At 46.6% G+C, this 57,671-nt stretch carries 49 protein-coding genes and 1 pseudogene (1 of these 50 running past the window's edge); 2 read left to right on the top strand and 48 right to left on the bottom strand.

The window, feature by feature from the left end; all coding sequences use genetic code 11:
• Positions 1 to 151 precede the first annotated feature (151 nt).
• From NBH03_RS06050 to NBH03_RS16100, 19 genes and pseudogenes are all read right to left on the bottom strand, one after another.
• Positions 152 to 331 (bottom strand): hypothetical protein, encoded by a 180-nt coding sequence (locus NBH03_RS06050; RefSeq protein WP_250798161.1) that lies wholly within the window; start codon positions 329 to 331, stop codon positions 152 to 154.
• 147 nt (positions 332 to 478) lie between these two features.
• Positions 479 to 7,591 carry a YDG domain-containing protein gene (locus NBH03_RS06055; protein ID WP_250798166.1) on the bottom strand — a complete coding sequence of 2,371 codons (7,113 nt, stop codon included), beginning with the start codon at positions 7,589 to 7,591 and terminating at the stop codon, positions 479 to 481.
• A 65-nt stretch (positions 7,592 to 7,656) separates the two neighbouring features.
• Complete coding sequence (locus tag NBH03_RS06060; protein WP_250798167.1) at positions 7,657 to 10,020, bottom strand: LuxR C-terminal-related transcriptional regulator; 2,364 nt, start codon at positions 10,018 to 10,020, stop codon at positions 7,657 to 7,659.
• Positions 10,021 to 10,718: 698 nt separating this feature from the next.
• Positions 10,719 to 11,525: pseudogene (locus tag NBH03_RS06065) on the bottom strand (relaxase/mobilization nuclease domain-containing protein); the annotation flags it as partial.
• Complete coding sequence (locus NBH03_RS06070) at positions 11,488 to 12,297, bottom strand: reverse transcriptase domain-containing protein (RefSeq protein WP_250798173.1); 810 nt, start codon at positions 12,295 to 12,297, stop codon at positions 11,488 to 11,490. The pseudogene NBH03_RS06065 and the gene NBH03_RS06070, both read right to left, overlap by 38 nt.
• Complete coding sequence (locus NBH03_RS06075; protein ID WP_250798178.1) at positions 12,294 to 12,653, bottom strand: reverse transcriptase family protein; 360 nt, start codon at positions 12,651 to 12,653, stop codon at positions 12,294 to 12,296. Before NBH03_RS06075 ends, NBH03_RS06070 begins: the two co-directional genes overlap by 4 nt.
• 56 nt (positions 12,654 to 12,709) lie before the next feature.
• On the bottom strand, positions 12,710 to 13,183 hold the full coding sequence (locus tag NBH03_RS06080; RefSeq protein ID WP_250798180.1) for a type II toxin-antitoxin system PemK/MazF family toxin: 474 nt from the start codon (positions 13,181 to 13,183) through the stop codon (positions 12,710 to 12,712).
• Between the two features lie 97 nt (positions 13,184 to 13,280).
• Positions 13,281 to 13,556: a sigma-70 region 4 domain-containing protein gene (locus tag NBH03_RS06085; protein ID WP_250798184.1), complete on the bottom strand. Its 276-nt coding sequence runs from the start codon at positions 13,554 to 13,556 to the stop codon at positions 13,281 to 13,283.
• 99 nt (positions 13,557 to 13,655) lie between these two features.
• Entirely contained in the window at positions 13,656 to 13,862 is a 207-nt protein-coding gene (locus tag NBH03_RS06090) for a hypothetical protein (RefSeq protein ID WP_250798188.1), read from the bottom strand.
• A 560-nt stretch (positions 13,863 to 14,422) separates the two neighbouring features.
• On the bottom strand, positions 14,423 to 15,031 hold the full coding sequence (locus tag NBH03_RS06095) for an ImmA/IrrE family metallo-endopeptidase (RefSeq protein WP_331476070.1): 609 nt from the start codon (positions 15,029 to 15,031) through the stop codon (positions 14,423 to 14,425).
• Between the two features lie 84 nt (positions 15,032 to 15,115).
• Positions 15,116 to 16,219, bottom strand: coding sequence for an IS200/IS605 family element RNA-guided endonuclease TnpB (gene tnpB / locus NBH03_RS06100; RefSeq protein ID WP_250798191.1), 1,104 nt, complete (start codon positions 16,217 to 16,219; stop codon positions 15,116 to 15,118).
• Positions 16,220 to 16,511: 292 nt separating this feature from the next.
• The gene (locus tag NBH03_RS06105; protein WP_250798192.1) at positions 16,512 to 18,782 is read right to left on the bottom strand and encodes a GLUG motif-containing protein; all 2,271 of its coding nucleotides are present in this window, start codon (positions 18,780 to 18,782) and stop codon (positions 16,512 to 16,514) included.
• A 34-nt stretch (positions 18,783 to 18,816) separates the two neighbouring features.
• Positions 18,817 to 21,792 (bottom strand): hypothetical protein, encoded by a 2,976-nt coding sequence (locus NBH03_RS06110; RefSeq protein ID WP_250798194.1) that lies wholly within the window; start codon positions 21,790 to 21,792, stop codon positions 18,817 to 18,819.
• Between the two features lie 121 nt (positions 21,793 to 21,913).
• The gene (locus tag NBH03_RS06115) at positions 21,914 to 22,084 is read right to left on the bottom strand and encodes a hypothetical protein (protein WP_250798197.1); all 171 of its coding nucleotides are present in this window, start codon (positions 22,082 to 22,084) and stop codon (positions 21,914 to 21,916) included.
• A 260-nt stretch (positions 22,085 to 22,344) separates the two neighbouring features.
• Positions 22,345 to 22,626 carry a hypothetical protein gene (locus NBH03_RS06120; RefSeq protein ID WP_250798378.1) on the bottom strand — a complete coding sequence of 94 codons (282 nt, stop codon included), beginning with the start codon at positions 22,624 to 22,626 and terminating at the stop codon, positions 22,345 to 22,347.
• 100 nt (positions 22,627 to 22,726) lie between these two features.
• Positions 22,727 to 26,551 carry a pectate lyase-like adhesive domain-containing protein gene (locus NBH03_RS06125; RefSeq protein ID WP_250798198.1) on the bottom strand — a complete coding sequence of 1,275 codons (3,825 nt, stop codon included), beginning with the start codon at positions 26,549 to 26,551 and terminating at the stop codon, positions 22,727 to 22,729.
• Entirely contained in the window at positions 26,548 to 27,261 is a 714-nt protein-coding gene (locus NBH03_RS06130; RefSeq protein ID WP_250798199.1) for a TetR/AcrR family transcriptional regulator, read from the bottom strand. Before NBH03_RS06130 ends, NBH03_RS06125 begins: the two co-directional genes overlap by 4 nt.
• Before the next feature lie 207 nt (positions 27,262 to 27,468).
• Positions 27,469 to 27,618 carry a TnpV protein gene (locus NBH03_RS06135; RefSeq protein WP_331476068.1) on the bottom strand — a complete coding sequence of 50 codons (150 nt, stop codon included), beginning with the start codon at positions 27,616 to 27,618 and terminating at the stop codon, positions 27,469 to 27,471.
• A 340-nt stretch (positions 27,619 to 27,958) separates the two neighbouring features.
• On the bottom strand, positions 27,959 to 28,147 hold the full coding sequence (locus tag NBH03_RS16100) for a WCX domain-containing protein (RefSeq protein WP_442872333.1): 189 nt from the start codon (positions 28,145 to 28,147) through the stop codon (positions 27,959 to 27,961).
• On the opposite strand from NBH03_RS16100, the gene NBH03_RS06145 reads away from it, so the two are divergent.
• Together NBH03_RS06145 and NBH03_RS06150 are read left to right on the top strand one after the other, a co-directional pair.
• Positions 28,065 to 28,538, top strand: a complete 474-nt coding sequence (locus NBH03_RS06145) for a S24 family peptidase (RefSeq protein ID WP_250798200.1) — start codon at positions 28,065 to 28,067, stop codon at positions 28,536 to 28,538. The two genes, NBH03_RS16100 and NBH03_RS06145, sit on opposite strands and share 83 nt — an antisense overlap.
• Before the next feature lie 83 nt (positions 28,539 to 28,621).
• On the top strand, positions 28,622 to 28,822 hold the full coding sequence (locus NBH03_RS06150) for a helix-turn-helix transcriptional regulator (protein WP_004853407.1): 201 nt from the start codon (positions 28,622 to 28,624) through the stop codon (positions 28,820 to 28,822).
• A 362-nt stretch (positions 28,823 to 29,184) separates the two neighbouring features.
• On the opposite strand, the gene NBH03_RS06155 is transcribed toward NBH03_RS06150, so the two are convergent.
• From NBH03_RS06155 to NBH03_RS06295, 29 genes are all read right to left on the bottom strand, one after another.
• Positions 29,185 to 30,561: a sensor histidine kinase gene (locus NBH03_RS06155; RefSeq protein ID WP_250798201.1), complete on the bottom strand. Its 1,377-nt coding sequence runs from the start codon at positions 30,559 to 30,561 to the stop codon at positions 29,185 to 29,187.
• Positions 30,549 to 31,211 (bottom strand): response regulator transcription factor, encoded by a 663-nt coding sequence (locus NBH03_RS06160; RefSeq protein ID WP_250798202.1) that lies wholly within the window; start codon positions 31,209 to 31,211, stop codon positions 30,549 to 30,551. Before NBH03_RS06160 ends, NBH03_RS06155 begins: the two co-directional genes overlap by 13 nt.
• Positions 31,212 to 31,225: 14 nt before the next feature.
• On the bottom strand, positions 31,226 to 31,966 hold the full coding sequence (locus tag NBH03_RS06165) for a lantibiotic immunity ABC transporter MutG family permease subunit (RefSeq protein ID WP_138376095.1): 741 nt from the start codon (positions 31,964 to 31,966) through the stop codon (positions 31,226 to 31,228).
• Position 31,967: 1 nt separating this feature from the next.
• Complete coding sequence (locus NBH03_RS06170) at positions 31,968 to 32,699, bottom strand: lantibiotic immunity ABC transporter MutE/EpiE family permease subunit (RefSeq protein ID WP_004853398.1); 732 nt, start codon at positions 32,697 to 32,699, stop codon at positions 31,968 to 31,970.
• Entirely contained in the window at positions 32,692 to 33,405 is a 714-nt protein-coding gene (locus NBH03_RS06175) for a lantibiotic protection ABC transporter ATP-binding protein (RefSeq protein WP_250798203.1), read from the bottom strand. Before NBH03_RS06175 ends, NBH03_RS06170 begins: the two co-directional genes overlap by 8 nt.
• A 78-nt stretch (positions 33,406 to 33,483) precedes the next feature.
• Complete coding sequence (locus NBH03_RS06180) at positions 33,484 to 33,672, bottom strand: hypothetical protein (RefSeq protein WP_005330841.1); 189 nt, start codon at positions 33,670 to 33,672, stop codon at positions 33,484 to 33,486.
• 46 nt (positions 33,673 to 33,718) lie between these two features.
• Positions 33,719 to 34,219, bottom strand: coding sequence for a hypothetical protein (locus NBH03_RS06185; RefSeq protein ID WP_250798204.1), 501 nt, complete (start codon positions 34,217 to 34,219; stop codon positions 33,719 to 33,721).
• 284 nt (positions 34,220 to 34,503) lie between these two features.
• The gene (locus NBH03_RS06190; protein ID WP_250798205.1) at positions 34,504 to 35,451 is read right to left on the bottom strand and encodes a ParB/RepB/Spo0J family partition protein; all 948 of its coding nucleotides are present in this window, start codon (positions 35,449 to 35,451) and stop codon (positions 34,504 to 34,506) included.
• Positions 35,408 to 36,232: a ParA family protein gene (locus NBH03_RS06195; RefSeq protein WP_250798208.1), complete on the bottom strand. Its 825-nt coding sequence runs from the start codon at positions 36,230 to 36,232 to the stop codon at positions 35,408 to 35,410. The genes NBH03_RS06190 and NBH03_RS06195 overlap by 44 nt, the downstream gene beginning before the upstream one ends.
• A gap of 170 nt (positions 36,233 to 36,402) precedes the next feature.
• Complete coding sequence (locus NBH03_RS15860; RefSeq protein ID WP_255601781.1) at positions 36,403 to 36,531, bottom strand: hypothetical protein; 129 nt, start codon at positions 36,529 to 36,531, stop codon at positions 36,403 to 36,405.
• 523 nt (positions 36,532 to 37,054) lie between these two features.
• Positions 37,055 to 38,104: an ApaLI family restriction endonuclease gene (locus NBH03_RS06205; protein WP_250798210.1), complete on the bottom strand. Its 1,050-nt coding sequence runs from the start codon at positions 38,102 to 38,104 to the stop codon at positions 37,055 to 37,057.
• Positions 38,105 to 38,112: 8 nt separating this feature from the next.
• The gene (locus NBH03_RS06210; protein WP_250798212.1) at positions 38,113 to 39,303 is read right to left on the bottom strand and encodes a DNA cytosine methyltransferase; all 1,191 of its coding nucleotides are present in this window, start codon (positions 39,301 to 39,303) and stop codon (positions 38,113 to 38,115) included.
• Between the two features lie 130 nt (positions 39,304 to 39,433).
• Positions 39,434 to 41,386 (bottom strand): lysine--tRNA ligase, encoded by a 1,953-nt coding sequence (gene lysS, locus NBH03_RS06215; RefSeq protein ID WP_250798218.1) that lies wholly within the window; start codon positions 41,384 to 41,386, stop codon positions 39,434 to 39,436.
• 92 nt (positions 41,387 to 41,478) lie between these two features.
• Positions 41,479 to 41,961, bottom strand: a complete 483-nt coding sequence (gene greA, locus NBH03_RS06220; protein WP_015512764.1) for a transcription elongation factor GreA — start codon at positions 41,959 to 41,961, stop codon at positions 41,479 to 41,481.
• A gap of 226 nt (positions 41,962 to 42,187) precedes the next feature.
• Positions 42,188 to 43,204: a tRNA dihydrouridine synthase DusB gene (dusB, locus tag NBH03_RS06225; protein WP_330620957.1), complete on the bottom strand. Its 1,017-nt coding sequence runs from the start codon at positions 43,202 to 43,204 to the stop codon at positions 42,188 to 42,190.
• Between the two features lie 47 nt (positions 43,205 to 43,251).
• Complete coding sequence (locus tag NBH03_RS06230) at positions 43,252 to 44,052, bottom strand: type III pantothenate kinase (RefSeq protein ID WP_215689018.1); 801 nt, start codon at positions 44,050 to 44,052, stop codon at positions 43,252 to 43,254.
• Complete coding sequence (locus tag NBH03_RS06235) at positions 44,036 to 44,383, bottom strand: DUF6145 family protein (RefSeq protein WP_015512761.1); 348 nt, start codon at positions 44,381 to 44,383, stop codon at positions 44,036 to 44,038. Before NBH03_RS06235 ends, NBH03_RS06230 begins: the two co-directional genes overlap by 17 nt.
• A 61-nt stretch (positions 44,384 to 44,444) precedes the next feature.
• Positions 44,445 to 45,422 carry a biotin--[acetyl-CoA-carboxylase] ligase gene (locus NBH03_RS06240; protein ID WP_250798221.1) on the bottom strand — a complete coding sequence of 326 codons (978 nt, stop codon included), beginning with the start codon at positions 45,420 to 45,422 and terminating at the stop codon, positions 44,445 to 44,447.
• A gap of 145 nt (positions 45,423 to 45,567) precedes the next feature.
• Positions 45,568 to 46,227 carry a phosphatase PAP2 family protein gene (locus tag NBH03_RS06245; protein WP_250798226.1) on the bottom strand — a complete coding sequence of 220 codons (660 nt, stop codon included), beginning with the start codon at positions 46,225 to 46,227 and terminating at the stop codon, positions 45,568 to 45,570.
• Between the two features lie 224 nt (positions 46,228 to 46,451).
• On the bottom strand, positions 46,452 to 47,378 hold the full coding sequence (locus NBH03_RS06250; RefSeq protein WP_015512758.1) for an SPFH domain-containing protein: 927 nt from the start codon (positions 47,376 to 47,378) through the stop codon (positions 46,452 to 46,454).
• Between the two features lies 1 nt (position 47,379).
• Complete coding sequence (locus NBH03_RS06255; RefSeq protein WP_252202782.1) at positions 47,380 to 47,817, bottom strand: NfeD family protein; 438 nt, start codon at positions 47,815 to 47,817, stop codon at positions 47,380 to 47,382.
• Positions 47,818 to 48,003: 186 nt separating this feature from the next.
• Positions 48,004 to 48,786 carry a TrmH family RNA methyltransferase gene (locus NBH03_RS06260; RefSeq protein WP_250798228.1) on the bottom strand — a complete coding sequence of 261 codons (783 nt, stop codon included), beginning with the start codon at positions 48,784 to 48,786 and terminating at the stop codon, positions 48,004 to 48,006.
• 131 nt (positions 48,787 to 48,917) lie between these two features.
• Positions 48,918 to 49,892, bottom strand: coding sequence for a 6-phosphofructokinase (pfkA, locus tag NBH03_RS06265; protein WP_015512756.1), 975 nt, complete (start codon positions 49,890 to 49,892; stop codon positions 48,918 to 48,920).
• A gap of 69 nt (positions 49,893 to 49,961) precedes the next feature.
• Positions 49,962 to 53,432: a DNA polymerase III subunit alpha gene (locus NBH03_RS06270; RefSeq protein WP_250798230.1), complete on the bottom strand. Its 3,471-nt coding sequence runs from the start codon at positions 53,430 to 53,432 to the stop codon at positions 49,962 to 49,964.
• Between the two features lie 185 nt (positions 53,433 to 53,617).
• Positions 53,618 to 53,875, bottom strand: coding sequence for an HPr family phosphocarrier protein (locus tag NBH03_RS06275; protein ID WP_015512754.1), 258 nt, complete (start codon positions 53,873 to 53,875; stop codon positions 53,618 to 53,620).
• Positions 53,876 to 53,904: 29 nt separating this feature from the next.
• Positions 53,905 to 54,861, bottom strand: coding sequence for a DNA-binding protein WhiA (gene whiA / locus NBH03_RS06280; protein ID WP_015512753.1), 957 nt, complete (start codon positions 54,859 to 54,861; stop codon positions 53,905 to 53,907).
• A 4-nt stretch (positions 54,862 to 54,865) separates the two neighbouring features.
• Positions 54,866 to 55,750 (bottom strand): RNase adapter RapZ, encoded by an 885-nt coding sequence (gene rapZ, locus NBH03_RS06285; RefSeq protein ID WP_117528202.1) that lies wholly within the window; start codon positions 55,748 to 55,750, stop codon positions 54,866 to 54,868.
• Between the two features lie 13 nt (positions 55,751 to 55,763).
• On the bottom strand, positions 55,764 to 56,681 hold the full coding sequence (gene murB, locus NBH03_RS06290; RefSeq protein WP_250798232.1) for a UDP-N-acetylmuramate dehydrogenase: 918 nt from the start codon (positions 56,679 to 56,681) through the stop codon (positions 55,764 to 55,766).
• Positions 56,682 to 56,727: 46 nt separating this feature from the next.
• A protein-coding gene (locus NBH03_RS06295) for an ROK family glucokinase (RefSeq protein ID WP_250798234.1) crosses the window boundary here: on the bottom strand, positions 56,728 to 57,671 show its 3' portion. The gene runs 4 nt beyond the window's last position; only the last 944 of its 948 coding nucleotides appear in the window; the start codon falls outside the window, past its right edge; the stop codon is at positions 56,728 to 56,730.

The following is a 57,671-nucleotide window of genomic DNA, read 5'->3' on the forward strand; positions in this document are numbered from 1 at the left end:
CAGCTTCCTTCAGATTCTACCTTACGATAGACACCCTTGCTGTTCAGCTATACACTTCCTTGTCGCCTAGGCGTGTTCGGGACTTTCACCCGTTAGAGCGCGCCCATGGCGCGCAAACTAAAAATAATGGTAGGCTCTTTTGTGTCTACCATTATTTTATCACTTCAGGAGTCGCTGATGGCTGAGGCGCAGATGTGCCGGAAGGCGTTCTGCCGGGAATGTCGATAGGCTCCGGCTCTTTCTGATAGCAGCCCATAACTGCCGTGGTCATGGCGAAGAGAAGGACGGCCATGCAGATGATCGGACGAATGATTCTTGTGATTCTTTTCATAATGCTGTCTCCTTGCCGCGCTGGGATAGCGGCGCAGCTCAAAATGTCATTGATTAGCTTCTTGTAGTGATGAAAAAGGAACAGCTCAGCTTCCGGGCAATACCGGAAGCTGAGCTGTTTGTTGGCCTTAAAGGTGTGATAAAACGATTACCGTGCACGTTTTCTCTTAAGGTGGACGGCGCCGGCCAGAGCAAGGGTACTTGCCAGCAGGAGGGCGCTCCACAGCGGAAGATTGCTGCTGTCTCCGGTGCTGGCGCTGGCAGTGCCCTTGACGAAGATGGCCTCGATGGTATGGGGGCTGCTGACATTCTCAAAGGTGTAGGACTTCACCGCGCCAATGCTCTTGCCGTCAATCTTGACATTGGCAACAGCATAGCCCTTATCCGGGGTGATGGTGAAGGTCTGATCACCACCCTCACGAACGCTGACATTGCCGGAGGGAGAAATGGAGCCGCCAGCCCCGGCAGTTGCCTTGATGGTGTAGTAGCTGTCGTACCAACCGCCGCCACTGCTGGACTTGTGATACAGCTCAACCTCGCCGGTCAGGGTCGTGTAGTTGTCATCATCAGGCGTGAATCGCCATTTGTAGGTCGTGTTGGCCTTGACCGTGGTATCGTCGGGCAGGGGCTCGCCCTTGTCATCCACCCATTCCAGCTTGCCGTCACTGGGATTCAGAGTGCTTCCCTCGATGGTCAGCGTCACGTCCTTCAATGTCTTGCCACTGGTTGTGATCTTGGTGTACTTGGGCTCACCGGTGGGAGTGGCCGGTTTGATCATGAGCACGAAGGGGGCGCTGGTGACGTCGTTATAGTTGTTGTCGCCTGCCTTGGTCGCGATGACACTCACAGAGCCGACCTTGACCAGAGTCAGAACGCCGGTGTTGGGATCGATGGTCGCCTCGCCGGTGCTGATAGCATTGTCGATGCGGTAGGTTACAGCACCCATGCCGGAGCCGCCGGTAGTGGTCAGCGTCAGCTTTTCACCATAGATTACGGAAGTGTTGCCGGTGATGGTCAACGGCTTCTGATCGTCCTTTTCTGTCAGAGTGACGTTCAGCGTGATGGTGAAATCCTCGTAATTGTCACAGGACGCCTTGAGGATGAGGGTGATCTTGTCACCCGCCTTGCCGCCGGAGATGGCATAGGTCAGCAAGTTGCCGTCCGCTGCGAAGTCCTGCTTGGGCAGGACGATGCTCGCCTCGCTGCTGAACGTCCAGTCCTGCCCGGCGGGCAGTCCGGCCCAGTCCGGCGTGTAGGTGTGATCCGAGGCGTCCGTGTACTTCTGCTCCAGCTCGACCGTTTTGAGGTTGCCGCCATCTGCCTTGTTCACCGTGACTTCAAGTTCAATGTTCTCCACTGTGTTGTAGTTTTCGGTGTCCTTCGGAGTGAACTTTGCCTGGAAGGTCTTGGCGGCAGTCGAAGCGCCGCCCACAGATTCGCTGCTATCCATCCAACTCCAGCCGTCCGGCAGCGTCACATCCGCCAGCGTCTGACCGTATTTTACCGTCAGCCCGGTGGGAACGGTGTAGGTCGGCGTTGCCTTTGCTACCACAAATTCGCAATACACAGCTTCAAATCCGTAGTAGTTATCCGTATCACCAATGCTGGCGTACATACGGTAGGTACCGGCGTTCAGCGCGGGCGGATTGCTGATATCCCACGTCTGAACAGAGCCGCTGTCCGCAGCGGCATAACTGTAGGTCACTTGAGCATTCAAATCGCCCGTCTGGTCTGTCAAGGTCGGTGTGCTGGGCGTTTTACCGTAAGTATAGCCCGCCATGCTGAGCTTGCCGTACTGCCGAGCCTTTTCGACAGTGATATTCGATCTTCCCGAAACCGTTAAATACTTCTCGGTGTCAGTCGGTTCGAAAATCCACTCGGCTGCATAGGTACCGTTCCCAACCACGGGTATATGCGTGCCGTCCACCCATTCAAAGGTTCCATCGACATCCACGTTGTTGACATTATCATGGAGCTTGCCGGAGAGAGCGATGGTATTCAGGGCGTCGCCGTAGATGATGGCGTTCTTGCTCAGCGTCGGTGTGCCGGTGGGAGTGATCCTGTTCTTCGCGCTGACGTTGACGGTCAGCGTGATGTCCTCATAGTTTGCGCTCTTGATCACTACGGTCACTGTACCCACAGAACCAGTGGTTTCCACGTCATTTTTCTGAATGGGCAGGGTCAGCTCGCCGTTTTCCACCTTCGCGCCGCCGGTGTAGTAGCCGTCATTGAGTTTGATGTCGCCCAGCTCATAGGTGAGCGCACCGTACTCTTTGGGAGTTTCCAACGTGGGCAGGGTGGGGAGCGTCACAGTGTAGGTCTTTTCGTGGCCGTTTACAATGGTCAGCGCGGTTTCCTTGGTGAAGTCAGGCGCAGCGGCCTTGATGATGCTGCCAGTCGTAGGGAAGCTGCTCTGCTCCAGGGCGTAATTCTTCGCGGCCTGCTCCATCAAGGTCACTGTGGCAGTGACGTTCTTGCCGTTGCCCACACTGGCATCGTCAAAGCTGGCGGTCACGGTGTAGTCTGTGCCTCGGTTCAAGGTCACGTTGTCGAAGGTCACGCTGGGGATGTCCGCGTTTGTCGTGCCATCATAAGGCTTGGACGCAGCCGTTACCCCGGTGATCGTCAGCGGCTTCTTCCCAATGCTGACCGCCACGCTGGCGGGTGCGGTATCGTTGTGGTTTGCATCGCCAATCACCCGATACCACACGGTATATGCTCCGGCATCGGTGCCAGCAGGGATGTCCTGGCTGTATGTGCCGTTCTCGGTCAGGCTGTACCGCATGGTGCCATGGTCCGTCATGCCCGCAGTAATCAGCGCCTGCTCCTGTCCGGTATAGGTCAGATTTTCCTGCGCCGTGGGAGCGGTGAAGGTGGGGGTAGCCTTGTTCACCTTGATGGTCACAGTTCCGGTCGCAGTCGCGTATTTCTCGTAGCCCGCAGCCGGAGTGAACGTCCATTCGGCTTCATAGTTGTCCTTTGCATCTGGCTTGATTGTGCCATCTGTCCATGTGAATGTACCGTTGACTGCATCACCCGTGTTGGGGTCTTTCATCTTGCCCGAAATTTCGCTCTTGCTCAGTGTGTCACCGTAGGTAATCGGTGTTGCGGTGATTGTGCCGTCCGGCTCAGGTTTGATTTGGTCCACCGCGTTGAGGACGAGCTTCAGCTGAAAGTCTGCGTAGTTGGTGGTGGTGACATTCACCTTGACGGTACCGATCCGGCCGGTCATTTTTCCATCTTTCGCATAGAACTGTGCCAATGTCAGCACGCCTTTTTTAAACTCTACGATCGTCTCGTCGTAATAGTACCCACTTTGAGAAACAAGGGAAATATCAGCCTGACCATAGCTTATCGTGCCATATTTGCCCCCGGGCAGTCCGGGCAGTATATTATTGAAGTCATAGGTGTACGTCTGACATGTGCCGTTGATTATGTTCAGTGTGCCGATCGGGTTATTCATGGGCGCGGTGGCCTTATTGATCTGGAAGATCTTATCATCAAAATCCGCGCCGTTCAGCGTAAAGTCCTTTTGGGTCGTGCCGTCTTTAAAGACATAGCCCGCATTCTTTAACTTGATGGTGAAGGAGATGGTCTTTTCCTCTGTGCTTGCATCGGCGGAATCATAGTGGGCGTTGAGCACCTCATAATCTGCATCCTTAGCTAGCGGAAGGATACGACCGGTATAATAGCTGTCCGCGCTCTTAAATGTGATTTTCGCATTTGCAGGCAGGTCTGTCGTTCCGTCGTATGTCTTAATGATGTTCCCGACCGAAGCCGCTACTTTGAGCGGTCTGACCTTCCAATCGGCAGACTTACTCCCGGTATAATCGCCGTCGTCTGTTGCCTTGATGGTCAGCGTACAGGGGCCTACACCGGAGAAACTATCGCCGCCGGCAATGGTGAAATCCTTGTCCTTTTCCAGCGTTTGGCCTTTGTATGTCACGACAAACATCGGCACATCGGTCGCGGTCCAATAATTGAATGCCGCTTCATTGCCATCGGGGAATGTGATCTCGGCATTGCTGAGATTCGGCTTGGTGACGGTCAGCTTCTTTTCGGCGCTCTGCACCGTATAGCCGTCCTTGGTGGCGGTGAAATAAACGCTGTATTTTCCAATCGTGTTACAAGGCAAGTCTACAACGTAGTACCAGCTGGTGCCAATCTTTTGATATTCAGCTTTCCTCCGGCTGTATGTGGGCTCGTTGTTTCCAACGATCTCCCTGGTGTAGATGTATACATCCGCACCCTTCGCATTGCAGCTGGCGCAGAGCTGGACGGTCGTACCGCGCTCCACCTTCGGCGAGTTGCCGGTCAGGTTCTTGCCATCGACCTTCAGATTCAAGGTCTTGGAGGTGATGGGCAGGCTATTGATAATAACGTTGTTCAACTGCGAGTCTTTGACATCATTCGGAGCATACCACTTGTAAGTACCGTCCGCGCTCGTGATCTTGAAGCCAAGGCGGGTGGGCTGCTGCAGGATATCCTTCCACTCCGTGGTATCTGCCAACGTCAATGTGCCGATCACGGCAGGATATTTCGACCCGGCGAGTTTTGCACCCTTGTAGGCAACGACATTATCAATGCTGACCGTGGTCGTGTTTTTCGTGTTGCTCAAGGTGGTGGTGTTGCTGCCCGCAGCCGCCTTGACCGTCACTGTGCCCTTGATGGAGTGGCCGTTCAGGTTAAGTCCCGTGTCCTGCGTGCCGTCGATGGTATAATCGCCGGTCACGTCGGCCAGCAGCTTAAGGGTCGCGCCGCCGTCTCTGTCTGCGTCAAGGGCTGTCTGCAAATCAGCAAATCTCCGCTGCAGGCGGTTGCCCTCGCCATTGTACAAGGCTGTTTCAGCCACCGCGGGCGCGTTGCAGTAGGGACAGGCAGTGGAGTTGTTGTCAAAGCCGTTCTTGCCGCCGTGGCTGCACGACTTTACCACCAGGTCGCAGGTCTGGGAAGCGGCTGCCTCCAGCGTGAGCTGCGTGTCGTCACGGTAGTAAGCAAGCCCCGCTTTCTGGGGAAGCAGATCACCCAATGTGATGTTATTATTCAGCCGCAAACCGCTTCTCGAAATCTTTCCGCCGTACAGCTCGACTGTGCCGCCCCAAACCTCCAGCTGGAGCAAAGTGGTATGGTCATTCTTCGGATCAAATACCAGTGTACCGCCGTCCCGCACGGCCACTCCCACCGCGCCGTTGCCGCCGCTGCTGTCAATGACCGTCAGATTACCGGTGCGAACCTGGCTCGTGGGCGTAAGGCCGCCGACATTCAAGCTGTATCCGCTCAGACTGTGTCCGTCCAAATCCAGTGTGAGGGTTTTGCTGACATATGTATCGCTGGGCAGCATCGTGTTTGCCAGCAGCTTGACGGTCTGACCGTCAGCTGCCGCATCCAGCGCGGACGGCACATCGGTATAATAGGTTTCACCGATGCCGGCCGCGAACTGTGTCCCGCAGGCCGTGCACTTGCCGTCTTCACCGATGGTGCTCGCGCCCTCGGTGTTCGTGTGGGTACAGGAAAAGCCGCAGGCGCACTTGTTGTTCACCATGGTGTGAGTGTGTTCCTTGACGGTTACGTCGGCCAGCTCCGTTGCATTGCCGTCCTGCACGTCGTCGCCCTTGTAGAAAGCGTGCACCTTCTGCGTATCCAGCAGGGACATGAGCGGCTGCAACTCTTCTGCGATGTAGCTCTTAATGCTTTGGAACGTGCCGCCGCTGATGGCGATGATTCCGTTGCGCGTGAACTGCACATCGCCAAACGTGCCGTCCGTAATGTTCAGCGTAGCGCCGGAAGCGACAACCCATTCACCCGCGTGATTGGAGCCGCCATTGACGGTGACGGAAGCACCCTCCATTACGGTGAGGCCATACACCGTGCCGTTGCTGATGGTCGCAGTGCCGCTGTTCACGTCGCAGACAAGTCCCGCGCCTTCTGAACCGCCGATCTCGCCGCTCCGGATGTCCAGTGCGCCGGCCATGAACATGAGATTTGAAATTCTGCCGTAAGCGCCCTCGCCTGTAACAGTCAGGTTGCCTGTCGCGAGAGTTTCTTTTTTCTGCGTTTCCTCGTTAGTCTCTGAGAATCCAACCTCGAGGTAGTCGACCGTCTTGTGGTTCAGATCGAGCGTCAGGGTTTTGGTGACAACGGGTACGATGGAAGCATACTGTTCGAACGTAAAATCTTCACCGAGCGCATTGAGGGCGTCTGCATCCGTCACATGGTCTGCCAGCAGCTTGACGGTGTCGCCGTCCTGCGCCGCGTCCAGCGCCCTGGGGAGAGACTTGTACTGTTTGCCGTTCACCTCGGCTGCATCCGGCAAGCCGGTGACGGTGATGGTGGCGCTTGCCTGCACGGAGGTATTCCCCACCTCGTGAACGAACAGCGTGTACGTGCCACCGGGCGTTTCCTCATCGATCTTGACGGAGACGGTATAAGTGCCGTCGCCGTTGTTCTTCTGGCTGATGGTAAAGTAGCCATTGACCGCGTTGCCCTGAACATAGGCGTTCAGCGTGTCCGTGCCGGTATAATTGGCAGTGAACACGGCGGTCTTGCCCGCGGTAAGGCTCTTGCTCGTTTCGGTCAGCGTCAGGCTCGGCGCTGCGGGTGTGGTGCTGCCCACCTGTTTGTTGGTCAGCTTCTTTGCGATTTCGCCGCCTACTTTATAGGTATCGGTGTCAAAGCCAGCTTCCGCAGCGGTATCGCCGTTCACTGTGGCGGAGCCGTAGAGCGTTTTGGCGGCAGGCTCTGCCGCGCTATCCAGCTCGACCGCCTTCACTGCGCCGGAGATCAGCATATCCGTGCCATCGAAGTACAGCGTGCCCTTCACGCCGACCTGCGCGCCGCTGACAAAGGCAGAGCCGGAAAACACGTTCAGCCCGCCGTCGATGGCAGCCGCAGCGTCAGAGGGCGCGGTCATGTTGAGCGTGCCGCCGTCTACCTTCACAGTACCATCGACCGTGCCGCCGTTCAGCGTCAGACTGTCCGTGGCATCAATATTGCCGGTGATGCTGTGCCCGTTCATGTGGATGGTCGTCGCGGCGTAGACGGTGAGGTCTTCCGTGACGCTGTCGAGCAGCGTGATCTCGCCTTCCTCCATATTGTCCAAGATCTCCTGCACCGTTTCATACTGCGTCCCGCCGCTCTCCGCGACGTAGTGTGTCCCGCCGCTTCCTTCGCCGTTCTCCGTGACGTCGGCGAAGACTGCCGTGGGCAGCGTCGTCAGACAGAGCGTCAGCGCCATCAGCAGGCTCAATACTCGTTTTTTCATAAGATCCTCCTTTAGAATATACATATAGGGTTTATATCCAGCCCGTTCAAGCACAGGCACAGCTTTTATAGGTCATCCGGAATGAGCCGCAGCTTTTTCGCGGCGGTCTTGGCCTCCGCCCGGCGCTTCACGTTCAGCTTGTCGAGGATGTGGCTGACGTGGGTCTTCACGGTCGGCAGCTTCACATCCATGATCTGCGCGATCTCGGCGTTGGACTTGTCCGCGCAGAGCAGATGCAGAATTTGCAGCTCCGTGGGCGTCAACTCCTCACCGGGGGCAAGGCGGGGTTCGAGGAAATGCGGGTAGAATGCCGCCTGCTTCCGTACCGCCGCCATTATCTGCTTATACCACTTTTTGTCGCCATCCCAGTCCAGTGCCTCCAGCAGCGGCAACACTGCCGTGCCGTATACGCTGACGGTGCGGATGAAGCGGTACTCCGCCGCCGCATCCAGCGCCGCCGTCAATCGCTCGCGCCACCGCTCGTCCTTCTTGCGGTACAGGGCAATGGCAGTCAGGACATTCAAGTGAATGCCGTCGATGATGCGGGCGCAGTTTTGGACATACGGCTCCAGCGGGGCAAGCGTCAGCTGCACCGTGTCCGGCCTGCCGTCCTCCAGCTCCACCATGGCCTGGGTGAGATACTGGTAGCGCCGCATGACGTTCAGGTGCGTCAGCTCCCGCGGGGCTTTTTCCCGATACCACGCGTCCGCCGCGTCAAGGTCGCCGGTGTGCATGTCAATACGGCAGAGCATGGCGTCCATATTGGGCAGAAAGCGTGTCAAACCGCGCTCGGCAAAGTATTCACGGAGCACCTCGATGGTGCGCCGCGCGTCGGCGGGCTGTCCGCTAGCCAGCTGGCTGCGGGCCAGCAGTCCACTGACGGCGAACTCCATGTCCGGCGTGCCGCGGTTGCGGACCTCGTTCAACTGTGGGAGAAGGGACAGCATTCGACCGGCCACGTCCTCCCCCTTTTCAAACTTGCTCTCGGCGATGGCGCAGTCCGCAAGACCCACGCCGTCCCGCCCCAGCACCGCCTCCACGGGGAGACGGAGGGTTTTGTAGAGCAGGTCGTCCTTTTTGCTCCACGGGGAAAAGTCCTTGCCGCCGTTCATGATGCTGGGCAGCGCGCTTGTGACGGAGAAGGACGGCAGCGTCACTTCCTTGTTCATCAGCAGCCGGAACACAGCGGGAATGGTTTCCGTCAGACCGTTCACGCCCCGCTGGGGGAGAGAAATGTCCAGCCATGCAAGGCGGCTGCGGGCCTGCTTTCCGGCGGCGTCCTGCCTGCCGCAGCGCTCGGCAAATGCTTGCAGCTCACCGTACCAGCGCTCCGAGCCTTCGTAGTCCATCGCCAGCGCGCAGAGCATGCTCATGCCCTGCATCAGCGAGGGAGAGGCGAGAATTTCCGCCTCCGGCAGGCTGCGGTAGTATTTTTCCATCTCGGCATAGTGACCCATGCCGGGGTGGAGTTCTGCATTGCGCACCAGCAGCTCGGAGACCTTGGCATGGTCGCCGCCCCTGGTATAGCAGTCCAGCGCGCTGGAGAAGTCCTCCTTTAACTCATAGTAAAGCCCGCCGCGGCTGAGTAGCGCGCGGCGCTTTTCCTCGGTATACTCCCGTTCCATCTCCCAGAGGAGAAAAGCTCGGAAACCCGACCAGAAGTGGAAGCGCTGGCAGTCGTCGTAGCGCAGCATAGTGGTGTATCGAAGAAGCCAGTCCAGCCGTTCGCCGGCATGGGGATCGCCGCTGACCATCCGCGCCATTTCCAGGTCAAAGCTTTCAAAGGGAGCCAGCTCCAACAGGAAGCGCCGCACCGGCAGGTCAAAGCGCCGGTAGATGGCGGTCTCAAAGTAGAGGAACACCTCGTGGAACACCCGCGCCACCAGCTCCGGTGTCCACGGCTTGTCTGGGGACATACACCGGGCGGTGATGGCTACGCCCAGCGGATAGCCCACGGATTCTTTCAAAATTCCGTCGATCTCGCTATCTGTTACATTTGCTCCCGAAAGCTGAAACAGTCGCCGCACATCGTCCGCGTCAAAAAGCAGGTCGTCGGCCTCCAGCACCGTCATCAGCCCCGTGTACTGAAACGCCGTCAGGCAGCCGGGCGGCACACCGCGCGAGAGCAGCACGAAATGGCGCTCCGGACTTGAGCGAATCAATTCGCAAAGAGCCTGCTGCCCGGCTTCCTCCTGCATGAGCTGAAGATCGTCAATCAGCAGAATGTCCCAATCCTGCGCTGACGGTGGGATCGCGCAGTCTGGGTCTGCCGCGCTTTGCCGCAGCACATTCCGCCCGCGCAGCAGCGCGTCCGCCAGCACGGTCTTTCCAAAGCCGCAGGGCGCGCTGAAAAAAAGGACTCTGCCATGCGCTATGAAGCTGTCAAACCGTTTCTGAACGGAGGACTTTATGATGATATTTTCGGTCATGTCTTCCCTCCCTTTGATACAGTGCGAGATTGTCATAAGCCTTTTGCCACCTATCTCAAATTATATTATACGCGGCTGTTCTGAAATGTAAATCATCCCAAAGGATGAGACGCGCTGCATAGCAAACGGCTGTGCAGGCCAGCATTTCGTGAGGTGAAAAAGAAATCGCACAGCATCAGGCCAAAATGCCTGCGCTGTGCGATTCGGTGTTTACTTATAAAGTCTTGTCACTTCTTACTGTGTCACAGGAGAATCAAAATTAAAGTCGCGGCGCAATGCGGCCTGCCCATGTTCTGTGTGATATTCGTCTTCAACGCGCACAGAGCAATTATATTTCGACAATAGTATAGCATGAAAACGAGTTGAATAAAACGAGAAAAAGGAAATTAGTTGTATCTTTTCTTTGAACGTACGCTGCTTTTGCGATAATTTCCTGAAAACTGGCCAAAACACCCTGTTCAGATTGTAGTATGGGTAGAGGGGAAATACGGGGGTACGAACGGGAGCAAGAAAGCGGCAAGCAATGCAAAGCGGTACCCACTTTGCGAAAACAGGCGGATTCCGTTCACACGGAACCCGCCTGTTTCATGCTTGTTGGGGCGCTGCCCCAATCCCCGCAGAACACAGAATTTGTGTTCTGAAACGATGGATAAATCCATTGGCTGCGCGATTTTGCAAATCGCTTGTGTGCGGGCAGCTCAGCGCTGCTCCGCCTCTTTTTCCCGTCGTTCATTCACTTCCTCCTGTTCCTTGTCCAGTTCCAGAATACGGTCGATATTGGCTTTGGCCGTCAGCAGCTCTTTCATTTCCTCACGGGCTTTTCGGTAATCAGTGTAGGCGGCTTTCTTCTCCGCCAGCAGCTCGGCGTACTCGGTATTCAGCGCCTTGATGGTGGGCAGCTTCTTGAAGCCCAGTCCATCAAAATAGTTCTTTGCGGCCTTGTGGATCGTGATCTCGCTTTCATGCTCTGCAAGAAATTTCTTGGAGTACCCGGCCTTGCGATAGGCAACGTAGGTATCGCGGGTCTTAGCGTAACCCACGATATGCTCCCGCAGCACGGCAATCTCGGCCATGTGTGTTTCCGCAGCCTTAATCCTTGCGGAAAGCTCATTGAAGTGAGCGGACGCTGCCGCCGCTTTCTCCGAGAGAACGGCGTAATCTAAAAGCTCATGGTCTTGCAGATAGGCCACCGTCTGTGCCATCTGTTTCAGGTTGAACAACGTCGCCCAACGCGCATAACCGGCACCCTTGCCAGCGCGTAATTTTGCCTGAATGTCCACCAGCAGATTCCCGCTGCGCTTTTCCGGTTTGACCGGCGCGGCGGCGTTCTTTTGCGGCGTATGCGCCTTTTCACCTGCAATCACCGCGCGGAGATCTGCGGGAGTATAACCGTCGCCGAGGGTATCCATGCGAATGGACTTTTTCTGTTCGCCGCCCAGCAGGGATGGGACTTTTTTGCCCTTGACCTCATACCCGGTCTGCCGCAGCAGCTCCAGCAGCGTTTGCAATCATGGTTGCATAGCGGTAGTAGTTGTGAATTCCGAACACCATCGAATTGTACAGAGTAATTTCTCTGGCTTCGTCATCTCGGTCTTGAACATGGGCAATCTGCTTGACCTGCTCAATAAGAGCGGCTTTTTCTTTTGAAATTGCTTTTTCGGTCATATGTGATTTAACCACATACCGTTTCCGCTTCCTGACTGCTTTCATTTCAAATCCAAGAAATTCGGAGTAGTGCCGTTTTAGATTGACGATTTTTGACTTTTCTTCACTGATTTCCAGTTTGAGCCGGTCTTGCAGCCACAGTTTTACAGCAATGAATACTTTTTCTGCATCACTGCGTTTCCGACAGAATAACTTGAAATCGTCTACATAGCGGACAATATGCACTTCCTTGAGTTTGGTGGTATTTTTGAAAGCACCATAAATCGCCGTTTTATTGATTGTGCCATTTGGCCGTACTTCACAGCTATACTCATATTTGGTGGGCATATTCTCCCATTGGGAGTCAATCCACCAGTCAAGCTCATTTAGTACAATGTTTGAGAGAAGCGGCGACAGAATACCACCTTGCGGCGTTCCTTTCGTCGGATGTTCTACCGTTCCGTTCGGCATTATAATAGGTGCTTTCAACATCTCTCGGATGATACATAGTAGCTTTTTATCCCGTATTCCCATGTGCCAAATCTGCTGTATCAGCTTTGTGTGGTTCACATTATCAAAGAAGCCCTTGATGTCCACATCCACCACATAATAGAGCTTTTGCAGGTTTATCATTTTATAGCACTGGGCGATTGCGTTCTCCGAGGACGCATTTTCCCGTTTGGTTTCGGGATTTCCACCCGCTTTACAGGCTTTGGTTTATAAAACATTAGCTTTCTTTGCACAATACTGACATATTGGTTCACCGGGAGTTTTTCTATATCCGCAATGGTCCGTTTGTCCGTACCGGCTGTTGTGCTGCCGCCGTTCCGCTTGATGTTTCGGTAGGCAAGTCGGATGTTTTCTTCACTGCTGATAATATCCATCAGCTTTGTAAAGGTCTTTCCATTCTTGCTATCTGCATACAGCTTGTCAAACGTTGGCTGCATATCATAATACTCGCTGTGCCTTAGTTTCTTTTGCTTTGTCATAGGCAACACCCCCTTCGGGCTGTTTTTCTTTGTCATACTCGAAGCTACGAATGTTCTTACCTATAACTATTTTTTATAATGACTGGTCGCCTTACAATATAGTCCGGATTGTGGATGTAATCATTCAGGCACTTCGGGCATAGACAACGAATATTTTCTTTCCCCTCCGGCTTGTAAACCCAAAGTCCAAAAGTCTTTTTCAAAGTTGCGTTTATCTGCCTGAAAAGTTTATCGTCATCTACCGTACCTATGTATTCACGCAAATCCTCTCTATTGACTGTCCGTATCTGCTCCAGAAGAACCATTGACGGTTTCTTCAGTCCAAACTCCTCGCCAAGAATAATGTGCGATGGCAAATATCTTTTCTTGATTACACTTGTAACCGCTGCAACCATAATCGTTGGAGCATTCTGGTTATAATCGTCTGCCTGCACCACAAGCACCGGACGCTCTCCACTCTGTACGGAACCCACTCTTTCTCCAAAGTCGTAATAGAATAAATCTCTACGACTGATCATTCTTTCTTTCATATGTAAAACCTCGCTTTTCTTATCGTCTAATTTGTCATTTTCATCCGGAATGAAATAACCCTCTCACTTATTTGGAATTAAAATCGCTTTTGACACCCTATTTTCTGAAAAAGTCTCCGAATATTTTTTCGATCTTCTTCTTTGCTGCGAGAATATGTCTGTCGACAACCTGATGGGCAACGCCTTCTGCTTTGGCAATATCCCTTGCACTTATTCCATCTACATATCGCATTACCAGATACTTATGCTGCTTCTCTGTAAGACTCGCCATAGCTGTAACAAATAAACGCATCTTTTCTTCGGCTCGTCGATTGTAATAATCGTCCATCTCCTGCTGTTCTATAAAATCAGGTACGGATACCTCTGAATGCATATTCTCAGTAGTTCCATCATCATATCCAAAGGCATCGCTATTGTTATTCTGGCGTTTTCTGTACTTATCCTCATTTCTGTTGTATGCCTGTATCGCTTTTCACTGCTCAACAGAAAGCAATACGAATGGTATGTACTTCTTCACTTCATCTGGATATTTCTCAAACAGTTCCTGCTCTGATAATTCAGACACAATCGCCCATTTCTCCTGTCCGATATAACCTGTGTACTCGTATTTGAGGTTGATGAGTTTACAATCCTTTGCAAAAAGTTCTTTCTGCTGTGTTGCTGTATATGTATTTTTCATTTCCGTAATCTCCTTTGATCTGAATTTTTGAATTTGCTCGTTTCAAAAATTCGGAGATCACGGATACTTCGCTATTTGGCACTGCCAAGCGTTATAAAACATAAAAGTCCTTTCCCAAGTAAGGGAAAAGGCCTAATACTGCACGAAGCATAATCGAATAAAACAGCAACAAAAAAAGCACCGTCGAATCTGGACATCAAAGAATACTTCTATTCTTCACTTATCCGGCTTCGTACGGTGCTTGGTAGTTTAGCAAATAAATTGCTTATCTCCGCTTACTCGATTAGAAATCGTTTCGATATTTACTTGTAATCTTCATCGCCTGCAATTCCTACTATATCCGTTCCTACGGATTCTTCGGAAGTAAGCAAGATTTAAAATGTGGACATTCTTGCATTTCTGACACTTCACACTCAAATGTCCGGTTGCGTCTGAAAATACTCTTTGTATCCTGAACCCGCAAGTCGGACAGAGAATATCACGCTCTTTCAGACTTTCTGCTTCTACTCTTGACAGAAGCAATCTCTTTTGTATTTCAGGTGCTACCTGAGTCTGTAACCTCATTGTGAAACACCTCCCAGATTTAACTCATTAGAAATGTACTCAAGGATATTGTGATACTCAAATAGCCCCATATCTCTCAATCTGATAACCAAGGCTGTATAAGATACTCCGATATAAGCTGCCATTCTGCGGATAACTGCTTTATCCTTTGAAGTAATGGTATTATCGCCATAAACTTTTATCGGATTTGACTGATTATATTTCGCCAAGGCATTTTCAATAATTCTTCTCGGCATAAGAAGCGAAGCTCCCATTGTATCCGCCTGCCACTCAACAGACGCAAACATCTGAGCCAGTTCCTCTTTGGAATAACTACGCTCACTGTCATACTCTGCATGAAAGCGTCCTTCACTCGGCATTGCATACATCTTACTCAAGATATGATGTGACGCTTCGTGTGCCATTGTAAACCTGCGACGTCCCTGCTCCTTTTCAGCAAGAAGAAATTTATCAAGTACGATGGTATCTTTCGGGAAAACAAAGGGAATAATTTTTCCGTCCTGATGTATCAGCAGTGGTGTTGCTCCATCTGCCAGAAAACCAATCCTGCCTGCATCATCTTCTGCGAAAGAAGCGTAGTGAACTACCCATTGTCTAAAGCCAATGGGCTTCCTGCTTCACAGACCTCGTGACCTACTATCTCCACAGGCGTAAATTCGGTCAGTCCCTGCCCTATATAGTTATTCTTCTTATGCTATTTGTCGTAATCCCTCCGCCAGTATATTTTTTGCAGCGTTAATGTCTCTATCATGTTTTGCACCACAAACAGGACACGGCCATTCTCTTATTGATAAATCTTTTATCTCTGTATTTTGGTATCCGCAAACCGAACATAACTGGCTGCTGGCATAGAATATATCTATCTTTATATATTTTCTACCATTCCACTTTGCCTTATATTCTAACTGTCTTGTCAACTCATACCATGAAACATCACTTATAGCTTTTGCTAAATGATGATCTTTCACCATGTTCTGTATCTGCAGATTTTCCGAAACTATCACTTGGTTTTCGCTGATAATCTCATGGGATATCTTGTGCAGATAGTCTTTTCTGCTATTTGTTATTTTTTCATGGCATAATGCTATCTTTTTTTTAATCTTGTTGTAATTTTGGCTTCTCTTTTTTTTATGTGCTAACTGTCTTTGCAGCTTTGCCAGTTTCTTTTCATATTTCCTGATGTTTTTTGGATTTTCGTATTTCTTTCCCTTTGAAGTAATACATAAATCTTTAATGCCCAGATCTATTCCTGTGTTTTGATCTGTATGTGGCAGTTCCACATGTTCCGTTTCCACCAAAATTGATACATAATATTTTCCGCTCGGCATCTGCGATACCGTTGCAGACTTTATCTGTCCGCTGAAATTTCTATGCAGCTTTGCTTTTACTTCCTTTAGTTTAGGCAGCTTTACTTTTCCTCCGTCAAAATCTGCCGTTATATTCCCATTGGTAAAATTAGTTGTGTATGATTTATGACCGTCATGTTTACTCTTAAACTTCGAATACCCTGTATGTTCTTTAAAAAATTTTTGATAGGCAGCGTCCATATTATAAATTGCATTCGTAAGGGCAAACTTATCTACTTCTTTTAGCCATCCATATTCTTTTTTCAGAACCTGGTTACAGTAATTGTTGCAGTTGGTTTTATTTACGTTTTTTTTCTCTTTCTCATATGCTTCTTTTCGATACGCCAGTGTCCGATTATACACAAAACGGCAGCAGCCAAATGTCTTTGCTATCTGTTCTTTCTGCTCATTAGTGGGATATATTCTGTATTTATATGCTTTTAACATCTGCTGCCACCGCCTTAACCTTGGTTTTCTATATATCTTTTAAGCATTTTTTCTGATACATGTGATATTGTAATAAGTATTTGTGCCTGTTTTTAGATTTCCATGTCCCCATGCCATAAGTATACAATAATATCTAACTTTTGGCTACCTTAACCCACCGTCTAAAGCCAGTGGGATTGCGGTAGCCTCATTTCAAAAGCCGCTGTTTGTCACTTCCTGGTAACAAAAAAGCGCCGTATTGCTACGACGCTTTTGCCTTGCTCAGAAGATGGAGCAAGGGAACACTATTCAATTATCTATTGTACTTTTTCTTTCTGCTGGCAACCGTTATACCAATGGCAGCACCGCCGCTGACAAACAGCAGGGCAATCCACAGTGCAAGGTTGCTTGTATCGCCGGTCTGCGGACTCTTATCGGATGTTCCCGGTTTGATACTGGCAGGTTTTTTCTCAAGAGTAGCAATCGCATCTTCGATAGTCTTTGCCATCTTGTCTACTTCAGATTGCTCCGTAATATTTTTACCACGGACAACAGCCTTGACAGCAGCTTCCACACTGGAGAAATCCTTGTAGTCATTCTTGTTTAGTGCATTTGCTTTGGCAATGGCTGCATCAACCTTTGTGTAATCAGCATCCTTGTATTGCAGGGCAGCAATAGCATCTTCAATAGCCTTCGCCATTGCATCCACTTCGCTCTGTTCAGTGATGTTCTTGTCACGGACAACGGCATTGACGGCGGCTTCCACGCCGGTGAAGTCCTTGTAGTTGTCCTTGTTTAGTGCATTTGCTTTGGCAATGGCTGCATCAACCTTTGTGTAGTCGGCGTCCTTGTATTGCAGTGCAGCAATAGCATCTTCAATAGTCTTCGCCATTGCATCCACTTCGCTCTGTTCAGTGATGTTCTTGTCACGAACAACGGCATTGACGGCGGCTTCCACGCCGGTGAAGTCCTTGTAGTTGTCCTTGTTTAGTGCATTTGCTTTGGCAATGGCTGCATCAACCTTGGTGTAGTCAGCACCCTTGTATTGCAGGGCAGCAATCGCATCTTCGATATCTTTCGCCATTGCATCAACTTCGCTCTGTTCAGTGATGTTCTTGTCATGGACAACAGCATTGACGGCAGCTTCCACGGCGGTGAAGTCCTTGTAGTTGTCCTTGTTCAGTGCATTTGCCTTGGCAATGGCTGCGTCTACTTTGGTGTAGTCAGCACCCTTGTATTGCAGGGCGGAAACCGCATCCTCGATAGCCTTTGCCATTGCATCAACCTCTGTTTGCTGGGCTTTACTTTTTGCTCGGTCAACAGAGTTAATGGAATCTTCTACCGCAGAATAATTTGTATAAAGGTTACTATCAAGAGCCTTTGCACTTGTGATGGCCGCATCAACAGCTGTGTAATCAGCGAGAATGTTATCGTCATCCCACACAAAAGTTGGATGGCCGATTCCGGCAACCCACTCAACGCCCGCACCGGCATTGTTTTTCAAGCCAGCAAGGACATCTGCGGAGGTAAAGTCTGTGACGGCAGTACCTTCTCCATACGCGAGCGGAGACGGGCCATATTTCGTGTCATTCGGCCAATAGCAATTTTCTACTGTGCCGCCGAGGGCATAAGCCACCCAACAAGTATTTCCATCATTATCTACGCCCATGTCGGTTGTCGTAACCATACAATTATTGACAGTTGCAATATCGGCATATCCAACGATTCCGCCAACAGCGGCCTGAATGGAGTTGACAACAATCTTACCATCAAACCAACAATCCGTAACCGTTAAATTGCCGTCAAATCTTGCGCCAACAATACCGCCAATGGTATCGCACGGCCAATCAGCCGGGTTCGGTTCTGTATAATATCCCTCGGAATTTGTGAAATTGCCTGTAAGTGTTGCTGTTGAATAGCAACCGGAAATGGTGCAGCCCTGCATGGTAATACCAACGATACCGCCAATATTCTTTTCTATTTTGGTGCCGCTGTAAATACTGCCGGATGTCCAGCAGTTGGTGATTTTGGACTTACCCATCCAGTCAACTAAAATGCCTTTACCTGCGGCACTGTTATCTTTAGGATCAATCCAGATTTCAGCGTCTGCAACACCAAGGTTTTTGACTTCGCCGTTGTAAACACTGCCGAACAGAGCGTTTCTAAGTAAATTATGGGACTCATCCGCCCCCTCAATGTATGATTCATGAGAGTAGAGATTTGAGATTACATGGCCCTGTCCATCAAACACGCCGCAAAAACTGTATTCAGGGTAATCCCCGCCGAGAACAGTACCAATCGAAATCCATTCATGCCCGGATAAATCAAGGTCATTATCCAAATAGAAAGTTTTCCCTGCAAAATTTGTGGTTCCGGGGTCTGCATTTACAAGCTGTGCCAAACCTGCAAGCTGTTCAGCCGTTGAAATATGATATGCCGAAGCGTCAGGCGCCCTCGTATACCAGCTCGTGTCTGCCGAGCCGTCCCAATTATCTACTGAAGTTCCTTCAGCAAACGCTGTCATCGGAACAAGTGCCATCACAAGGCACAACGCAAGCAGAAGGCTTAGAATTTTCTTCTTCATTTTTATTCCTCCAAAATAAAGAAACGCTATTCAATTATTTGTTGTACTTTTTCTTTCTGCTGACAACCGTTGTACCAATGGCAGCACCGCCGCTGACAAACAGCAGGGTAATCCACAGTGCAAGGTTGCTTGTATCACCGGTCTGCGGACTCTTATCGGATGTTCCCGGTTTGGTACTGGCAGGCTTTTTTTCAAGAGCAGAAATCGCATCTTCGATAGCCTTCGCCATCTTATCCACTTCGCTCTGCTCAGTAATTTTCTTGCCACGGACAACAGCCTTCACGGCATCTTCCACATTAGAGAAATCCTTGTAGTCATCCTTCTTCAAAGCATTTGCCTTGGCAATGGCTGCATCAACCTTGGTATAGTCCGCATCCTTATATTGTAAAGCTGCAATCGCATCTTCGATAGCCTTCGCCATCTTATCCACTTCGGATTGCTCCGTAATGTTCTTGTTACGAACAACAGCATTGACAGCGGTTTCCACACCAGAGAAATCCTTGTAGTCATCCTTCTTCAAAGCATTTGCTTTGGCAATGGCTGCATCAACCTTTGTATAGTCCGCATCCTTATATTGTAAAGCTGCAATCGCATCTTCGATAGCCTTCGCCATCTTATCCACTTCGGATTGCTCCGTAATGTTCTTGCCACGGATAACAGCCTTGACAGCGGTGTCCACACCAGAGAAGTCCTTGTAGTCATCCTTCTTCAAAGCATTTGCCTTGGCAATGGCTGCATCAACCTTGGTGTAGTCAGCATCCTTGTATTTCAGGGCAGCAATCGCATCTTCGATAGCCTTCGCCATCTTATCCACTTCGGATTGCTCCGTAATGTTCTTGTTACGAACAACAGCATTGACAGCGGTTTCCACACCAGAGAAATCCTTGTAGTCATCCTTCTTCAAAGCATTTGCTTTGGCAATGGCTGCATCAACCTTGGTATAGTCCGCATCCTTATATTGTAAAGCTGCAATCGCATCTTCGATAGCCTTCGCCATCTTATCCACTTCGGATTGCTCCGTAATGTTCTTGCCACGGATAACAGCCTTGACAGCGGTGTCCACACCAGAGAAGTCCTTGTAGTCATCCTTCTTCAAAGCATTTGCCTTGGCAATGGCTGCATCAACCTTTGTGTAATCAGCATCCTTGTACTGAGCTTTAATCGCATCTTCGATAGCCTTCGCCATCTTATCCACTTCGGATTGCTCGGTAATGTTCTTGCCACGGACAACAGCATTCACAGCGGCTTCCACGGCAGAGAAGTCCTTGAAATTATCCTTGTTCAGGGCTTTTGCCTTGGCAATGGCTGCATCAACCTTAGTGTAGTCAGCATCCTTGTACTGCAGAGCTACAATCGCATCTTCGATAGCATTTGCCATCTTGTCTACTTCGGATTGCTCCGTAATATTCTTACCACGCACAACGGCATTCACAGCGGCTTCCACACCAGAGAAGTCCTTGTAGTTGTCCTTGTTTAGTGCATTTGCTTTGGCAATGGCTGCATCAACCTTGGTGTAGTCGGCGTCCTTGTATTGCAGGGCAGCAATCGCATCTTCGATAGCTTTCGCCATTTCATCAACTTCGCTCTGTTCAGTGATGTTCTTGTCACGGACAACAGCATTGACGGCAGCTTCCACGGCGGTGAAGTCCTTGTAGTCATCCTTCTTCAAAGCGTTTGCTTTGGCAATGGCTGCATCAACCTTTGTGTAATCAGCATCCTTGTATTGCAGGGCAGTAATCGCATCTTCGATCGCTTTCGTCATCGCATCTACCTCTGCCTGTTCTGCAAGGCTCTTTCCTCGAACCACCGAATTGATTGCAGTCTCCACAGCAGAAAAGTCTTTATACTCGTCCTTGTTCAGGGCATTTGCCTTGGCAATGGCCGCATCTACGCTACTATAATCAGCAGGACCATTGAATTTCGGATAATCACCAACCTGCGCAAACGCATCGCCCAGTAAACCTGCCACTGTGCCATTTGTAAATTCTTCTTCTGTCTTTTCCCCGGCCGTACCTGCGTTTTCCGTTATTCCGCACGCTCCGAAGAAGCAGTTTGTATCAGCAATCGTACTTTTCCCCCACAGGTTGCCCGCAAAAACACCGGTTCCCTGGGGCACAGCATTTCCCACGGTAGAAAGCGTCGCCTGATACACATAGCAATTTTGAATGGTCAATATTGAATCCGTAATCTCTCCAGCAAAACCGCCCGAAAAACTTGTTCCCTGACTATCATCAGTTTCAGAAATCACAGTACAGTTTGCACCATAGCAGTTTGTAAATTTAGAATTGCCGGCTCCATAGTCAGGGTCATCGTCCACTTCACCGACAAAACCACCGCCGTAAGCCATAGTTCTAATTTGGTTGTTTTCGGCAGCGCACTTTTCAAATGTTCCGCCGGTGGAATAACCCACAATGCTTCCCGCGCAGTTATTATTGTTGTTGCGTCTGCTCTCCAGAGAGGAGTTCTCAACCGAGCAGTTTTTGATGGATGAACCATAACACACACCTGCAATACCGCCCACATAGCTGTAATTATTCTGACCGGTTGCCACAAAGTTTGCGTTTTTTACATGCAGATTTTCCACCGAGCCAAAAGCGACCCACCCGAAAATGCCAGCCGTAGCGAAACCGTCCGGGTCAACTTTTCCGGTAGAAACCGCATTTGTGATGCTATGTCCGTCACCATCATAGTTTCCCGCAAAATAGTAACTCCCAGAATAACCGATCGGTTCCCACGATACCCCGGTCAGGTCAATATCAGCCGTTTGTTTGAAGTAATAGCCATGGCAGTTTCCAACACCTGCGTTCTCAGTATCAAACGTTTCTGCATTGCCAGAGTTTAGAAACTCTGCCAAAGCAATCAAATCCTCTTGCGAAGTAATTAGCCACGGGTCTTCCTGTGTACCTGTCCCACCACCAAACGATGGTGTTTCTTCTGCAAACGCTGTCATCGGAACAAGTGCCATCACAAGGCACAGCGCAAGCAAAAAGGTTAAAAATTTCTTCTTCATTTTCATTCCTCCATAATAATTTCTGTTCGTTATTTACTTTCTCCGGCAACGGACACGCCGGAGAAGATAGAAAGTTTAACCGGAAAAGATGTGTTTGCCGGTCGTGATTAGGACTTCAATATCAAACCACCATCCTTCCGGCAAACGCAAAAAACCGAAGCCAAGGCATAATGCGCCCTGTCTCCGGCAACTGGTTCGTTATAAATTGTATGAAATAAGACTTGACACGCTGAAAAAACGGCGCTATGCTCCTGCCGAGCCGACAATAATTGTCGGCATTTCCGTTTGCCATAATCAAGTCCTCCTTCCATAATTTCTAAGGCAAAAGGATATGAATTCCCCTACCCCATAGATATACAAAAATATTTTAGCAAATTTTCCCCAAAATCTCAAGTAGTTTTCAGAATATTGCTCTCATCTTTTTCTCAAAGCATTGCCTTCTTCCATTACTCACGGAACTTTATGACTTCTTGAATACTACCTAAAAAGGAAAAGCCGCCGTCTGTGACAGCGACTTTTCTCTTTAGCGGGTAAACCGTATCAGCAGTTCATTTATAGCATCCTCTGCTTGCAACTCCTTTCGCATTTTCTGCAAAGCTCGTTATATTTCTTCCTGCCACGCTCATCAAGAAAGAACGCCCATTCTTCCTTGAGGTATTTCGGCATACGGGGCATAGCGAGCACCTCCTTTTCACTGCCGAATTGCCGATTTGCTCCCGAAACGCAGAAACGTCCAAAACCTGACCCCGCTGTTTGCTTTTGGGGCGATTTTGGGCATTTTCTTTCGATATGAACGGCTTTGTTTTGACGGCGGCATCCTTTACCGCCAGCCATTCAAAAGCCGCTGTTTGTCACTTCCGGGTAACAAAAAAGCGCCGTATTGCTACGACGCTTTTGTCTTGCTCGGAAGATAGAGCAAGGAAACGCTATTCCATTATTTGTTATGCTTTTTCTTTCTGCTTACAACCGTTATACCAATGGCAGCACCGCCGCTAACAATCAGCAGCGCAAACCACAATGCGGGGTTGGCGGTGTCGCCGGTGCGCGGAATCGGGGAAACAGGCTGCGCTGTAGGCTGCGGGGTCACAGTGGGCTGCGGGATTGCCGTTTCCGTCGGCTTTGCCTTGACGGTGAACTTAGCTGTTGCCGTACCGTGTTGAGAAACGATCGCAAGCGTATGCTCGCCCACGGAAAGCGCGGCAACAAAATCACGGTTCAGCGTGATGATGGTGCTGCCCTCTCTCTTTGTATAGTTCTTTTCTTCCAGCGCAGTGCCGTCAAGCTCTACACGAACAAAATCGGCAAAGGATGCATCAGAAGTGAAGGTCAGTTCCTTTTTCTCGCCCTGCGTGACCACTGCACCATCCCCGGCTGTGATTTTCGGGGGCAGCTTTGCCGTCACGGTGGCAGCCTTGGTGATTTCCTTGGTTGCCGCAGCATCGGAGAAATACTTCTTGCAGCCGTCGCAGTACCAATACGCAATGTTGCCTTCTTCGGCAACGGTGGCGGCCTTTGCGTCAATGTGTTTCAGGTCGGTGTGGTTGTTCGGGTCAAGGCTGCCGTAACTGTCTCCACAAATCTCACATATGGCCTTATCCTTGCAGGTCGCTTTGCCGCCGGAGTGCTCCGCGTAGCCGTTCTTTCCCGCGTTATCCGTCACATCGCAGCTTTCATTGGCACATTCATGCCAGTGATGCGTTGCATCGGACGTCCACTCGGACTTCCATCTGTGGCCTGTGGCTGGAATCGGCTCTATTTTTGTTGCGCCGCACTTGGTGCAGCTATATGTCTCTTCGCCCGCTTTTGTGCAGGTAGGCGCTATTGTTATCGTACCGTTGTCCCAAGTATGAGGGCTTACGTCATCCTTTTCATCGCAACGGGAACACTGCTTCCAGTGCTCGTTATCATCATGTGTCCAACTGGTGGTAAAATCATGTCCCAGAACATCGCCATATTCCGCACCGCAAACTGTGCATGTTGCTCTTTGGGTGCAGGTTGCCGTGCCGCCGGAGTGTTCCGCCTTATGAAACACCGCGCCGCAGGTGCAGACCTGCCAGTGTTCCGTTTCGTTGGATTTCCAGTCGTTGCTCTGGTGGTCATGGGCATCGCCCTGTCCATTGAACACGGGCAGGGTCTTGTCAGCTGCGGCCAGATACTGGCATTCGTCTGCCCACGGGTCAGCATTGTTGTCGCGTTCGCCAGCCTTGAGCAGCGCCAGCACCGTGCCGTCGGCAAATTCTGCGGCGGTCTTGGAGTCGGTTCTCTTGACATTAACACGGTCAGAAGTGCTGGCTGGGTTTCCTGTAGGCAGATAGTAGCAGTTATCGATAGTGGTGCAAATAGGGCCGGACAGATCGCCTATAATTTCGCCCGTATTGGTGCTTCCGTGCAAACTGCCGACATTATAACAGTTGGCAATCAGAATATCTATGTGCTCACTATCAGATTGGCCTGTGATTCCACCGGCGTAATTGCCGGAGACCATTCCGACATTATAGCAGTCACGAATTGTTGCGTCTATTCCAGCAGCGTCGTTTTCTCCACCGATTTTTCCGCAGATTCCACCGGAGAAGGAGGGGCTTGAAATATTACCGAAGTTGGCGCATCCGATGATGTCACTGTCCGTGCTCCAGCCGACAATTCCGCCAGCATACCAATTTCCAGTTACGGTACACCGATTGGTGCAGTTTTCAATGGTGCTGCTATCAGCGCAGCCCACAATGCCGCCGTAGGCTACGCCATCCCCACTGCTATGGGTCACGGAACCGGCTACCGTCAAATTTTTGATGGTGGCGTTCATCACATAGCAGAACAAACCGCCGTTCTTGTTGCGGTAGTTGACATTCAGACCGGAGATGGTATGGCCGTTGCCGTCAAATGTGCCAGAGTAGGGGAAATCAATAGGGACACCATTTCTCGTTCCATTTCCAATGCCAATCGGCGTCCATTCCTCATTTTTCAAATCAATGTCCGCTGTCAGCACGGCACAGATTTTGGTTTCTTCTTTGGTTTTTGCATCGTTCACCTTATCCCGGAACAGCTTCAACTGGTCGGCGGTGCTGATTTGATAGGGGTCTGTCTCCGTGCCGCTGCCGGTCATCGGGGTGTTAAATATGCCGCCGGTGATGGTTCCGTTGTTGATGACCTCGCCGTTGAATGTGCCGCCTTTGATGGTTCCATTGTTGGTCACCTCGCCGTTGAATGTGCCGCTTTCGATGGTGCTGCCGGGGGTAACGGTCACTTTGCCATTGAACACAGTCCCGCCGGAGCCTGTAATGGTACTGGGACCGTCTTCTGTATCTCCCAGCACGACGTCGCCGTCAACCGAGCCGCTGTTGGCGTAAAGAATCCCATAGCCAGGTACCTGAGAGCCGGTGATGTATAGTCCGCTTCCGTTTGCCGCAGCACAGCCGACAATGCGCGCACTGTCCGCCAAGGTGATCTCCTTCACACAAGCGGCGCTTACGCCGCCGCCGTAGGCTTCGCCGGAGTTGGCGGAATTTGTTGCCGTGCAATTTTGAATCACGGCGTTGCCCGACAGGGTGAACTTCGTATTGTTTGCGAGATGGACGCCCCCGCCGTTGGAAGAGTTGGAAGAGTTGGAGATTGCCTGACAGCCTTCGATTTTTGCCTCATTAGACATCACAAAGCTGCTGCTGCTGCTGACATATACGCCGCCGCCGTTGGAAGAATTGGAAGAGGTGGAGATTGCCTGACAGCCTTCGATTATTGCCGTATCAGACATTTCAAAGCTGCTGCTGACGTTGACATATACGCCTCCGCCGCAAACATATTGGGTCGCGCTTTCGGCGGTGCAGCTGCGAATGACCGCCGGACCTGACATTTTGAACGTGCCGGAAGCAAAAACACCGCCGCCGATGTCGGAGGCGACGCATCCGGCGATGCTGCCGCCGGACATAGAGAACTGACCCTGTTCCGAATCAATACATACACCGCCGCCGCACTCCGCGGAGCAGCCGATAATATTGCCGCCCCTCATGGTCAGGCTGCCGCCGTTTTTAATCAGCGCGCCGCCGCCGCAATACCACGTCGTTCCGCCGAACGTTGAGATGTCCGTTCCCGTGCCGCCGGTGATGACGCCGCCGGTGACGGCCTCTGTGCCGCTTGCATCGTCCAGCACCCACAGTTTGCCATTCGGATTGAATTTGTGCGAGAGATTACTCGTATTGCTGTCCTCGATAGTCAGCTGCCCGCTGCCCTCGACCACAATCACGCTGCCATTGTTTGCGCTCTCGTATTTGAGCACATGACCGTTCAAATCCAGCGTCACGGTGCGGTTGACGGTCAGGGTACTGCTGATGCTAATGTCCCCTGTCAGCCTGACGGTGTCGAAATTAACATCAGCAATAGCTGCAGTCAGTTCTTCCGCGGTGCTGACATCTTTTGCCGTCTCGTTTCCGCCAATTAACGACGTCAAGGCTGTCTTCGGCTGGGGGTCGGACACTTCCCCCTCCGGCTGGGGGTCAGACGCTTCCCCCTCCGGCTGGGGGTTAGACACTTCCCCCTCCGGCTGCACTGCCGCATCGTCTGCGGGCTGGGCGCACTTTGCACAGTTCTCCGGCAAAGCGCCCTCTGCGCCGCAGATGGGACAATCTGCGTTCATTGCTTCCGCCGTGCAGGCTGTTTCACAGGTGCATACAGGCGGTTCTTCCGTCTCGCTCTCGGCAAATGCCGTGGTCGGCACAAGGCAGAGCACCATGCACAGAGCAAGCAGGATACTGAATAATCGTTTCTTCATCTTGTTTCCTCCATTTCGTTGTTCTTTGACAGCTTAAAATCGTATTTCATTTCCAACATGGCAAACAGCTTATACATAACCTCTGTGGCGATTGCCTTAATATCTAATGACTGAATAAAGGCAAGCACCTTTGCCTGCTCTGCCTCCGGCACACGATACACCCGCATTGCCGCCGTCAAAAAGCGGCTGAGCTTGCGTTCCAGCGGAAAATGAATATCGCATTTTCTCGCTATATAGCTGCGCATCAGTCCCGCCGTGCCGATTTCCATCTCGTAAAAGTCGCTCTCGGTATCATCGGGGAAATGTTCACCAAAAATCTGCTTCAGCTCTGCCGTGGTATGCAGGTAGATATACTCCGATGTTTCGGGCAGGGAATAGGCTTCAATGTAGATTTCTCGCAGGTTCTCATTCAGCTCGGTCAGTGTCAGTTGGATCGCCGTTTCCACCGCATAGGCGTAAACCGGCGGCAGCTTGCTGTCTGCAATGCTTCTTGCCACGCCGAACTGTCCGCCGAACATCGTTTCGGTCAATTCCAGCAAAATTCTGTCCTTGGTCGGAAACAGATGCAAATAGCTTCCCCTTGCCACGCCCGCTTCGTCCAATATCTGACTGACAGTGGTGTTTTTATACCCCTGCTCCAAAAAGAGACGGACGCATACGGTCAGTATTTTCCTCTTTGTTTCGCTGCTGTCTCTTCGCAAATATATCACCTCTCTTCAAATATTATTAGTATATATACTATATAATATCACAGCAAGTGCAAAAAGACAATCGGTATTTGAAACTTTACCTCCGTAAATTGTGACATTTCCGCAAACGCTGGCTTCTTCCATTACTCACGGAACTTTATGACTTCTTGAATACTACCCGAAAAGGAAAAGCCGCCGTCTGTTGACAGCGACTTTTCTTGCATAGTATTAACAGTATATAAGCTCACTCGAAACGATTTCCATAGCAGCACTGCGGATGTTGTTCATCCTCTGCACCCACAGCATTTGATTTTCCGCTTTGAGGGCTTCCGTAACGCCCTCTTTTTCGGAAAGCTGCTTTACCAGCCGAGAAAACAATGCTTCTGCCTGCTCGTTGAGGTCTGCAAGGTAAGCCTTTCTTCCTCTGCTCTTTCAAACGGGTCGTCAAACATAATGGCAAGTTCTTTATGGAACTGTGATGACATTTCATCGTCATATCCATAGCAGTCAAGTGTGCGACTGCTTCTCTTTGCATACTTGTCCTCATTTCGGTTTGTATCGTCAATTACCTCTCCCTGTGCAATGGAAAGATGAACAAACGGAGAATATCTTTCTATAACAAGGGGATACTTCTCCCAAAGCTCTTTTACCGATAATTCCGTAATAATCGCCCATCTCTCATCTCCGGTATAACCGTTATATTCGTATTTAAGATTTATCAGTTTACAATCCTTTTGTTTTCTTTTTGCTGCATACCCTCATCGGCTTGTGCAATCATCTGCCTGTACTGTTCTTTCACACTTTCCGGTGCAAGTATTTGTACCTTGCCATTAAAGCCAAACACCCAACCAAAAAAGGTCGGACTGGCTGATACTTCGGTCTGTAAGATAATTCCATTCCGAAGCATTGATATTTTTGAAAATGCTGTATCAGCCGGAACCGGTAACTTCCTTGTAGACGGACCGAAAGAGACTGTATGTATAGATGAATCTATCTTACCGGAAGATACTACTTTCGGTGTCCGTATTAGTGGTGACAGTATGGAACCTGAATTCCACGATGGTCAGATTGCATGGGTATTACAGCAGGAATCTGTTGCTAATGGAGAAATCGGCATCTTCGCTCTAAACGGAGAAGCCTATATTAAAAAATTGCAAAACGATACAGACGGAATCTTCCTTATCTCGCTTAATGAAAAGTATGCACCTATCAAGGTTAGTGAAAATGACCGCTTAGACATATTTGGAAAAGTTCTTGGAAAATCTGATGCTTCTGCTATTACAGGACATTACCGATAAAATTGCAAATCCTTTTTATCGGACACATCATTTTGCATAATTGACAATAAGAAAATTCTATAGAACTGAAAGAAGGGATTTTTATGGCGGTTACCAATAATATCCGAGAAATCCGAGAACAGCGTGGCATTTACCAAGATGACCTTGCCGCTGCTATCGGATTCAGCACCAAAACTGTCGGCAGGATAGAACGTGGGGACAGCACCCCATCTGCCGAGTTTATGCTACGGATTTCTAAATACTTTAATTTATTGGTGGAAGATGTCTTCCATGTAGAAGATTGAGCTGGGTAGATGCCACCCAGCTCTTTTTATGTTTGAATCGTCAACCTTCAATTCGATTATGTTTTCATCTCCAAACACATTTTTTCATCCAATGCAATGTTATATTAAATGAAAAAATCATTTGATATCATAACAAAAGTTATATTATTCTCTTCTTATATGTGCATATAATCCCAACTATAATGATAGTTATGTAATAAAGAATAGTACGAGCATTTTTAATTTTATCAGCTATCATAATTCTGTATGCCTCCTTCTTCCATGAGATTACAGCAAATGTAGTAGTAACGTCTATCAAAAGACTTTTACATATTAGATAAATGCATGTAAAATTTCTTTTACATAGCTTAATTGCGGTCTATTTAGCTTGTTTCATGACTACTCAGGAAAAATATTTCTACCCTCGCCCCACCTGTATTTTCAGAACTTGAAAGTTTAATCCCTCCGCCATATTTTTCAGCCACAGTTTTTGCGAAAAAAAGCCCAATCCCATAATGGGCTTCGCCATTTCTACTTGTGTCATCCATAAAAAACTGCTCTGTGCCATGCAATAATGCTTCTTTTGTAAATCCTGATCCGCTATCCTCCACAATGAATGTCAGCCGGTCATCCTGCTCCTTTGCGTCAATATAAATGATTCCATTTTCTTTTGTATGCTCCACTGCATTCTGAATCACATTCATTACGGCTCGGAACATTGGATCATAAGCAATCGTTACCTTTTTATCACTTTGTTCCGCCTTCCAATCTATCTTCTGGTGATAGATTTCTACCAGTCCGAGTGCCTGTTCCTTTATATCTGCGAAAAAATCTTCTAACCTCACCGTTGTATAGGTAACATCACTGCAATTCCATGATTTTGTGACATCTATCAACTGTTTTACATAACTTTGTATCTGTGTTGTGCCGTTCAAAACATAAGTGATATTTTTCTTCTGTTCTGTGGTCAGTTCAGTCTCTGAAAGTAGTTCTGCATTTCCCCGTACAATCGTAAGAGGTGTTTTAATATCATGCGCCAAAGCAGACATCTGCTGTTTCTTTTCCTGCTCTGTTTTCCACTGCTTTTCTAAAGATTCTCGCAATGCATCTCGCATATCATCGATTGCCGATAAACAGTCATCAAACTCTTTGATACCGGAACAGGATGTCTCATATTCCAGATTTTGATCCTTTATTTGTCCGATTGCGTCTAATACAGGCTGCATCTGCTTTTTGATTCTTTTTCCAAAACGTATGGACGGAATGATGATAATCGCTACCGCTCCAATCACAGACATAATACTCATCACATTCTGTGGTTCTATAAAATGCTCCCTCAAAAAAGCTGAATGATATTGAGGTGTCAGGCGATATTGCAATACAACATATTCATTTTCCCTTACAATTACTTTATAAAAATATTTCCCGGATGCGTTTCCGTACTTTGCAACATTCCATGCTATCTGTTCGTATTGTTCTGACAGATCTCCACCTATTTTCTCTCCATTCTCTGAAAAGATTACATAATCACAAAGTGCGGGAATCATCTCAGCAGTCACTTTATCTGCACGTAGAATCGTATCATATGCTTCATTAATCTTTTGCTCTGCATAATTTGCCGGATAAATACAGCCCACACTAATCAAAAGGCACAGCAGCAGCCAAGCAACAATCACCAAACCAACTAATGATCCAAGCATGACCAGTACATATCTCATAAAAATCCTGCTGAGTGCATTGCTTCTCTTTACTCTTCCCATTTATATCCAATCCCCCAGACTGTTTTTATCGGTGTATAATCATAATCCGCAAATTTTGCTCTTATATTTTTGATATGCGTGATAATGGTACTGTCATTACTCTCACTGTCAAAGCCAAAGACCGCTTCCAATATCTGTTCCTTCGAGAAAACCTGTCCTCTGTTTTTAGCCAGAAATTCACAGATTTCGTACTCTGCTTTCGTAAACGGAAGTTCTTTATCATCCATCAACAGTTTCTTTTGAGACATCTGAATGCAGACTCTCCCTAAAACCATTCGGACAGAATGTTCCCTGTGCTCTCTTCTAAGATGTGCATTGATCCTTGCTCGAAGTTCCATCACTCCAAATGGCTTTGAAATATAATCATCTGCTCCTAAAGAAAGTCCGTTTACCAGACTGTTTTCCTCCGTTTTTGCCGTAAGAAACAAAATCGGACAATCCACAAGTGCCCTGATTCTTTTGCATAATTCGAAGCCGTCAATTCCAGGCATCATAATGTCCAGTAAAATCAGGTCATAACGATGTAATTCTTCCATATTAAGTTTCAGCGGATTACTTACTTTGGTAACCAGATGTCCATCCTTATTCAAAATGCTTTCTATCATTTCCAAAATTGCCGGTTCATCATCAACTGCCAGTATTTTTGCCATAGTTTCCCTCGATTCTATTCCGATATTCTGTTTCCTTCCCAGTGGTTTACCCACCAAAAATAGTATACCATACTAATCCCTGTAAATATTAAGCAATCTGGTATGAATGACAACCATTCACCTACACTAGTTTCTCCCAATACAGATTGCAGATAAGTATATGGTACTCTACCCGTCCAGCAGACAAATACATATTTCCACACATAATCTCCAAGTCCGGTAAGCATCAATGCACTAATTAGTCCTGATATAATCCCTGCTCCAATGGATACCCCTTTTCCAAACTGAAAAGCCAGAATCAGCTGCCACAGATAAAGTGGAACACTGCTTCCCCACAGCAGCAATGCTGCAAATATACATCCTTTCATGATTTCGATATCGCTTGATGCGATTCTTCCAAATCCAATTCCGAATATGATTGCTGTCAATAGGATAGAGCACAGACACAAAACCAGTAGCATCAACAGTTTCGATAAAAATGCTGCAGGTTTATCCGGTAAAGACAACAGATTTTGAAAATCACCTGCATTTTGTTCCTGTTCCATCACACTTGCTGTAAAAATTCCAATAAGTACCGGAAGTCCTGCTCCTATTGCCTGATAAAATGCAATCACTTTCATATTTTCATTCCATGGTGAAAAAAAGTAATATATTAAAAATATAACGCTGGTTATAATCGGAATCAGTAAGTGTGCCAGAATCACAGATGTTCCTTTCATCTTTCGCAAGTCTGCATTAAGAGATCTTCCAATCATCTTATTTCACCTCTCTTCTCTCAAACCATTTCAAAAACAGAACCGTTACAAAAACAAACCAGATGATTGAGAGACACATTCCCGGAACAATGACTCCCGTATCCAAAAGAGGATTCCCTGCTTCTGCGGCAAGTCCATTTGGTAAAACATGAAGCAACGGGCACATCATTCGCATAGGGATTGCAGAAACAAGTACATACCAGATTCTGGTTTGTGATATTACCACACCGCTGACGGTAATAAATAGGCAGACGAACAGGTTTACAATCATTCCAAATCGTTCACTTAAAAATAAAGCTACCGGAATCTCCCATAACTCAGAAACCGTCAGAAACAATACTGCAATCAACGCTCCTCCAACTGGAACATGTGTCGTTAGAAGAAAGCCTCCAAGCGTTGCTCCTGCAAACACAATCACATTAGAAAACAAAATCATGTACCCAATATAAATAATTTTCCCCAGCAACAATTTTCTTCTGTCTGTGGGAATAGTCATTAAATGATAGTATTTTATCTTTTTCTCCTGCGCCACAGAAAGATAACAAAATAGAGCAATCATCCCCGGCAGCAAAAGTGTATACCACCAGTTCCAAACACTTTCTGCATAAGCATTTGTCATCCCAAGAGTAAATATAAATGCCATGACAAATGTAAGAAGAGGAAATCCCCAGATAAACTTTTTTCGCATGGTTCTTTTGGCTTTTTGATGTTCTGCTTTTATAATATTAACCATGGATTTCACCTGCTTTCTGGTTTTTTCTTACCACATTCATAAACAAATCTTCAAGATTATCTCCCTGCTTTAATGCTCCTTCGTATCCTAAGATTCCACCTGAAATAATCCCGACTTTATCTGCAAGTAACTGTACCTCTGAGAGAATATGACTGGAGAGAATTACAGTGATTCCCTGTTCCGGAAAAGACCGGATCAGCTCTCGTAATTCCTCGATACCTATTGGATCTAATCCATTCGTAGGTTCATCCAATATCAAAAGTTCCGGTTCTCCAAGCAACGCCATTGCAATGCCTAATCTTTGCTTCATTCCCAAAGAAAACTGCCCTGCTTTCTTCTTTCCGGTGTTTGTAAGTGATACAATCTGCAAGACCTCATCAATTCTGTTTTCATCTGTACCAAGCAATAATTGTCTTACCTTCAAATTCTCTCTGGCGGAAAGATTTTCATAAATAGGCGGATTTTCAATTAACGCTCCTATTTTTGATAAATCTTTCCTATCCAAAAGTTTTCCATCAAAGTAAATCTTTCCTGCAGTTGGTTTCATCATACCGGTCAGCATTTTCAATGTGGTAGATTTACCAGCACCATTCGGTCCAAGCAGTCCATAAATCTCTCCCTTTTCGATATTAAGTGAAACATTATTTACCGCTTTCTGTTTTCTAAAATATTTACATAGATTTTGTGTCTGTAACATCATTTCCATCTTTACTATCCTTCCTTCTATATTTCATTTCTTACTGAAATATAACCTAACAGAAAAAAATAAAGATTTGATGAAGATTTATTCCCGTATGGAATAAACCATCAATTGAATATCATTATCAGAACTCGGCTTTCCACTGAAATCAGCAAAGCTGTTACAAATACGAAGTCCTAATTTACAGAATATCTCCGTGATTTCATCCAAACTATATAACCTTATAGGATTTCCTTCTTTCATTTCAGGCTTATAAAGTGCTTCTCCATACATATAGTCTACCTGCCCATATATCAGCGTTTTTCTATCCTTCTCCCATTCAAAAGCAGATAATGTAAGTTCCTTTTCTCCTGCATCCCATAACTTGCAAGGGAAATGTGTTTGGGCATAGCTTCCATTCATGATAGCCATACTGTAAAATACGACCAACGAAAAGACGGATTTCATCTCCGGAAATAACCCCATTGGCTGCAAGGTTATTAAAATAATTTTCGTCATACTTATTCATTGTCTGACCGACCTTGAGCGAAATTCCCGGCTCAATACAATAAGCAACATTGCCTGAGTATGAGCCAATAGCCTTAAGATTGGTAAAATTGGAACGTCCGGTATGCCAACCATTTTTCAAGGTCAAATTGCTATGTCCCCATACCCCATCGTAATTAGCATCGCCATCACGAGGGAAATCGACCATATAAACATCGGCTTTTTCTCCCGAAGCAGCATATGCTGTTGTCGAGCCAATGCCTGCAAAAGTGGTCACACACATAAGGGTCGCCAAGAAAAGCGATGTGACTCTTTTGAATTTTGACTTTATCATTGCGTTTCCTCCTGTAAAAATTGAAAACACACCGTATCGCTACGATGTGCCTTTGTGGATTTTTTCTTACGGCAGAATTTACCTGCCGAAAAACAAATGCGGATTTTTCGTTAATTTTTCATTTTACCATACACCTCCAGTCCGTTCATACTGTGCGATTCCCCCTTAGAGATAGACATATACTTTGAGATAGTTATATTCAAGTGAGATAGTATATATCATTTTCGGTAGGTAAAAGTATAACTAAGGGGTTAGAGTGTGAGAAAGGGGAACTGTAAAACAGGCTATCTGCTGTCACGCTCTGCACGATTACGCAAGAACTTGTTGTAATGCTCCAATGCTTTGCAGACAAAATCCTCCGTCTGACTGACGGGAATGTTTTTCGGGATAAGCTGTCTTACTCTGTCGCCCCTCAACACAATTTTCTCCTTTTGGTTCGGCTTTTCCTCAGACATAACAGCGTGGATTGCTTCGGTTGTAAGGTTGCCCTCGTTGAATAACTTTCGCATACGGATTGTCTGGTCGTGTGACGGGGTTGCGTCATTCAGGTCGATTTCGTCAACCACATCACGCTGGCAATCTTCGTCAAGATAGGAAAGTTCTACGGCAGGACGCATTTTAATACGCCCCTCGTCAACAAATTCAAGCAGTTCGGGAACAAGGTTTGTCAGGCGGACATAACGCTGTATTTGTGTGTTACTGTCCTGACTCTCAGAAGCTAAAATCTCTCTTGATTTACCCACAATAGAATTGTGTCCCACTGGGACTCCATTTTCTTTGCTCGGTCTGCCTGCTTGCCTTTTCATTGCTTCCAAACGCATTTTATAGGCAAAGGCTTTTTCACTTGGCAATATCTCTGACCTCTGGAAATTACTCTCAACCATTAAAATGGTCGCTTCATCTCTGCTTAGGTCTACAGTCTCACTTCTCAGTGTTTCAAATCCTGCCAGTTCACAAGCTCGCTTTCGTCTGTGTCCTGAAACAAGTTCATATCTGCCGTCCTCTTTCTGCCTTACTGTTGCCGGAGTAATCACTCCTCTTTCCTTGACACTCTCCACAAGCTGCATCATATCTTCATCGTCCCTGACCTTAAACGGGTGGTCGGGAAAATCATCAATCAGCTCCAATGGAATATCTCGGATTTTTGAAAGCTGTTCTTCATCTCTCTGTGCCTGCGTGGTAAATAAATCATCGAGCTTCGTGAGAGTGAAGTCGCTCTTTCTTCCTGCCATCGGCTAACACCTCCTTTGTAAATTCAGCGTATGCCTTTGACACTGTGCTGTTTGGCTCATAAGCATAAATGCTTTTGCCTTTGGAAGAAGTTTCAGCAGCTTTCACGGCAATCGGGATTTGTGTTCGATACATTCTTATCTGATTACCGAAGTTTGCCCTGAGTGCTTCCACCGTACTCTTTGCAAGGTTTGTTCGGCTATCCACCAAAGTAAGCAGCATACCGTCTATCTTAATATCCGGATTGATATACTTCTTTACTTTTGAAATGGTCTGCACAAGCTGTGTCATCCCCTTTGCAGGCAAATACTGAGCCTGAACCGGAATGATAACACTGTCTGCCGCTGATAAAGCATTGAGAGTAACCATACCAAGTGAAGACATACAGTCTATAATTACATAATCATATCTGTTCTTCACTTGACTCAGATAATTTTTAAGGGTAGTTTCTCTGCTCATTGCGTTCACAAGGTTAAATTCCATTGCTGAAAGCTCAAGGTTTGCCGGAACAAGGTCAACACCTTCTTCGTGGTGCAGGATACCAACCATAGGGTCTGTCATCGTTTCATTGATTACATCTGTGAGTTTCGTTGCAAGCGTGATACCCAAGCCATCTGTATCCTGCCAACCAAGACAAGTCGTTAAATCTCCCTGCGGGTCTGCGTCTATGAGCAATACTTTCTTGCCCTGCATTGCAAGCCCGACTCCAAGATTAACTGTCGTGGTGGTCTTTCCGACTCCGCCTTTCTGATTACATACGGAAATCGTTTTACAGTTTGACACTTCTTTTTGCCCTCCTTTCTGAAAATTCATAGCCACCGCATTATGGCTATGTACCTGACCGACTCATTTCCTAATCGGTCATAGCAATATTTGTTCTCAACACCCCTTGCCAAGCAAAATGCTTATGGGAAGTCACTAAGGAACAGACTGCTTATCTGTATCATAGGATTCTAACCTCTGCCGGGTACTCCGCCAGCTCCGTAGAGAAGTATCATTATCATTCTGACTGTCATCGCCATATCAGGAGCAACCTGATACTCATAGCCGGAGTTCTCGCTATTCTGAAATACAGAAATCACGGCGTACCTGCTAAAGTGGCTATCATCAGAAATAAAGTCTTAGTGAATGACTTATTCAATTTTCAAGTGAAAAGGCTTCCGTTTTTTGCTATCCGGAATGACCCCCTTCACTCATTTGGACAAAGGAGTATGAAATGCACACCCAAAACCACCGCTTTTCCGAAAATATTTCAAAAAAATTTTTGAAATAAAAAAGCCGCCTGCTCCGGTTAGGAAACAGACGGCAAATCAACGTTCTAAATGTATTCAATTTTCAATTTCTTTTTCTTTGCTTCAAGCACTTTGCATAGGACATCATCTACTGCGTCGGTATATCGTCCCTGAGCTGCTAAATTGTTCTTCAGTTCGATGAGCGATTGTATCACTCGGCTTCGTTCTTCTTCATTTAAGTATAGATGAATTGCTTCTGACAATATTTCAAAGAGAAAAAGCCTTAGTGAAGTAATCAATATTCTGAACCTTACTTCTTCTATAGAATAAAAAAATAAGTGTAACTGGAATTAAACAGTTACACTTACTTTTATTAATAGCCCCTATCTTCTCTTGGAAATGAATACTCGTTTCCATTTATATCTTTTATTATAATCTGGTTTTCTGAAGCCTTTAACGAAAGATTAGTAGGAATTGAAATATTCATTGATTCCATATGTAGAATCGGTGGCTTAATATATTTCACAATATATTTTCCCATTTCATTCCCTGCTCTATTAGTCAATTCATTCCAAGCATCATCTCCTATATAACAACGACCACCTTCCTCTAAATACTTACTCTTTAATCTTTCTAATAACGGCGACATTGTCCCATCAAAAACCACTAATATTGGGGTTAGCCCTGCCATTTTTGCTTCATATGGGAAACTCATTTCCTCATCAAATCGTCCTTGCCCGCTAGCAGCTATTGTTACTCTCAATTTTAACTCATACACTTCTTTTTTCTCTTCAATATAACAATCTACCTGTCGTCCTTCATTAGTAGACCTACCATTTTCATCTATTCTTTTTACAGGAGAATGTCTATGCGACACCGATTCTCCACCCATGCAACTTGCCATAAGTGGTTCAAACAAATACCCAGTTTCTTGAGCACTTCTATTGTCAATATCATATATTAGTTTTCTCCACATCATCCATGAAAAAAGCAATTCATCATCACAATTACCATATTCAAGCAAACTTCTCAATCCTATTTGTTCTGTCGTAGGGAAGGGCTGTGTTTTAAGTATATTGTAAAATTTGAATCTTCTTCTATACAATTCAGAAAGATTTTTAATGTATAAATAAATAATATTATTTGTATCAGTTGCTCCAGATTGTTGCAAACAGTTTACTGCATCTTCTATAGTTTTATGTGGTAAACTTTCAATCATCTGTGGAGTAATTTTATAAAAATCTTTATCCGTCAAATCGGCAAACTCTTCAATAAACCAATCAGCATTTTTTTCAAATATATCTTTATATGCTATATGTGTAATTAAAATAACTTCCTTAGGTTCTATTACAACCAAAGCATTTCCTGAACCATGTTGAGAAAATGTCTTATAAAACGCTTTTTGTTGAGTAGTTATCGCCATATGTCCTCCTATAAATCTAGTTTCATTTGTTCAAATTGTTTTTCAGTCAATGCTTCTAACATTTCACATGTATGTGATAATGCAGGGCTTTTCGCACTTGCCTTTGTAACATCAAAGCTTATAAGCATCGCCTCTTTACTTTCGTTTTCGTTCTTATCTGCTTCAAGTATTGATTTAGCAATTTGATATGCAAATTGAGGTGGGATTGCATTCCCTATTTGCTGTATTTTTTGTGAATCTGTCCCCTTAAATAAAAAAGTATCTGGAAAAGTTTGTATTCTTGCACACTCTCTTATCGTTAACATCCTATTTAGTTTAGGATGTATAAATTCTGAATTTGCAGAGCCGGTAATAGTTAAACATGGTTCTTCATACGATAGTCTTTTCATTCCAGAAGGAGCCCCACCTCTTTTTTCAGATGGAGTTCCATCGCAAACTCTTCTTGATGCTCGTTTTTTGAATGAATCATGTTGCAATTTCTCTGGCAAATCTTTCATACTTTGACCAACTTGCAAAGCTTTTATTCTTTCTAATTTAATTCCGGTATCTCTTTTTCCTATATGATCTATCTCTGGTTTTTCTTTATCCTCTAAATCACCAATTGCATTAAAAAGTGTGCATGAAGTTTTTTTATATATTGCCCCTACTGCTTCTTCATTAGGCTTGGGAAAACAAAATTCTTTACCTTCTCTATTTCCAATAATAATAACTCTTTTTCTTCTCTGAGGAATTCCATATTCCTGCATATACACCTTTTTGAGGTATACTGAATATCCTAATTCAATCATTTTTTTTACACATTCAAGAAGATACTCTCCTTTGGCTGTTGTAAGTATCCCTTCTACATTTTCCATCATAAACCATCTTGGATAGAAAACATTTAATGCGTCCGCATAATTTCTAACAAGTTTATTTCTTGGGTCATCCCAGAAACGACTTCCTGCTGTTGTAAATCCTTGGCAAGGCGGTCCACCTATAATCAAGTCTAATTCTCCTCTTTCAAGTCCTAATCTGTCTCTAATCTCAACAAAATCACAAGAAGATAAGTCCTCTTTTTTGCAAGTTCCTTCTCCGAAATTATAGTTATATGTCTCAATCGCAGAATCATCCAATTCATATGCTGAAATAATATCTATTCCTGCCTTTTTAAACCCTAATGAACATCCACCAGCACCCGCAAAAAGACTTATGGCTTTCATACATCTATCACCTCTCTCTTAACACATATTAATACAACCAAAATAAAGATACCATCTAAATTGAAAAAAGAAGAGTAAAAACTACCCTTCCTTCTTCCCTATCAATATCAAATGAGCATGTTCTCTTATTCTAATATAATTTAGCCCCTGCCGGAATATGGTTATCAACCATCAGAAGATGCAGTTCTTCATCGTCTGAATCCTTCAGGTTATTCACTGCTGAAAGCAGCATACCGCAAGACTCGATTCCCATCATCTTTCTTGGCGGAAGGTTGGTGATTGCGATCAGTGTCTTACCAACTAATTCTTCCGGCTCATAGTAAGAGTGGATTCCGCTTAAGATCGTGCGGTCTGTACCTGTTCCGTCATCCAGTGTGAACTGAAGGAGCTTCTTGCTCTTCGGAACTGCTACACACTCTTTAACCTTTACGGCACGGAAATCAGATTTGCTGAATGTATCGAAATCAACCTCTTCTTCAAATAAAGGCTCAACCTTTACGTTGGAGAAGTCAATCTTCGCGTTGTCTTTGAAGAATCCGTTGTTGTCGTTTGCAGTTGCTTCTTCTCCTGCTCCGGATTTTCCTGCTTTTTTGTCAGAGTCAAGACTCTTCATCGTAGGAAACAATAATACATCACGGATAGCCTGGCTGTCTGTCAGCAGCATTACCAGACGGTCAATACCGTAACCGATACCACCTGTTGGCGGCATACCGATTTCCAGAGCATTCAGGAAATCTTCATCTGTATGGTTAGCTTCATCATCGCCGGCTGCAAATGCTTCTTCCTGTGCAGCGAAACGTTCTCTCTGATCGATCGGATCATTCAGCTCTGAGTAAGCGTTGCACATTTCACGGCCGTAAATATATAACTCGAAACGTTCTACCAATTCAGGATTGGATGGTTTCTTCTTAGTCAATGGTGAAATTTCAATCGGATGATCTGTGACAAATGTAGGCTGGATCATCTTGTCTTCACAGAATTCTTCGAAGAAGAGATTGATGATGTCACCCTTCTTGTGACGTGCTTCATAAGCAACATGATGCTCGTCAGCCAGTTTCTTGGCTTCTTCATCTGTCTTCACTTCTGTAAAATCTACACCTGAGTATTTCTTAACTGCATCCATCATTGTGATACGTTCAAATGGCTTTGACATATCAATAATCGTGCCATTATAGCTGAGTACTGCGCTGCCGCAGACTTTCTCTGCAAGATAACGGAACATACTCTCTGTCAGTTCCATCATGCCTTCATAGTCTGTGTAAGCCTGGTATAATTCCATCAATGTAAATTCCGGATTGTGACGGGTATCAACACCTTCATTACGGAATACACGGCCGATTTCGTAAACTCTTTCAAGACCGCCGACGATCAGACGTTTCAGATAAAGCTCCAGAGAAATACGAAGCTTCACATCTTCATCCAGCGCGTTGTAATGTGTCTCGAAAGGTCTTGCTGCTGCACCGCCTGCATTGGATACAAGCATCGGCGTCTCTACTTCCATGAAGCCGCGGCCGTCAAGGAAGTTACGAATTTCCTTAAGAATCTGGGAACGTTTGATAAATGTATCTCTGACTTCCGGATTCATGATCAGATCCACATAACGCTGACGATAACGAATATCTGTGTTTGTCAGGCCATGGAACTTCTCAGGAAGTGTATGCAGACTCTTGGAAAGGAGCGTGATCTCTGTTGCATGAATAGAAATCTCACCTGTCTTTGTCTTGAAAACTTTGCCCTTGATGCCAATGATATCACCGATATCAAACTTCTTGAATGCCTGATAGGCCTCTGTACCCAGTTCATCTCTTGCTACATAAGACTGAATATCTCCCTGCAGATCACGGACATTGCAGAAAGAAGCCTTACCCATGACACGCTTCTGCATCATACGGCCGGCTACAGTCACTTCCTGACCTTCAAGTTCATCAAAATTGTTCTTAATCTCCATGCTGTGATGGGTTACGTTATACTTAGTGATCAGAAACGGGTCATTGCCTGCTGCCTGAAGGTCAGCCAGCTTGCCGCGTCTGATTTTATCCTGTTCACTGACATCTGGTGTCTGATTGTTCTTTGCCTCTGCCACTTTGCTCTCTCCTGTTCTATTCGATAACTGATTTTTGCGTTTCCTATTACTAAATTCAAGGGCTTACTCATAGAATTAAGCCCTTGTCCATATTAAGCTCTTGCAATCTCAAGGATCTTGAATTCCAGGTCACCGGAAATAGTCTCAACAACGATTGTCTCGCCAACCTTGGAACCAATAAGTGCTGCACCTACCGGTGATTCATTGGAAATCTTGCCGTTTAATGCATCTGCTTCTGTAGAACCAACGATTGTATATTCCACTTCTTCGTCCATCTCTACGTCATATAACTTCACACGGCTGCCGATACCGACAGTATCTGCATCCACTTCATCCTGGCCAACAACTTCTACATTCTTCAGAAGTTTCTCGAGTTCTTCGATACGTGCTTCTATATCTCTCTGCTCGTCCTTAGCTGCATCGTACTCAGCATTTTCAGAAAGGTCGCCCTGTTCTCTCGCTTCCTTGATCTTCTGGGCAACTTCCTTACGTTTGTATACCTTCAGATCAAATAATTCATCTTCCAACGCTCTTAAACCCGCAAATGTCATAATATTCTTCTTTGTCTCAGCCATAATAAAATATCCTTTCTATAACTATTATTCTATCTTTCACCTGAACTGCTCAGTCATTCTCAAAATGTTCATACTTCAGGCTGGATCCATCTTCTGCAATCCGCCATACAGTATAACTGCAGAACTATCTATTTTATCCAGCATACATCCCTGTATTATATCTTATTGACATTTCACTGTCAACTGATTCCTTCACTTAAACCCTTGATTCATGCCATATTTTTCGTCATGATCCATTGTTTTTGTCATGAGCTTTCATACCGCCTTCGCTGTATGCTAGCCAATCTGCCAAAAGCTGTTTCAAAGCTTCATAAGATTCCACTTCATTCACAGCCTGACGCATTCTGGCGGAACCGTGATAACCGGCTGTATACCAGGCCACATGTTTGCGCATCTCTCGGATGCCCTGATATTCTCCCTTGTAACGGATATGCATTTCCGCGTGACGCAGCATCATATCTGTCATCTCTTTCAGCGACGGTTTCTCGTGAAGGATTCCCTTCTCCAGATAATCAATGATATCTCTGAACAGCCATGGGTTGCCTCTGGCGCCTCTGGCTGCCATAATGGCATCACATCCGGTCTCTTCAATCATCCGCTTTGCATCCTGAGGGGTAAAAATGTCGCCATTTCCGATAACCGGAATCTTCACGGCCTCTTTTACCCTGCGGATGATCTCCCAATCGGCCTTTCCGCTGTAATACTGTTCTCTCGTTCTCCCGTGGACAGCAACAGCCGCAGCGCCATTGGCCTCCGCAATTTTGGCCATCTCTACAGCATTGATATGATCATCATCAAAACCTTTTCTAATCTTGACCGTCACCGGCTTGTCAATGGCTTCCACCAGACTTCTGACGATCCGGCCTGCCAGCTCCGGCTGCTTCATCAGTGCGGACCCTTCACCGTTATTGACAACTTTCGGCACAGGACATCCCATATTGACATCCAGCACATCAAAATCTCTGTCTGCAATCATTCTTGCCGCTTCCGCCATGATATCCGAGTCTGAACCAAACAGCTGCAGAGACACCGGGCGTTCCTGTGGCACAGTTTCCATTAGAAGAAATGTGTTTTTGTTCTTATAAGTAATGGCTTTTGCACTGACCATCTCCGTACAGACCATGCCGCATCCCTGTTCGCGGCAGAGCACACGAAATGGCAGGTCAGTAACGCCTGCCATCGGTGCCAGTATAACGGGACGATCAATGCAAAGATTTCCAATTTGTAATGGTTTCATCATCATATGCACAATGTTTCCTTTTTATTCCTGCTTCAATGTCTATCATTGACTTAGTTCTGTATTTTCCTGCTCTTCCTTCCGGCAGCCACATTTTTATAATAAATAATGCGCAGCCCCTGAAGGGTCAGCATATTATCATAAATATCAATGACATCTGTTTCGTCGGCAATCACCTTGCCGAAACCGCCTGTTGCCACCACTTTGATATTCTCAAGACCAGATTCCTCTTTCATCTTGCGGACAATGTATTCCGTCTCCCCAATGGTACCGTACACGATTCCGGCCTGAATGCACTCTGTTGTATCCTTCGTCAGAATTGTCTTCGGCTTTCTAATCTCCACTTCCGGAATTCTGGCTGCATCACTGGTCAGCGCCTGAACACTTGTCTGAATACCCGGCGCAATAACAACGGAATCCAGCTTGCCGTCCTCTAAAACCAGCTGATAGGAAGTCGCTGTTCCGTAATCAATGACAATGGCCGGCACACCGTATAATTCCTTGACAGCCGCTGCATTGACGATCAGATCAGAACCTGCTTCCTTCGGGTTCTCTGCACCGACTTTCACTCCTGTCTTCACTCCCGGTCCCACAATAACCGGATGCACATGAAAATATTTGATACAGGCATTGGTCAGCGAATACATGACATTCGGCACGACAGAAGCGATAATAACGCCTTCTATATCATGGTGACTGGCATTGGATAAACGAACCAGATCACGCAAAAGCACACCATACTCATCGGATGTTCTTGGAACCTTTGTGGTCACACGATAAATCTTCAGAAGCTTCTCTCCCTTGAAGGTACCCAATGTGATATTTGTGTTGCTGACATCAATCGCCATTATCATCTTCAATATCCTCCCCTAAAAAGAAAACTTTATAATAGGTCTCCAGTGACTCAAATAATTCCTGTTTCTCCTGCTGCATCTGCTTAATCTTCAACACACTGCCGATCTCATCATAAAGAAGATCGCCTTCATCGGCAGATGTATTGAGTTCAAGATTGCCGTTTTCATCAAATTCAAGGGACAGCACACCGCCTACATCTTCCGTGAACAACACGCACATAATCTTCAGCTCATCCTTAACATGCTGCGGCAGCCCTTCAAAATTCTCATTCAGATAAAACTTCTTCTCGTATGCACTTGAAGCACATAATACCATTTTATCCTGAAACATATTCTTCCTCCTTCATATACCTGCCCGTTTCTGCTCAGGGCAAGTCCTTCTCATTCTATAACTATACATACCCAAGAACGCCTCTGACCGAGACTTCCCCCGATATCACCGATGTTGTCGTTCCATCATCCCTCTCAACAAGAAGCGCACCTTCCGCATCAATGCCTCGGGCAGTTCCTTCATACCGATGGCCGCGTTCCTCAATCATCACTCTGCGGTCCATATTCACAAGGCGCTGATTATAAGCATCCACCATCAATGCCAAATTCTCTGTCTGCGCAAAGAGATCATAATACTTCTCAAACGCTTTCCAGGTATCTGCAATAATCTCCGCCCGTTTGTAATAGGCGCCTGTGATCACATGCATGGATGCAGCAACCGACGCAATATCCTCTGGAAAATCATCTGTATTCACATTAATCCCGATGCCGATCACAACATAATGGATATTGTCCAGTTCTGAACTCATCTCTGTCAGGATTCCGCACACCTTGCGGCCGTCGATCACGATATCATTCGGCCATTTAATGGCACATCCTTCCACACGGCTGCTGATAGCATCATAAACAGCCATCGCTGCTACCAGTGTCAGCATAGACGCTGACATCGGATGAATCTGCGGTCTCAAAAGAATACTCATCCAGATGCCGCTGCCCTTTGGCGAATGCCAAGGACGGCCTCTTCTGCCTCTGCCGGATACCTGACGCTCAGCGACCACAAGTGTTCCATGTGAAGCCCCCTGTTCTGCCAGCATCTTAGCTGTCTGATTGGTCGATGCCTGTTCTTCTTCATAGACAACCGGCCGTGCCGCCCATGATGTCTCAAGGAGACTTTCTACTTCTTCTGCTGTCACAAGGTCCGGTGTCTGCACCAGCCTGTACCCTTTATTCTTCACAGCATCAATGACATAGCCCTCTTCCTTCAGTTGATTCATCACTTTCCAGATGGCTGTTCTTGACACGTCGAACATCTGACACAGCTCCTGGCCGGACACATAGTCCTCTGCCTCTCTGAGACACTTTAATATCTTTTCCTTCATGTCACGACCTCCGCTTATATTCATTCCATATGAACCCATATGATACGATATTAACCCATTTTGATTAAATTATCAAGAGCTGCAATAAAAAGAATGTGCCGCATCTCCCCTCTGTAAGGAAATGGACACATTCCATTCAATCTGTTTATGAAGCTTTAACATCGTATTCGCTTTCTCTTGAATCATCAAAAGCTGACTTGTATGACAGCGGATACAAAATCAATCCAAGTACGCATGCCCAAAATACATCCACAACTGAATGCTGTTTCAGGAAAAATGTTGACATACAGATTGCAAGGGCCAGTATGTAGGAACCCACATGAACCAGCTTCTTGTGCTTAAAGGCATTGGAATGCTGGATAACCGTATTGATTGCAATACTGTTGAACACATGGATCGACGGGCAGACATTCGTTGCCGTATCCACAGACCAGATCATGTCTACCAGTCTTGAGAAAATATTGTTATTGGTTATCTCCGGTCTCAGATTCAATCCATTCGGAATCAGTGTGTAAATAATCAGGCAGACAATCATACCGGTGAACATATAACGACAGGCATGATAAAAATCATCTCTTGACTTTATGTAAAAATAAACAAATGTACCGGCGATCCACACAAACCACAGCAAATACGGCACGATAAAGTATTCACAAAATGGAATCTTATCATCCAGCTTCGAATGTATCATCAAAACCGGCTGTGCATACTTCTCCAACAGGGAAAACCATGTAAAATAAACAAGCATAAAAACACTCACAAACTGCAATGGGTGATTCAAGGTCCATTGTCTCAATCTTCTCATAGGAACTCCTCCACAACTTATTATAATTATTATGGTCGACTAAAAATTATTTTCTTTCTTGATACAAACAGAAGTATACACCCATTTTTTAAAGATTGTCTATCTAAATTCTGAAAAATTTCTTAAACATTCTCGTTATAAGTTTGTAAAAAAGTACAAGCCGCTGTACAACCTGCACAGCGGCTCGCCTAATCTTAGGTGAAAATTTACATATCTTCTAAGCGTTATTTGGCATCTGCCTCTTTGACAACTTCCGCAATAGAAGTGGCAAGACCTGCAATGCCCTGAATATCTGACGGAATAATGATCTTCGTGGCCTTACCGTCAGCCGCCTTCGCAAAAGCTTCCAGACTCTTTAACTGGAGAACAGCTGAATCTGCACCGGCTTCGCGAATGAACTTGATACCATCAGCATTGGCCTGCTGAATCTTCAAAATAGCCTGCGCTTCACCTTCTGCCTCACGGATCTTCGCTTCCTTCACAGCTTCCGCATGAAGGATCGCAGATTGCTTATCTGCCTCAGCCTGCAGGATCACAGATTCCTTATGGCCTTCTGCCTTCAGGATTGCAGAACGTTTCTCACCTTCTGCGATCAGAATGGATTCTCGACGTTCACGTTCAGCCTTCATCTGTTTCTCCATGGCATCCTGAATCGCAGATGGCGGGATAATATTCTTCAGTTCGACACGATTGACCTTGATGCCCCATGGGTCAGTGGCTTCATCCAGTGTTGAACGCATCTTGGCATTGATGATCTCACGGGATGTCAGCGTCTCATCCAATTCCAGATCACCGATAATATTACGCAGTGTTGTTGCTGTCAGATTTTCAATGGCCATGATCGGATTCTGAACACCATAGCAATACAGCTTCGGGTCTGTAATCTGATAGAAGACAACGGTATCAATACGCATGGTAACGTTATCCTTCGTAATAACCGGCTGAGGTGCAAAATCTACAACCTGTTCCTTCAAGATAACTTTCTTGGCAACTTTGTCAATGATCGGCATCTTGATATGAAAACCAACCGACCAGGTTCCCTGATAGGCACCCAGACGCTCAATAACATAGGCATGGGCCTGGGGAACGATCTTCAGGCAGGATGCTAAGATCAATAACAGGATAATAATTAATACAATCACTAAAATCATATTAGTCTCCTTTCTTCTGTCCTTCGACAATGAGTTTCACGCCTTCAATACCAACAACAGTAACAACGTCACCTGTTCTGAAAATGATGGTATCATCCGAGCTTCTTGCTGTCCATTCCAGACCATTGATCACAACCTGACCTTCACCTTTCAGGTTATTGATATCCGCAATGACTCTGGCTGATTTGCCAACCAGGGCCTCCGTATTCGTCTTGACCGTTCTGGTATTCAGATACTTCACAGCCCATGGTCTTGTGAAAAACAGCAGTACAACAGATACAACTACAAAAACGCCAATCTGGATTCCCTGATTCAATCCGAGCAACGCTGTCAGAAATGCAAACAGAGCGCCTGCTGCAAACCAGATTGTCGTCAACCCCAGCGTCATAATCTCTATGATCAGCAGAACTGCCATCAATGCCAGCCAGATAATCTCCATTTGTTCCACGCAAATCCCTCCTTGCCTCATTCTATTCCGCATCTGCGTCAGATATCTGTAGTTGTCTTCATCATATCATTTTTTACGGTTGATGTCTATATCATTCCTCATTATTTAAAACAATTGACATTTGATATGTTAATAAATCTGAATTTTCTGAATTTTTTCTTACGAAATGATAACAATTTACAATTGTTCTCTTCTCTGGCGATTCGCCTCATACATCAACACCGCCGCTGCAACCGCTGCATTCAGCGATTCAAGCTGTCCTCCCATAGGAATTCTGATGTAATCCGTGGCACTGTCAGCCGCTTCCTGCGTCAGGCCATTGCCTTCATTGCCGATGAGAAATCCTGAAGGCTGTCTGTAGTCTTCTCCGTCATAGGTATGCTTTCCCTTTAAATGGGCCGCATACAACCGAATGCCCTGTGCTTTTGCCATACGGATAGTCTCACAGAAATCATCCACATAGACAAACGGCATTCTGTACAGAGACCCCATTGTAGCCCTGATGGTCTTCGGATTATAAATATCTGTCGTTTCACGGCTCATAATGATCCCCGTTACGCCGGCTCCTTCCGCTGTCCGCATCATGGTGCCGAGATTACCCGGATCCTGGATATTCTCAAGGAACAGCAGCAATGCATCCGGCTGCTTCATAATAGCGTCCAGACTGTTCTCCTGCTGTCTGACAACCGCCATAATTCCCTGAGGTGTCTGTGTATCGGAAACCTGTCGGAATACCTGATTATCCACGATCAGTGCCTTCGAAAGATCCAGTCCCCGAAGTTCCGGCGGATGCCTGTAAAAGCTCTCAGATACATAAACCCTCTCCAGTCTGTCCGCCGGAGTTTCTGCAACCATCCGGATGCCCTCTGCCACAAAACACTTTTCCTTTTTTCTCTGCTTACTCTTATTCAAAAGCTCTTTAATCCTTTTCATCTGTGGATTGGAAACACTTGTGATCATCTTCTCCTCCTTCAAAAAAAGAGCTGCCGCCTCTTCCCGATGGCCCAAAGCCACTGCGGAATTTTCTGACGACAGCCCCTGAATATCTCTGTATGATTCAGTTATATCTGTTCTGTAATTATATCAATGTACTAGCGTGCAAGGATCTTGGCTACACTGTACTGGAACGGATCCAGCTCCTTCTGCATCGCCAATGCTTCCTCAATATCATAATCAACATACTTGCCGTCCTTATAAGCAACAACACGATTGCTCTTGCCGCCCATCAGAGCGTCTACAGCATAGGCTCCCATGACGGAAGCCATCACTCTGTCCTTCGCAGTCGGGCTTCCGCCTCTCTGCAGATGTCCAAGTATCGTTGCCCTCGTCTCAATGCCGGTGGCCGCTTCAATCCGCTTGGCCATGCTGGTGGAATGGCCAACACCCTCTGCATTGATGATAATATGATGCTTCTTGCCCCTTCTTCGGTTGGCAATAATATGATCAATCAAGGCTTCCTCATCGTAATTATATAATTCAGGAAGCAGGATATCCTCTGCACCGTTGGCAATACCGCACCAAAGTGCAATATATCCGGCATTTCTTCCCATAACTTCAATAATACTGCATCGCTCATGGGATGTGGATGTATCGCGGACCTTGTCAATGGCCTCCATCGCTGTATTCACCGCCGTATCAAAACCAATCGTATAGTCTGTACATGCAATATCCAGATCAATGGTTCCCGGTACACCAATGGTATTGATACCATGAGCCGCCAGCTTTCTTGCGCCCTGGAAAGAACCGTCACCGCCGATAACAACAACACTGTCTATGCCATGCTTCCTGCAGATCTCTGCGCCCTTTCTCTGGCCTTCCTCTGTACGAAACTCCTCACATCTGGCTGTGTATAAAAATGTACCGCCGCGATTGATAATATCAGATACACTGCCGGCATACAGATCAATGATCTCTTCCTCCAACAGTCCTGAATATCCCTTCTGAATCCCCTTGACCTGACAGCCGTAAGCAATCGCCGTTCTGACGACCGCTCGAACTGCAGCATTCATTCCCGGTGCATCTCCACCGCTTGTCAGTACACCTATTGTTTTTACACCATCATTCATGCTCAATTCCTCCACTTACGCTGTCTTAATCTTTTATCTCAAATCCATTAGAAATATTTTAATACAGTTTTAGAAGCTTTTCAAGACAGTTTCCCGAACTTTTACGTTTTCTTTTCCCAATACTGTTCCAAGCTGGTCAAGAATTTCTTCCTCTGCCTTTATATTCCATGATACAGGCAGTTTCTTAATGGCTTTTTCCACTTTACAGAATATGATGACCCGGTCATTGCCCGAATGCCCCGCCAGGGTTTTGTACAGGGCTTCCTGCTGTCCGATAAAGCTGTTCTTGTCCGGATACTGCAGCCATACTTCCTTTGGCACCTTATCAAAAGGAATGATCTTCTCCGCGATCAGTTTCGCCTGCTGATCCTCCGAAGCAGACACACGGCCCTTGATGTAAAGCTTCGCCTCCTCTGTCAGTTCAGCCTGATATTTCTCATAATCATTCGGAAAAATAATGACTTCTACTGTTCCCAGCAGATCCTCCAGCTGAATAAAAGCCATCATCTTGTTGTTCTTTGTTGATTTAACTGTTTTGCCCGTCACCATACCGCCAATGACCACCAATGACTGATCGACCACATTCGGCATGCCGATTTCCTCATTGACATAGAAATCGGAGGTCACCGCCGTGACATTCCTGCGCCAGCTCTCAGCCACATCATCCAGCGGATGTCCGCTGATATATACCCCAAGGACTTCCTTCTCAAAGGAAAGGAGAGTACCTTTGTCATACTCACCCACATTCGGATAACGAATCTCAAAAGCCTGTTTTTCTTCTTCATCCATGAAATCGAATAATGTCATCTGACCGCTGATATTTTTCTTTCTGTCCTGAGCCACCTGATCCATAATCTGCGCATAAACCATCATCTGCTGACGCCTTGTGGCTCCAAAGCTGTCAAAGGCACCTGCCTTGATAAAATTTTCAATGGAACGTTTATTGACTTCCTTGCCGCTCATACGCTCAATGAAATTCTTCAGGCTTGTAAATGGTCCCGCCAGGGCTCTCTCCTGTTCAATGGCTGCCACCACCGGTCTTCCGATACTTTTGACCGCAGAAAGTCCGTAAAGGATCCTGCCGTTGTCCACAGAGAAACTGCTGACGCCATGATTAATATCCGGCGGCAGTATCTTAATACCCATCTGTCTGCAGGTCATAATATATTCTGCAACTTTCACTGAATTGTCGATGACAGATGTCATCAGAGCCGCCATGAACTCTACCGGATAGTAGTATTTCAGCCATGCTGTCTGATAAGAAACAATGGTATAGGCTGCTGCATGGGACTTATTGAAGGCATACTTGGCAAAATCCGTCATCTCATCAAAGATCCTGTTGGCCGTCGCCTCATCAATACCGTTGGCAATACAGCCGGGCACACCCAGTTCATCATTGCCGTACACAAAGTACTGGCGTTCCTTCGCCATCACATCCGCTTTTTTCTTCGACATAGCTCGACGCACAAGGTCGCTTCGTCCCAGATCATAACCGGCCAGTTTCATAACAATCTGCATGACCTGTTCCTGATAGACAATACAGCCGTAGGTCGGTTCCAGAATCTCTTCCAGCTGAGGACACTCATACGTGATGGACGCCGGTTCGTTCTTTCCCTTGATATAACGCGGAATAAAATCCATTGGCCCTGGACGATAAAGCGAAATACCTGCAATGATATCCTCGAGATTATGGGGTTTCAGTTCCTTCATGAAGCTCTTCATTCCCGAACTTTCAAGCTGAAAAATACCGTCGGTTTTTCCTGTTCCGATCATATCAAAAACAGCCTTGTCATTGTAATCAATCTCATGCATGTCCACATGATGCCGACCGTCTGCATTGATCAGCTTCACTGCATTCTGAATAACAGTCAGTGTACGCAGCCCCAGAAAGTCCATTTTCAGCAGTCCCAGCTCTTCCAGCGTGGTCATGGTATATTGTGTCGTGATCACATCGTCTGCGCCTCTCGACAGCGGTACAAACTCATCGACAGCCTTCGGGCTGATAACAACACCTGCAGCATGCATGGATGTATGCCGCGGCAGACCTTCCAGTCTTCTTGCCATATCAATCAAATTGTGGATACTGTCATCCCCGTCATAGAGCTTTTTCAGCTCCGGATTCATCTTCAGTGCCTTATCGATGGTAATTCCAAGCTCATTCGGAATCATCTTGGCCACACTATCACAGATGGCATAAGGCAGATCCAGGACACGCCCCACATCACGGATCACCCCCCGCGCTGCCATTGTACCAAATGTAACAATCTGCACCACGCGCTCTTTGCCATATTTTCTGACAACATAATCAATGACTTCCTGTCGTCTTTCAAAACAGAAATCCACGTCGATATCGGGCATCGTCACACGGTTCGGATTCAGGAATCGCTCAAAGAGTAAATTGTAGCGAATCGGATCCAGGGTTGTAATATCCAGACAGTAGGATACAATGCTTCCTGCTGCCGAACCTCGGCCCGGTCCGACCATAATGTCATGCTCTTTGGCATAATGAATAAAATCCCATACAATCAGGAAATAATCCACGAATCCCATGGTTTTGATGGTATTTAATTCATAGCTGACACGCTCTTTGAGCTTCTCATCCGCCTGCGGGTATCTTTCATAAAAACCGTCCCAGACAAGTTTCTGCAGATATTCCCATGAATCGTACCCTTCCGGCACAGGAAATTCCGGCAGTTTGTAATGACCGAACTCGATATCCACATGGCATCGCATGGCAATTTTGTGCGTATTCTCGATAGCCTCACGGGCATAAGGAAACAGCGATGCCATCTCTTCCGGTGATTTGACATAATACTGACCGCCCTCATAACGCATTCTATCCGTATCCGCCACTTTCTTGCCTGTCTGGATGCACAGCAATACGTCATGCGCCTGAGCATCTTCGGCCAATGTGTAATGAATATCATTGGTTGCCACCAATTCAAGGCCTGTATCTTTCGCCAGCCGAAGCAGTCCCTGATTCACCGTTTTCTGATCCGGAATGCCATGATCCTGCAATTCCAGATAAAAATGATCTTCACCGAAGATTTCTGACATTTCCTGTGCTGCATTCAAAGCCGTTTGATACAGGCCTTTTCTCAATGCATCTGGAATCTCTCCGGCCAGGCAGGCACTAAGAGCAATGATGCCTTCATGATATTCTTTTAAAAGTTCTTTATCTACACGGGGCTTATAATAAAAGCCTTCCGTAAAACCTTTGGATACAATTTTCATCAGATTATGATAACCGGTATTATTCTCCGCAAGCAATACCAGATGGTGATATCTGTTGCTGCTCATATTGCCGCTTTTGTCAAAACGTGAACCCGGTGCCACATAAACCTCACAGCCGATGACCGGATGAATGCCCTGCTTCTGTGCTTCCTTATAAAAATCAATCACACCATACATAACACCGTGATCTGTGATGGCCACACTGTCCATGCCAAGTTCCTTGACTCTGGCGATCAGTTCTTTGATTTTATTGGAGCCATCCAACAGACTGTATTCTGTATGAACGTGCAAATGTGTAAAATCCATGCGTACTCTCCTTTCTCCTGATATTCTATCACCCAACCGCGAAGCAGCTGTTTTTTTCGCGGTCATACTCATCTTCATGACACGAAAAAGGACTGCTGTAAAACGAGCACCCGCACAATACTGCTGTGCTTGAGAACCGGTTTTACAACAGCCTCTTTCCTGTCGATCTTTATAATAAAATATGTTTATTTCGATGTTGTCAGGTATTCTTCGATCTTGTTCATCGCTTCTTCTTCATCGACACCTTTCGTGATGATCGTCACTTCTTCACCCGGCGCAATAGAAAGTGTCATCATACCCATAATGCTCTTTGCATTCACCTTTTTATCTTCAACTTCTACGTAAATATTGCTTTCAAACTGGCTTGCAACCTGTACAAGTAAAGCCACAGGACGCGCTTCCATATCTGTAGGAATATTGATTGTAATGTTCTTTGAAATCATAAAATATACCTCGCCTTTCGATAATACCCCTATTGATGATGTCGTTCCCGAAGTTCATCAGCAAAAAGACTGATCTTCTTCAATCGGTGATTGACACCTGACTTTCCAACCGGTGTGTCCAACAACTGTCCGAGCTCGGCCAGTGTCGCCTCAGGATAGCGAACCCTCAATTCTGCCATCTCCTGGAGAGATTCCGGTAATTCGTCAAAAGCCGACGACATCTGAATGAATCTGATATCTTCAATCTGTTTCACAGCTGCTGAAACAGTCTTATTGATATTCGCTGTTTCACAGTTAACCTTACGATTGACGTTGTTGCGCATATCCTTGACAATGCGCACATTCTCCATATCCATCAACGCATTATAGGCACCCATAATATTCAGCAGATCAACGACCTGCGAGCTGTCCTTTACATAGACAACAAAATACTTTCTTCTCTTGATGACCCTTGCATTGATATTGAATGTCTCCATAATCATCTGCAGTTGTTTCGCCTTTGCCTCACTCAGGCAAACAATCTCAAAATGATAGGTCTTCACCGGATCGCTGACTGATCCTGCCGCCAGAAATGCGCCCCGGATAAATGCCCGTTTGCAACATTCTCTCTGAATAATCAAACTGTCTGATATGGAAAAATCTTCCTCAATCACGCCAAACGGCTTCATCAGCCTGCATGTCATAAGTATCTTTCTCGCTGTTTCATCGTCATTCACAGACAAAACATAGGACCGATTCTTATTCAAACTGGAACTATGCCGGATTGAGATATCCGTATTTATATTATATGTTTTTTTCAATAATGTAAAGTACTTTCTTGCAACGGTTACATTTTCTGTATGAATTTCTATTCGAACGTGATCTTTTTCATCAAAAATCACCTTGCCGCACATACTGATAATTGCCGCCGTTTCCGCAATGCAGCAATGGCGCGGACTATTGCACTCTTTTGAAAGTTCTTCTTTGACTTTGCTGGAAAAAGACATAGCCTTACCTCACCTGACTGCTCTTATGCTGTCCATCTCTGTCTACATCCCTGTGTTCTGCTTTGATACTGTATTCCAGATCTTTCATTTTCTCGTACAAAGCATTGGTTATTGTCACCGATCGATGCTTGCCGCCGGTACAGCCGATGGCCACCACAAGCTGGTTCTTTCCCTCTGCAATATAACGCGGGATCAGAAAAACAAGCATATCATACAGCTGTTTCAGGAATATACCGGCATCTTCTGATTTCATGACATAGTCATACACCGGTTTGTCATTGCCTGTCTGATGCTTCAATTCATCCACATAGTAAGGATTCGGCAGGAAACGTACATCGAACACAAGATCCGCATCCGCCGGAATGCCGTATTTGAATCCAAATGACAGCAATGTAATATAGAAATTGCTGTAATCCTTATCCTCAACGAAAATATGCTGAATTTCCTTTTTCAGATCGCGAATCAGAAGGTTGCTTGTATCAATGATGTAATCGGACTGTTTCTTCAGGAAACTTAAGCGCTGTCTCTCCTCAGCAATGGCTGTCTCGATTCTTCCGCCTGCAGCCAACGGATGATTTCTTCTTGTCTCTTTATAGCGCTTAATCAGTTTGTCATCTTTGCAGTCCATAAAAAGGATTTCATAATCATAGCCTTCATCACGCACCGATTTCAGAACATCCTCCAACATATTCAGATGATTTCTGCTTCGGATATCAATGCCCAGTGCCACTTTCGACATCATATTCTCCTCATGCCAGCTGATCTCCGCAAACTTCAGGATCAACGGCACCGGAAGGTTATCCACACAAAAGTACCCGGCATCTTCAAGCATCTTCAATACTGAACTCTTTCCAGCTCCCGACATTCCCGTTACAATTACAAAACGCATCTTATCACCTCGGTTAAAACTCTCCCAACAGTCTGACTTCCGGCTCTATCCTGACATGGAATTTCTCTTCCACTTCCTGTTGGACATGACGGATCAATGCCATCACATCTGCCGCCGTTGCCTGCCCTGCATTGATAACAAAACCACTGTGCTTCTCAGATACAACCGCATCGCCGACACGAAAGCCTTTTAAACCGCAGTCCTGGATCAGCTTGCCGGCAAAATAGCCCTCCGGCCGTTTAAATGTGCTGCCTGCACTCGGATATTCCAACGGCTGCTTCTCTCTTCTTAAGCGTGACAGTTCCGTGACTCTGTCTGAAATGGCCGCAGCATCACCTTTCTTAAAGGAAAAACCTGCTCTCAGAACAACTAACGGATGCTCCATCATCACACTGTGCCGATAAGAAAGTTTCAGATGTTCCTTCTCCAATTTCAGAATGGCACCGGTTTCATCCATCAGTTCAGCCCACAATATATTGTCGCTGATCTCTCCGCCATAGGCACCTGCATTCATGGTAACACCGCCGCCAAGTGTTCCGGGTATGCCGGTAGCGTATTCAAACCCGGTATATCCCATAGAAGAAACCTGACGTGCCAGCCTGGAAAGCATCACGCCTGCCCCTGCCTCAACCAGTAATTCTCCTTCCTGCTCTTCATACTGTATATGATCCATTGTATGGCAAATATGAAAGATAACACCTCTATAGCCACCGTCTCCCACCAGAAGATTGCTGCCGTTGCCTGTCACAAAGTAGTCCACATCCACTTCACGGCACAAAGCGATTCCCTTTGCCAGGGCAGATGCATCCGCCGGTTCAACAAAATAATCTGCCGGACCACCAATGCGGAATGTGGTATGCACAGCCATAGGCTCATCTCTCAAAACGTGGTCTGAGCCTGCTGCCTCCAATAATCTATGATAAAAATCCATATAAACCTCTTATCCTTTTATTTCAATCGATTGATCATGATTCATTCTAAAAATTGCAGACCATGCCTGCTGCACCGGTCATCCCCGCATCATTGCCCAATGATGCCAATACAAACGGCGTCTCTGCAGATGCATGAAACGCATACTGCTGATAATAACGCCGAATGCCTTCCGTCAAATATTCACCGGCCCTTGATACACCGCCGCCAATAACAAATACATCCGGATTCATGACACAGGCAATATAAGCTGCCGCACGGCCCAGAGCCTGCATCATCTGATCTGCCACCCGGCATGCAAGGGCATCTCCTGCCTTAGCTGCATCCAGGACATCCTTGGCTGTCAGCGGGACATACTGTCTCAAAATACTTGCTTCATCACACTCTGTCAATTGTCTCTTTGCCAGATTGACAATGCCTGTCGCAGAAGCGATCTGTTCAAGGCAGCCCTGATGGCCGCATCCGCAGGTTCCCACAACATTCTCCGGTTCTGTGATCACCATATGTCCGATCTCACCGGCTGCACCATTGGCACCTGATACAATCTGTCCATTCTGGATAATGCCGCCGCCGACACCCGTTCCCAGTGTGAACATCACAATATTCTGATAGCCTTTGCCGCCGCCCTGCCACTGTTCTCCAAGGGCTGCTACATTGGCATCGTTCGCAGCTTTGACCTTCATTCCTGTCAATGCTGATAATTCGTCTGCTACGCAGACATTCCCCCATCCGAGATTCACGCAGCCCTGAACCCTATTCTCATTCAGAACCGGTCCCGGAACGCCAATACCGATGCCTGTCACCTGTTCCTTCGTCAGATGACGTACATCCACCTTATTCTGTATGGACGCTGCAATATCACTGAGAATAGCAGCGCCCTGATTCTCTGTTCTTGTCGGAATCTCCCATTTCTCCTGAAGCATTCCGTCTACTGTAAATAAACCGATCTTGACAGTGGTACCGCCGAGATCCACACCAAAACAAAATTGAT

Origin of the sequence: Coprococcus intestinalis (genome assembly GCF_023656595.1) — a bacterium.
In the GTDB taxonomy this organism is placed as follows: domain Bacteria; phylum Bacillota; class Clostridia; order Lachnospirales; family Lachnospiraceae; genus Coprococcus_A; species Coprococcus_A intestinihominis.

Coding starts and splice junctions, on each gene's coding strand:
- NBH03_RS06050 (WP_250798161.1), bottom strand. CDS start 331: ATGAAAAGAATCACAAGAATCATTCGTCCGATCATCTGCATGGCCGTC.
- NBH03_RS06055 (WP_250798166.1), bottom strand. CDS start 7,591: ATGAAAAAACGAGTATTGAGCCTGCTGATGGCGCTGACGCTCTGTCTG.
- NBH03_RS06060 (WP_250798167.1), bottom strand. CDS start 10,020: ATGACCGAAAATATCATCATAAAGTCCTCCGTTCAGAAACGGTTTGAC.
- NBH03_RS06070 (WP_250798173.1), bottom strand. CDS start 12,297: ATGATAAACCTGCAAAAGCTCTATTATGTGGTGGATGTGGACATCAAG.
- NBH03_RS06075 (WP_250798178.1), bottom strand. CDS start 12,653: ATGACAAAGCAAAAGAAACTAAGGCACAGCGAGTATTATGATATGCAG.
- NBH03_RS06080 (WP_250798180.1), bottom strand. CDS start 13,183: ATGAAAGAAAGAATGATCAGTCGTAGAGATTTATTCTATTACGACTTT.
- NBH03_RS06085 (WP_250798184.1), bottom strand. CDS start 13,556: ATGCATTCAGAGGTATCCGTACCTGATTTTATAGAACAGCAGGAGATG.
- NBH03_RS06090 (WP_250798188.1), bottom strand. CDS start 13,862: ATGAAAAATACATATACAGCAACACAGCAGAAAGAACTTTTTGCAAAG.
- tnpB (WP_250798191.1), bottom strand. CDS start 16,219: ATGTTAAAAGCATATAAATACAGAATATATCCCACTAATGAGCAGAAA.
- NBH03_RS06105 (WP_250798192.1), bottom strand. CDS start 18,782: ATGAAGAAGAAAATTCTAAGCCTTCTGCTTGCGTTGTGCCTTGTGATG.
- NBH03_RS06110 (WP_250798194.1), bottom strand. CDS start 21,792: ATGAAGAAGAAATTTTTAACCTTTTTGCTTGCGCTGTGCCTTGTGATG.
- NBH03_RS06115 (WP_250798197.1), bottom strand. CDS start 22,084: ATGGCAAACGGAAATGCCGACAATTATTGTCGGCTCGGCAGGAGCATA.
- NBH03_RS06120 (WP_250798378.1), bottom strand. CDS start 22,626: ATGGCTGGCGGTAAAGGATGCCGCCGTCAAAACAAAGCCGTTCATATC.
- NBH03_RS06125 (WP_250798198.1), bottom strand. CDS start 26,551: ATGAAGAAACGATTATTCAGTATCCTGCTTGCTCTGTGCATGGTGCTC.
- NBH03_RS16100 (WP_442872333.1), bottom strand. CDS start 28,147: ATGCTTCGGAATGGAATTATCTTACAGACCGAAGTATCAGCCAGTCCG.
- NBH03_RS06150 (WP_004853407.1), top strand. CDS start 28,622: ATGGCGGTTACCAATAATATCCGAGAAATCCGAGAACAGCGTGGCATT.
- NBH03_RS06155 (WP_250798201.1), bottom strand. CDS start 30,561: ATGGGAAGAGTAAAGAGAAGCAATGCACTCAGCAGGATTTTTATGAGA.
- NBH03_RS06160 (WP_250798202.1), bottom strand. CDS start 31,211: ATGGCAAAAATACTGGCAGTTGATGATGAACCGGCAATTTTGGAAATG.
- NBH03_RS06165 (WP_138376095.1), bottom strand. CDS start 31,966: ATGATTGGAAGATCTCTTAATGCAGACTTGCGAAAGATGAAAGGAACA.
- NBH03_RS06170 (WP_004853398.1), bottom strand. CDS start 32,699: ATGGTTAATATTATAAAAGCAGAACATCAAAAAGCCAAAAGAACCATG.
- NBH03_RS06175 (WP_250798203.1), bottom strand. CDS start 33,405: ATGGAAATGATGTTACAGACACAAAATCTATGTAAATATTTTAGAAAA.
- NBH03_RS06180 (WP_005330841.1), bottom strand. CDS start 33,672: ATGTATGGAGAAGCACTTTATAAGCCTGAAATGAAAGAAGGAAATCCT.
- NBH03_RS06185 (WP_250798204.1), bottom strand. CDS start 34,219: ATGATAAAGTCAAAATTCAAAAGAGTCACATCGCTTTTCTTGGCGACC.
- NBH03_RS06190 (WP_250798205.1), bottom strand. CDS start 35,451: ATGGCAGGAAGAAAGAGCGACTTCACTCTCACGAAGCTCGATGATTTA.
- NBH03_RS06205 (WP_250798210.1), bottom strand. CDS start 38,104: ATGGCGATAACTACTCAACAAAAAGCGTTTTATAAGACATTTTCTCAA.
- NBH03_RS06210 (WP_250798212.1), bottom strand. CDS start 39,303: ATGAAAGCCATAAGTCTTTTTGCGGGTGCTGGTGGATGTTCATTAGGG.
- greA (WP_015512764.1), bottom strand. CDS start 41,961: ATGGCTGAGACAAAGAAGAATATTATGACATTTGCGGGTTTAAGAGCG.
- dusB (WP_330620957.1), bottom strand. CDS start 43,204: ATGATGATGAAACCATTACAAATTGGAAATCTTTGCATTGATCGTCCC.
- NBH03_RS06230 (WP_215689018.1), bottom strand. CDS start 44,052: ATGATAATGGCGATTGATGTCAGCAACACAAATATCACATTGGGTACC.
- NBH03_RS06235 (WP_015512761.1), bottom strand. CDS start 44,383: ATGTTTCAGGATAAAATGGTATTATGTGCTTCAAGTGCATACGAGAAG.
- NBH03_RS06240 (WP_250798221.1), bottom strand. CDS start 45,422: ATGAAGGAAAAGATATTAAAGTGTCTCAGAGAGGCAGAGGACTATGTG.
- NBH03_RS06245 (WP_250798226.1), bottom strand. CDS start 46,227: ATGAGAAGATTGAGACAATGGACCTTGAATCACCCATTGCAGTTTGTG.
- NBH03_RS06250 (WP_015512758.1), bottom strand. CDS start 47,378: ATGATTTTAGTGATTGTATTAATTATTATCCTGTTATTGATCTTAGCA.
- NBH03_RS06255 (WP_252202782.1), bottom strand. CDS start 47,817: ATGGAGATTATCTGGCTGGCATTGATGGCAGTTCTGCTGATCATAGAG.
- NBH03_RS06260 (WP_250798228.1), bottom strand. CDS start 48,786: ATGATCACAAGTGTTTCCAATCCACAGATGAAAAGGATTAAAGAGCTT.
- pfkA (WP_015512756.1), bottom strand. CDS start 49,892: ATGAATGATGGTGTAAAAACAATAGGTGTACTGACAAGCGGTGGAGAT.
- NBH03_RS06270 (WP_250798230.1), bottom strand. CDS start 53,432: ATGGATTTTACACATTTGCACGTTCATACAGAATACAGTCTGTTGGAT.
- NBH03_RS06275 (WP_015512754.1), bottom strand. CDS start 53,875: ATGATTTCAAAGAACATTACAATCAATATTCCTACAGATATGGAAGCG.
- whiA (WP_015512753.1), bottom strand. CDS start 54,861: ATGTCTTTTTCCAGCAAAGTCAAAGAAGAACTTTCAAAAGAGTGCAAT.
- rapZ (WP_117528202.1), bottom strand. CDS start 55,750: ATGCGTTTTGTAATTGTAACGGGAATGTCGGGAGCTGGAAAGAGTTCA.
- murB (WP_250798232.1), bottom strand. CDS start 56,681: ATGGATTTTTATCATAGATTATTGGAGGCAGCAGGCTCAGACCACGTT.